This window comes from Pseudomonas sp. GM79 (assembly GCF_000282495.1).
Taxonomy (GTDB): domain Bacteria; phylum Pseudomonadota; class Gammaproteobacteria; order Pseudomonadales; family Pseudomonadaceae; genus Aquipseudomonas.
Genome location: NZ_AKJE01000031.1, coordinates 1 through 57,671 on the forward strand (window position 1 = coordinate 1; position 57,671 = coordinate 57,671).

47 protein-coding genes and 6 pseudogenes are annotated in these 57,671 nt (G+C 53.0%); 28 read left to right on the forward strand and 25 right to left on the reverse strand.

All coding sequences use genetic code 11. The features are described from left to right. Positions 1-146 precede the first annotated feature (146 nt). The 3 genes from PMI36_RS21135 to PMI36_RS21125 all read left to right on the forward strand — a co-directional run bounded on the left by PMI36_RS21135 (position 147) and on the right by PMI36_RS21125 (position 4,484). Positions 147-1,289, forward strand: a complete 1,143-nt coding sequence (locus tag PMI36_RS21135; RefSeq protein ID WP_008069716.1) for a glycerate kinase — start codon at positions 147-149, stop codon at positions 1,287-1,289. Positions 1,290-1,630: 341 nt separating this feature from the next. Continuing rightward, positions 1,631-3,256, forward strand: coding sequence for a methyl-accepting chemotaxis protein (locus tag PMI36_RS21130; RefSeq protein ID WP_008069718.1), 1,626 nt, complete (start codon positions 1,631-1,633; stop codon positions 3,254-3,256). Between the two features lie 40 nt (positions 3,257-3,296). Next, positions 3,297-4,484, forward strand: a complete 1,188-nt coding sequence (locus PMI36_RS21125) for a pyridoxal phosphate-dependent aminotransferase (RefSeq protein WP_008069720.1) — start codon at positions 3,297-3,299, stop codon at positions 4,482-4,484. A 129-nt stretch (positions 4,485-4,613) separates the two neighbouring features. Here the strand turns inward: PMI36_RS21125 and PMI36_RS21120 are convergent, their stop codons facing one another. Together PMI36_RS21120 and potE are read right to left on the reverse strand one after the other, a co-directional pair. Then, entirely contained in the window at positions 4,614-5,519 is a 906-nt protein-coding gene (locus PMI36_RS21120; RefSeq protein ID WP_032830211.1) for an amino acid ABC transporter substrate-binding protein, read from the reverse strand. A gap of 49 nt (positions 5,520-5,568) precedes the next feature. Continuing rightward, positions 5,569-6,909, reverse strand: coding sequence for a putrescine-ornithine antiporter (gene potE / locus PMI36_RS21115; RefSeq protein WP_008069724.1), 1,341 nt, complete (start codon positions 6,907-6,909; stop codon positions 5,569-5,571). Positions 6,910-7,213: 304 nt separating this feature from the next. Between potE and PMI36_RS21110 the strand changes: the two genes are divergently transcribed. From PMI36_RS21110 to PMI36_RS31920, 7 genes and pseudogenes are all read left to right on the forward strand, one after another. Further along, complete coding sequence (locus PMI36_RS21110; RefSeq protein WP_008069730.1) at positions 7,214-7,579, forward strand: histone-like nucleoid-structuring protein, MvaT/MvaU family; 366 nt, start codon at positions 7,214-7,216, stop codon at positions 7,577-7,579. Between the two features lie 306 nt (positions 7,580-7,885). Then, positions 7,886-8,374 (forward strand): cupin domain-containing protein, encoded by a 489-nt coding sequence (locus PMI36_RS21105; RefSeq protein WP_008069732.1) that lies wholly within the window; start codon positions 7,886-7,888, stop codon positions 8,372-8,374. Positions 8,375-9,520: 1,146 nt separating this feature from the next. Then, positions 9,521-11,350 (forward strand): Mu transposase C-terminal domain-containing protein, encoded by a 1,830-nt coding sequence (locus PMI36_RS21100; protein ID WP_008069733.1) that lies wholly within the window; start codon positions 9,521-9,523, stop codon positions 11,348-11,350. Positions 11,351-11,352: 2 nt separating this feature from the next. Beyond that, positions 11,353-12,225, forward strand: coding sequence for a TniB family NTP-binding protein (locus PMI36_RS21095; protein WP_008069735.1), 873 nt, complete (start codon positions 11,353-11,355; stop codon positions 12,223-12,225). Next, positions 12,222-12,953, forward strand: coding sequence for a hypothetical protein (locus tag PMI36_RS0129440; RefSeq protein WP_032830212.1), 732 nt, complete (start codon positions 12,222-12,224; stop codon positions 12,951-12,953). Before PMI36_RS21095 ends, PMI36_RS0129440 begins: the two co-directional genes overlap by 4 nt. Before the next feature lies 1 nt (position 12,954). Next, positions 12,955-13,383 (forward strand): annotated as a pseudogene (locus PMI36_RS32400) (TniQ family protein); the annotation flags it as partial. Positions 13,384-13,518: 135 nt separating this feature from the next. Beyond that, positions 13,519-14,016, forward strand: a complete 498-nt coding sequence (locus PMI36_RS31920; protein ID WP_032830213.1) for a hypothetical protein — start codon at positions 13,519-13,521, stop codon at positions 14,014-14,016. A 180-nt stretch (positions 14,017-14,196) separates the two neighbouring features. Here PMI36_RS31920 and PMI36_RS21090 read toward each other — a convergent pair whose 3' ends face one another. Then, positions 14,197-14,670, reverse strand: coding sequence for a hypothetical protein (locus tag PMI36_RS21090; protein ID WP_008069741.1), 474 nt, complete (start codon positions 14,668-14,670; stop codon positions 14,197-14,199). Between the two features lie 211 nt (positions 14,671-14,881). On the opposite strand from PMI36_RS21090, the gene PMI36_RS21085 reads away from it, so the two are divergent. The 5 genes from PMI36_RS21085 to PMI36_RS21070 all read left to right on the forward strand — a co-directional run bounded on the left by PMI36_RS21085 (position 14,882) and on the right by PMI36_RS21070 (position 17,630). Then, positions 14,882-15,322, forward strand: a complete 441-nt coding sequence (locus PMI36_RS21085) for a DUF6957 family protein (protein WP_050549256.1) — start codon at positions 14,882-14,884, stop codon at positions 15,320-15,322. Positions 15,323-15,362: 40 nt separating this feature from the next. After that, positions 15,363-15,821, forward strand: a complete 459-nt coding sequence (locus tag PMI36_RS21080; protein ID WP_008069744.1) for a hypothetical protein — start codon at positions 15,363-15,365, stop codon at positions 15,819-15,821. Between the two features lie 783 nt (positions 15,822-16,604). Then, on the forward strand, positions 16,605-17,090 hold the full coding sequence (locus PMI36_RS21075; protein ID WP_008069745.1) for a 3'-5' exoribonuclease: 486 nt from the start codon (positions 16,605-16,607) through the stop codon (positions 17,088-17,090). A 20-nt stretch (positions 17,091-17,110) separates the two neighbouring features. Continuing rightward, positions 17,111-17,338 (forward strand): hypothetical protein, encoded by a 228-nt coding sequence (locus PMI36_RS31930; protein ID WP_032830216.1) that lies wholly within the window; start codon positions 17,111-17,113, stop codon positions 17,336-17,338. 118 nt (positions 17,339-17,456) lie between these two features. Next, positions 17,457-17,630, forward strand: coding sequence for a type II toxin-antitoxin system CcdA family antitoxin (locus PMI36_RS21070; protein WP_008069749.1), 174 nt, complete (start codon positions 17,457-17,459; stop codon positions 17,628-17,630). Between the two features lie 320 nt (positions 17,631-17,950). On the opposite strand, the gene PMI36_RS21065 is transcribed toward PMI36_RS21070, so the two are convergent. Beyond that, positions 17,951-19,159, reverse strand: a complete 1,209-nt coding sequence (locus PMI36_RS21065) for a PIN domain-containing protein (protein WP_008069750.1) — start codon at positions 19,157-19,159, stop codon at positions 17,951-17,953. Between the two features lie 204 nt (positions 19,160-19,363). On the opposite strand from PMI36_RS21065, the gene PMI36_RS21060 reads away from it, so the two are divergent. Next, positions 19,364-19,729, forward strand: coding sequence for a histone-like nucleoid-structuring protein, MvaT/MvaU family (locus tag PMI36_RS21060; protein WP_008069751.1), 366 nt, complete (start codon positions 19,364-19,366; stop codon positions 19,727-19,729). A 52-nt stretch (positions 19,730-19,781) separates the two neighbouring features. Here PMI36_RS21060 and PMI36_RS30375 read toward each other — a convergent pair. From PMI36_RS30375 to PMI36_RS21050, 3 genes and pseudogenes are all read right to left on the reverse strand, one after another. Next, positions 19,782-20,225, reverse strand: a pseudogene (locus PMI36_RS30375) (LysR substrate-binding domain-containing protein); the annotation flags it as partial. Positions 20,226-20,254: 29 nt separating this feature from the next. Beyond that, a complete protein-coding gene (locus PMI36_RS21055) occupies positions 20,255-21,547 on the reverse strand; it encodes a CitMHS family transporter (RefSeq protein ID WP_008069752.1) in 1,293 nt (430 codons plus the stop codon). Positions 21,548-21,661: 114 nt separating this feature from the next. Next, positions 21,662-22,594: an SMP-30/gluconolactonase/LRE family protein gene (locus PMI36_RS21050; RefSeq protein ID WP_008069753.1), complete on the reverse strand. Its 933-nt coding sequence runs from the start codon at positions 22,592-22,594 to the stop codon at positions 21,662-21,664. Positions 22,595-22,926: 332 nt separating this feature from the next. Between PMI36_RS21050 and PMI36_RS21045 the strand changes: the two genes are divergently transcribed. The 5 genes and pseudogenes from PMI36_RS21045 to PMI36_RS31830 form a co-directional block, all read left to right on the forward strand. Next, positions 22,927-23,868 (forward strand): hydroxymethylglutaryl-CoA lyase, encoded by a 942-nt coding sequence (locus PMI36_RS21045; protein ID WP_008069754.1) that lies wholly within the window; start codon positions 22,927-22,929, stop codon positions 23,866-23,868. A gap of 2 nt (positions 23,869-23,870) precedes the next feature. After that, entirely contained in the window at positions 23,871-25,067 is a 1,197-nt protein-coding gene (locus PMI36_RS21040) for a CaiB/BaiF CoA transferase family protein (RefSeq protein ID WP_008069755.1), read from the forward strand. A gap of 80 nt (positions 25,068-25,147) precedes the next feature. After that, complete coding sequence (locus PMI36_RS21035; protein WP_008069756.1) at positions 25,148-26,467, forward strand: MFS transporter; 1,320 nt, start codon at positions 25,148-25,150, stop codon at positions 26,465-26,467. A gap of 263 nt (positions 26,468-26,730) precedes the next feature. Next, positions 26,731-27,489 carry an IclR family transcriptional regulator gene (locus PMI36_RS21030; RefSeq protein WP_007995722.1) on the forward strand — a complete coding sequence of 253 codons (759 nt, stop codon included), beginning with the start codon at positions 26,731-26,733 and terminating at the stop codon, positions 27,487-27,489. A gap of 112 nt (positions 27,490-27,601) precedes the next feature. Further along, positions 27,602-27,706: pseudogene (locus tag PMI36_RS31830) on the forward strand (transcriptional regulator); the annotation flags it as partial. A 190-nt stretch (positions 27,707-27,896) separates the two neighbouring features. Here PMI36_RS31830 and PMI36_RS21025 read toward each other — a convergent pair. The 3 genes and pseudogenes from PMI36_RS21025 to PMI36_RS32405 all read right to left on the reverse strand — a co-directional run. Beyond that, positions 27,897-28,946 carry a patatin-like phospholipase family protein gene (locus PMI36_RS21025; RefSeq protein WP_008069762.1) on the reverse strand — a complete coding sequence of 350 codons (1,050 nt, stop codon included), beginning with the start codon at positions 28,944-28,946 and terminating at the stop codon, positions 27,897-27,899. A 116-nt stretch (positions 28,947-29,062) separates the two neighbouring features. Beyond that, positions 29,063-32,248, reverse strand: coding sequence for an adenylate/guanylate cyclase domain-containing protein (locus PMI36_RS21020; RefSeq protein ID WP_008069764.1), 3,186 nt, complete (start codon positions 32,246-32,248; stop codon positions 29,063-29,065). Between the two features lie 138 nt (positions 32,249-32,386). Then, positions 32,387-32,572, reverse strand: a pseudogene (locus PMI36_RS32405) (zinc-ribbon domain-containing protein); the annotation flags it as partial. A 166-nt stretch (positions 32,573-32,738) separates the two neighbouring features. On the opposite strand from PMI36_RS32405, the pseudogene PMI36_RS32240 reads away from it, so the two are divergent. Continuing rightward, positions 32,739-33,015, forward strand: a pseudogene (locus PMI36_RS32240) (histone-like nucleoid-structuring protein, MvaT/MvaU family). Between the two features lie 130 nt (positions 33,016-33,145). Continuing rightward, positions 33,146-33,937 carry a histidinol-phosphatase gene (gene hisN, locus PMI36_RS21015; RefSeq protein WP_008069765.1) on the forward strand — a complete coding sequence of 264 codons (792 nt, stop codon included), beginning with the start codon at positions 33,146-33,148 and terminating at the stop codon, positions 33,935-33,937. Between the two features lie 114 nt (positions 33,938-34,051). Here the strand turns inward: hisN and PMI36_RS21010 are convergent, their stop codons facing one another. Next, positions 34,052-34,561: a PaaI family thioesterase gene (locus tag PMI36_RS21010; RefSeq protein WP_008069768.1), complete on the reverse strand. Its 510-nt coding sequence runs from the start codon at positions 34,559-34,561 to the stop codon at positions 34,052-34,054. Between the two features lie 505 nt (positions 34,562-35,066). Here PMI36_RS21010 and PMI36_RS21005 point away from each other — a divergent pair. From PMI36_RS21005 to PMI36_RS20985, 5 genes are all read left to right on the forward strand, one after another. Further along, positions 35,067-35,798: a TorF family putative porin gene (locus PMI36_RS21005; protein ID WP_008069770.1), complete on the forward strand. Its 732-nt coding sequence runs from the start codon at positions 35,067-35,069 to the stop codon at positions 35,796-35,798. Positions 35,799-36,062: 264 nt separating this feature from the next. Beyond that, the gene (locus PMI36_RS21000; RefSeq protein WP_008069772.1) at positions 36,063-37,244 is read left to right on the forward strand and encodes a CaiB/BaiF CoA transferase family protein; all 1,182 of its coding nucleotides are present in this window, start codon (positions 36,063-36,065) and stop codon (positions 37,242-37,244) included. Further along, on the forward strand, positions 37,244-38,098 hold the full coding sequence (locus tag PMI36_RS20995) for an HpcH/HpaI aldolase/citrate lyase family protein (protein ID WP_008069773.1): 855 nt from the start codon (positions 37,244-37,246) through the stop codon (positions 38,096-38,098). Before PMI36_RS21000 ends, PMI36_RS20995 begins: the two co-directional genes overlap by 1 nt. 72 nt (positions 38,099-38,170) lie before the next feature. Then, the gene (locus tag PMI36_RS20990; protein ID WP_008069774.1) at positions 38,171-39,181 is read left to right on the forward strand and encodes an AraC family transcriptional regulator; all 1,011 of its coding nucleotides are present in this window, start codon (positions 38,171-38,173) and stop codon (positions 39,179-39,181) included. Between the two features lie 215 nt (positions 39,182-39,396). Further along, positions 39,397-39,984, forward strand: coding sequence for a TetR/AcrR family transcriptional regulator (locus PMI36_RS20985; RefSeq protein ID WP_008069776.1), 588 nt, complete (start codon positions 39,397-39,399; stop codon positions 39,982-39,984). 460 nt (positions 39,985-40,444) lie between these two features. On the opposite strand, the gene PMI36_RS20980 is transcribed toward PMI36_RS20985, so the two are convergent. From PMI36_RS20980 to PMI36_RS32410, 14 genes and pseudogenes are all read right to left on the reverse strand, one after another. Beyond that, on the reverse strand, positions 40,445-41,113 hold the full coding sequence (locus PMI36_RS20980; protein WP_008069778.1) for a glutathione S-transferase family protein: 669 nt from the start codon (positions 41,111-41,113) through the stop codon (positions 40,445-40,447). 18 nt (positions 41,114-41,131) lie between these two features. Continuing rightward, the gene (locus PMI36_RS20975; protein WP_032830218.1) at positions 41,132-42,787 is read right to left on the reverse strand and encodes a choline dehydrogenase; all 1,656 of its coding nucleotides are present in this window, start codon (positions 42,785-42,787) and stop codon (positions 41,132-41,134) included. A gap of 318 nt (positions 42,788-43,105) precedes the next feature. Beyond that, positions 43,106-44,575 carry an APC family permease gene (locus PMI36_RS20970; protein WP_008069783.1) on the reverse strand — a complete coding sequence of 490 codons (1,470 nt, stop codon included), beginning with the start codon at positions 44,573-44,575 and terminating at the stop codon, positions 43,106-43,108. A 324-nt stretch (positions 44,576-44,899) separates the two neighbouring features. Continuing rightward, on the reverse strand, positions 44,900-46,069 hold the full coding sequence (locus tag PMI36_RS20965) for an MFS transporter (protein WP_008069786.1): 1,170 nt from the start codon (positions 46,067-46,069) through the stop codon (positions 44,900-44,902). A 428-nt stretch (positions 46,070-46,497) separates the two neighbouring features. Continuing rightward, entirely contained in the window at positions 46,498-47,880 is a 1,383-nt protein-coding gene (locus tag PMI36_RS20960) for an aspartate aminotransferase family protein (protein ID WP_008069788.1), read from the reverse strand. A gap of 65 nt (positions 47,881-47,945) precedes the next feature. After that, a complete protein-coding gene (locus PMI36_RS20955) occupies positions 47,946-48,749 on the reverse strand; it encodes a coniferyl-alcohol dehydrogenase (protein WP_008069790.1) in 804 nt (267 codons plus the stop codon). A gap of 9 nt (positions 48,750-48,758) precedes the next feature. Next, positions 48,759-49,988, reverse strand: coding sequence for a cytochrome P450 (locus PMI36_RS20950; protein ID WP_008069792.1), 1,230 nt, complete (start codon positions 49,986-49,988; stop codon positions 48,759-48,761). Between the two features lie 26 nt (positions 49,989-50,014). Continuing rightward, positions 50,015-50,965, reverse strand: coding sequence for an agmatinase (gene speB, locus PMI36_RS20945; RefSeq protein WP_007995739.1), 951 nt, complete (start codon positions 50,963-50,965; stop codon positions 50,015-50,017). Positions 50,966-51,001: 36 nt separating this feature from the next. Continuing rightward, positions 51,002-51,322: a 2Fe-2S iron-sulfur cluster-binding protein gene (locus PMI36_RS20940; protein WP_008069795.1), complete on the reverse strand. Its 321-nt coding sequence runs from the start codon at positions 51,320-51,322 to the stop codon at positions 51,002-51,004. Between the two features lie 25 nt (positions 51,323-51,347). Continuing rightward, on the reverse strand, positions 51,348-52,631 hold the full coding sequence (gabT, locus tag PMI36_RS20935; RefSeq protein WP_238543566.1) for a 4-aminobutyrate--2-oxoglutarate transaminase: 1,284 nt from the start codon (positions 52,629-52,631) through the stop codon (positions 51,348-51,350). Between the two features lie 3 nt (positions 52,632-52,634). Continuing rightward, a complete protein-coding gene (locus tag PMI36_RS20930; protein ID WP_008069798.1) occupies positions 52,635-54,035 on the reverse strand; it encodes an aldehyde dehydrogenase family protein in 1,401 nt (466 codons plus the stop codon). 39 nt (positions 54,036-54,074) lie between these two features. After that, the gene (locus PMI36_RS20925) at positions 54,075-55,301 is read right to left on the reverse strand and encodes an NAD(P)/FAD-dependent oxidoreductase (RefSeq protein WP_008069799.1); all 1,227 of its coding nucleotides are present in this window, start codon (positions 55,299-55,301) and stop codon (positions 54,075-54,077) included. A 10-nt stretch (positions 55,302-55,311) separates the two neighbouring features. Beyond that, positions 55,312-56,796, reverse strand: coding sequence for an aldehyde dehydrogenase (locus PMI36_RS20920; RefSeq protein WP_008069800.1), 1,485 nt, complete (start codon positions 56,794-56,796; stop codon positions 55,312-55,314). Positions 56,797-56,966: 170 nt separating this feature from the next. Next, a pseudogene (locus tag PMI36_RS32410) lies at positions 56,967-57,482 on the reverse strand (methyl-accepting chemotaxis protein); the annotation flags it as partial. Positions 57,483-57,671 lie beyond the last annotated feature (189 nt).

Consider the following 57,671-nt stretch of genomic DNA (forward strand, 5'->3'; position numbering starts at 1 on the left):
CCTTCGGCAGCTCCTACGTTGAGAATGTGTGTAGGCAGAGGGTTTTGTGGAAATGAACAATAATCCTCTTGACCGCTTGTGCAGCGGACCGGCGTTATTGTTCATGGCGGCTGGCAGCATGGACGCATTGGAACTGGAGAATTCGCATGAAAATCGTCATTGCCCCCGATTCATTCAAGGACAGCCTGAGTGCTCAAGGTGTGGCCGAGGCCATTGCGCTGGGGCTGGCGGAAGTCTGGCCGGATGCACACTTGATCAAGTGCCCGATGGCTGATGGCGGGGAAGGCACGGTCGAGTCGATTCTGGCCGCATGCGACGGCGAACTGCGCCGTACCCATGTTCGCGGGCCGCTGGGTGCCACGGTCGATGCCGCGTGGGGCTGGTTGCCACAGAGTCACACCGCGATCATCGAAATGGCCGAGGCCAGTGGCCTGCAACTGGTTGCGCCGAACCTGCGCGATGCCTGCACCAGCAGCACCTACGGCACCGGTGAATTGATCCGCGCTGCGCTGGATGCCGGCGCGCAACGGGTGATCCTGGCGATTGGCGGCAGTGCCACCAACGACGGCGGCGCTGGAGCGATGCAGGCTTTGGGGGTGAAACTGCTGGACGCTCAGGAGCAAACCCTGGTGCCGGGTGGTCTGGCCTTGGCGCAACTGGCCCGCCTCGATCTGAGTGAGATCGATCCGCGTCTGGCCAAGGTGCGTTTCGACATCGCCGCCGACGTCAATAACCCGCTGTGCGGCCCTCACGGTGCCTCAGCGATTTTTGGACCGCAGAAAGGTGCATCGCCCGAGCAAGTCGAGCAACTGGACCAGGCCCTCGGGCACTTTGCCGAACTCTGCGCACAAGTTTTGGACAAGGACGTGCGCGACGAACCAGGCAGCGGCGCGGCGGGCGGATTGGGGTTTGCCGCCAAGGCGTTTCTCGGTGCGCAATTTCAGGCCGGGGTGGAAGTGGTCGCTGAACTGGTCGGGCTGGCCGAGGCGGTCAAGGGCGCCGATCTGGTGATCACGGGCGAAGGTCGTTTCGACGCCCAGACGTTGCGCGGCAAAACCCCGTTTGGCGTGGCGCGCATCGCACGCCAGCACGGCGTGCCGGTCATCGTCATCGCCGGCACCTTGGGCGAGGGGTATCAGGCGCTGTACGAGCATGGCATCGATGCGGCCTTTGCCTTGGCCAGCGGACCGATGACATTGGAGCAGGCCTGCACCGAGGCGCCGCGTTTGTTGCGTGAGCGCGCCCGTGATATCGCGCGGGTGTGGCGGGTGGCGGCCCGCAAGGCCTGACCAATGCCCGTCAGTTAAACGCAATCCATGTGGGAGCGGGCTTGCTCGCGAAGACGGCGACACAGTCAACATCAATGTCGTCTGACACACCGCTTTCGCGAGCAAGCCCGCTCCCACAGGTTTCGCACCTTAGCTGAGAGTGTTTCACCGCTGAAACACTCGTTTCCGTCGAAAAATATTTCTCCAACCCCCTGCAAAAAACCTCAACCCCGGCCGATACAACTAACAGGCGCACACAAACCAATTACAACAGTGGCGCCAAGCTGAAAGGTGCGCGCCATCGCCCGCCTGACAGTGATCCCCGCAAGGATGCTCGCCGCCTCAATTACCGAGATCATCCTATGTCACTGCGTAATCTGAAAATCGCGCCTCGAGCTTTCCTGGGTTTCGCCTTCATAGCCTTGCTGGTCATCGTGCTGGGTGTGTTTGCCGTGAACCGCATGTCGATCATCCGCCAAGCCTCTGTCGATATGGAAATGACACAGTTACCCAGCATCGGGTTTCTGGGTAACGTGACAGAAAACGTCCTGCGGCTGCGGATTCTCTCGTTCCGCGTACTGGTCAACCGTGATCCGGCGGCGTTGCAGGAGGCCCAGACCCGCATCGGTGTGCTCGTCGACAAGGTGCGCAGCGCCCAAGCCAGCTATGCCGCCTTGCCGGCCGGCCCTGAAGAAGCCGCGCTGTACAAAACCTTCGCGACAACCCTCGACAACTACATGCAGGCCCAGAGCCAAATGCTGGACCTGTCGCGTCAGAACAAACTGGAGGAGATGCGCGCCCTGATCAATACCCGGATCAAGGAAGGCACCGATCAGATGGGCGAGCAACTGAACAAACTGGTGGCGCTCAACGCCGCCGATGCCAAAGCCGCGTCGGCCAAGGCGGGTGAGCATTACAGCGAAGCCTTTATCGGCATCGTGACGGTGGCGGTAATGGCTTCGTTGCTGACCGTGCTGCTGGCCTGGCTGTTGACCCGCAGCATCCTCACACCGCTGAACCGTGCGGTGCTCGCGGCAGAAACCATTGCTGGCGGCAACCTGAGCAAGGTCATCGAAGTCGACGGCAACGACGAACCGGCGCGTTTGCTCGGCGCCTTGGCCGCCATGCAAACCAACCTGCGCAAGACCATCGAACAGATCGCCGGCTCCGCGACGCAACTGGGCGCCGCCGCGGAAGAACTCAGCACCGTGACGCAAGAAGCGTCCCGGGGCCTGCAACAGCAAAACAACGAAATCGAACAGGCCGCCACCGCCGTCAACGAAATGACCGCCGCCGTGGAAGAGGTGGCGCGCAACGCGGTGTCGACCTCCGAAGCCTCAAACCAGTCGACCCAGGCGGCCCGCGAAGGTCGTGACCGGGTGGTGGAAACCGTCGACGCGATCCAGACCATGACCCACGACGTGCAAAACACCGCGTTGATGATCGAGGGCCTGGCGACTCAGGGCCGGGACATTGGCAAAGTGCTGGACGTGATTCGTGCCATCGCCGAACAGACCAACCTGCTGGCCCTCAACGCCGCGATTGAAGCGGCCCGTGCCGGGGAAGCCGGGCGTGGCTTTGCGGTGGTGGCGGACGAGGTCCGGGCGTTGGCCCATCGCACCGCGCAGTCGACCCAGGAAATCGAGAAGATGGTCGCCGGCATCCAGAACGGCACCGGCGAAGCGGTCTCGTCGATGCAACAAAGCAATCAGCGCACCCAAAGCACTCTGGAAATGGCTCGTGCGGCGGGTATCGCCCTGGAGCAGATCACCCAATCGATTCAACTGATCAACGAACGCAACCTGGTGATCGCCAGCGCCTCGGAAGAACAGGCTCAGGTGTCCCGTGAAGTCGACCGCAATCTGGTGAACATTCGCGACCTGGCTACCCAGTCTGCCACCGGTGCCAACCAGACCAGCGCCGCCACCCACGAACTGTCGCGATTGGCGGTTGATTTGAATGCGATGGTGGCGCGTTTCGTGATTTGAGATAGGGTTGAAACTGGAACTCGCGCGTTAGGAGAAGTACATGCGCTATTCAGCCTTGACCCAACGAATCGATGGTGACGGAGCCGCGGCCTGGAAGATTCATGATCGAGCGCTGGAATTGCGCGAGCAGGGCGTCGACGTGTTGCTGCTTTCCATTGGCGACCCGGATTTCGACACACCGCTGCCGATCATTCACGCCGCCATCGATAGCCTGTTGGCCGGTGACACCCATTACTCGGATGTACGCGGCACCCGCACGCTGCGCAGCAGCATCGCCAGCCGTCATCAGCGGCGCAGCGGCCAATTGGTGGATGCCGACCATGTGATCGTACTGCCTGGCGCGCAGTGCGCGGTGTATTCGGTTGCCCAATGCCTGCTCGACCCTGGCGATGAAGTGATCGTCGCCGAACCGATGTATGTGACCTATGAAGGTGTGTTCGGTGCCTGCGGAGCCCGCGTGGTGCCGGTGGCGGTGCATCCGGAAAATGGCTTTCGGGTTGAACCGGCAGATGTCGCGGCGCTGATCACCTCAAAAACCCGCGTCATTTTGCTCAACAGCCCGAATAACCCCTCCGGTGCCAGTCTGTCGTTGAAGAGTTGGCAAGCGTTGGCAGCGTTGTGTGTGCGGCATGACCTTTGGCTGATCAGCGACGAGGTCTACAGCGACCTGTTGTTTGAGGGCGAGCACATCAGCCCGGCCAGTCTGCCGGGCATGGCCGAGCGCACCGCGACGATCAACAGTCTGTCCAAATCCCATGCCATGACCGGCTGGCGGGTGGGCTGGATGATCGGCCCGAAACCGTTGGCTGAACATTTGATGCATCTGTCGCTGTGCATGCTGTTCGGCCTTCCGGATTTCGTTCAGAAGGCCGCGCAAGTAGCGCTCGATAGAGACTTGCCGGAAGTGGCACTGATGCGCGAGGAATATCGCCAGCGTCGCGATCTGGTGTGCACAAGGCTAAGCGATTGCCCGGGTATCCGGCCGATCAAACCGGATGGCGGGATGTTCGTGATGGTCGATGTGCGCCAGACCGGGCTCGGTGCGCAAGACTTTGCCGAGCGTTTGCTGGAAGGGTACGGCGTGTCGGTGCTGGCTGGTGAAGCCTTCGGGCCGAGCGCGGCGGGGCATATTCGCATTGGCCTGGTGGTCGATCAGGCGAGGCTGGCGGATGCGTGTCAGCGGATTGCATCGTGTGCGGCGCAGTTGCTGCAGGTGCGACGGGCCTGAAGGATGTGTGTTGAGTTTGATGGCCTTTTCGCGGGCAAGCCTCGCTCCTACACGGGATTTTGTGGCGTTCACAAAACCCCGCGGGAGCGGGCTTGCCCGCGATGGCTGTTGTACTTTCCAGGCTTGCCTCTACGGTATCGCATAGACCTTGAACAGCTTTTTGTCCGTGTCGGTAATGCCTTCCAGGTAGGTGTCGTATGCCTGCTCGATCTCGCCCGATCGATACATTTCACTCAGCGCGGTGTCGACCAGCAAACGGAAATCTTCATCGTCGCGATCCACCGCCATTGCAGTCGGCGAGTACTCAAAAACTCGATCCAGCAGGACCAGATTCCCTACGGAATAGTGATTGGCGAGGAGATTCTTCAGCATCATGCGTTCGGCGAAGAAGGCATCAGCTTTGCCTTCGGCGACCAGTTTGAGGCCCGCTTCAGTGTTCTCGACTGTGACCAGGGTGGCTACCACCCCGAGTAATCGCATCTGCTGACGGATCCATGCCTCGGTCACGCCACCTGCGGTGGCGGCATAGGTTTGGTTGGCCAGCCCATGATTGATGGTCGCACGCCAGGTCGGTCCGGTATGGGCTACTTTGCCATTAAGTACATTGAGCAACGCCTCAGGCGCTTCCTGGCGCACCACTGCCGAGAGGCCGGCGGTGTAGATCGGAACCGAGAAGCTCACACGCTTGCGTCGCGCCAATGTGGGGGGAGTCGGCGTGCAGAGGATGTCGATCTCGCCCGAGCTCACGGCACTCATCTCGTCGTTGATGGAGACGGGGCGGTAACGTACCTGCAACCCGGGCAAACCCAGCTCGGTTTTGATTTTGTCGGCGACTTTCAGACAAAGCTCGATCGCATAACCGCTGGCTTTGTCGCCTGCCTGGACGGTAAAGGGTGCGAAGTCCGACAGGTAACCGAGGGTGAAGGTATTACTTGCCCGTACGCGTTCAAGGGTATTGGCACCAGCCAGTACCGGCACCATTGTGAACAGGCAAACGAACAGCAAGTTAGTGGCTTTGGTCAGTTGTACGTTCATATCCTTGGCGCCCCACATTCGGATGTCTGTGCTGTCTTGAAGATTACAGCTAAGGATTGCCAGCCCTGGTCTGAGCGGTTGGAGACAAATCGACAAAACGCTTGGAGAGGAAGCCATAGAGCAAGTAGCCGAATGCAAGGACAATGAGGCCACCGAAAACGGCATCTTTGCCGCAGGCATAAAGGGCGTACAACGAATAGGCCACGGCGATCAGTAATAGCGTCGTGTTGCGGGTGTAGATCCCTGTACTGACTTTGGCTTTGTACATCATGACCAACAGGCCGGTGGCGGCTGTCACGTATGGGATCAGGTTGGTCACCGCTGCCAGGCTGACGAGCTTTCCGAACTGGGCGCTGGCATTGGGCGAGATGGTCGACAGTGCCATCAAGGTCTGAAAGACGCCGCAGACGAGCATGCCGACGATGGGCGCATCCTGTGCGCTGACCTTGCTGAACAATTTCGGAAACATGCCTCTGTCAGCGGTCATCTTGGCCGTTTGCGCCAGGGTGAACTGCCAGCCCAGCAGCGAACCAACACAGGCCATCACCGCCAGCGCCATGACGATGTTGCCGACCGTGGGGGTGAACATATGTGCATAAACGAGCGCGAAGGGCGCCGAAGAGTTGGCCAGTTCGGCATTGGGTACGATGCCCTGGATAACCGTAGTCGACAGCACATACACCACTGCCGCACCCAGCGTGCCGAACAGGCAGGCCAACGGTACGGTGCGCTTGGGATCTTCCACTGCATCGGAGGCCTGTGCCGCCGACTCCATGCCGAGGAAAGCCCACAGGGTAAGGGGAATAGCCTTACTGATAGCGTCGGAGATCGGCAGGTTGTTCGGATTCCAGGCGGCAATCAGCACATCGGGCTTGAACCAGAACCAACCGATGATGCTCAAGCCGGCCACCGGGATGATCACCCCCCACACGGTAATCGCGCCGATCTTGCCGGTGATACCGGGGCCACCGAAGTTGGCCACGGTGGTCAACCAGAGCAGGCCAACCGTACCGATGAACAGAGGAATGGCGCCACTGCCCAGCCAGGGCACGAACGATGTCATGTAGCCCACAGCGGAGATGGCCACGGCCACGTTGGCGATGCCCAGCGAGAGAAAGTACAGATACGAACAGAGGAAGAAGCCTGATTTGGCGTGCGCCTCTTCAGTGTAGGCAGACAACCCGCCTGAGCGCAGGCAGTAAATGCCGCACTGGGAAAAGCAGTAAGCGATGGCCATCGAACCGACGGCAGTGACGATCCATGACAGCAACGAAACGGCCCCGAGTTGGGCCATGCTCGTCGGCAACATGATGATACCCGACCCCATCATGTTCACCGTCACCAGAGTGGTGAGCCCCATGAGGCTCATTTTCTTGCTTGAGTCGGCCATATCGGAAACTCCTTGATCTGCTCAACACATTGACCATAGCCCTGATTGCCATGCTCAACGTCGGGAAATAGCCCATCGAACAGATTTATCGCCAGTTAGTCTCATCGAAGATGGCTTTTGGGGTTCTGAACAGCAAAAAGAAATGGCCGATACGGTATGACTCCAAAGCAGGAGACTTGAGACAACAAGCTGACTTCGTTTGTTGTTCAAGCATCTGATTTAGATCAATCAACGGTCATTGTAGGGGGACTTTTCTTTAGCTGGCTCTGTCACATGTACATACAAAACACATATGAGGTTTTACATGTCCAAGCTCGCAGAGTTCCGTCAACTAGAAAAACATCTGGCTAAACAGCTCCAGGCGCTCGAAGCAATGAAAGGTGATGCAGGCCTTCAAAAGGAAATTGATTTCGAAAAGAAGCTGCGTGATTTGCTAGCCAAATACGGCTATAGCCTGAAAGACGTGATCAATCTTCTTGAGCCACAAACTGGTCGTCGCGCATCAGTAACCGCGCCGAAATCCGGCACACGCAAGCCGCGCCAGGTGAAGATCTACAAAAATCCAAACACTGGCGAAGTCGTCGAGACCAAGGGCGGCAACCAGAAGATACTGAGGGAGTGGAAAGCTAAATTCGGCTCTGCCACTGTTGAGTCCTGGCGGACCAAGTGAGTTTGGTTTGTAGGAGCCAGGCTTGCCGCACCGCTGGCTTCTACATGTCCTAACTTGCTCACCCGAAACCACAAGATACGCCTTGGCTGTCTTGTGTTATTTCAAACGATGCTCGTCGCGGCAATCCCAAGCGGGATACTGCGGTGTTGCGAGGGCAGGGTAGCTATAGAGTCAAGCTGACGAATTGCGTTTGCTCACCCTTTTAAACGCTATCGAGATAAAACGACTAAACAACCATTTAGCATAGTTATAATCTATCGAATAGCTATTAGTAATAGCTACAGTGTTTTAAGGAGGGCAATCCACATGACCAACAGTGAGCTCAACATTCAAATTCCCAACGCTGAAGCAGTCATCGCCGCATTGGCTCTGGAGCCTCACATGGAAGGTGGTTTTTACCGAAGAACCTTTCAATCTGATCACCACGCTATGGTCGAGATCAATGGAGGTCAACGTCACTTGATGACTTCAATTTATTACCTGCTGACCAAGGATTCGCCTATAGGTCATTTTCACTTGAATCAATCGGACATCGTTCATTACTACCATTTGGGAAACCCGATTCAGTACAGCCTGATTTTTCCAGACGGCACGTTGAATACTGTGGTGATGGGCAGCGACGTTATCGCCGGGCAATGTCTGCAGCTGCATGTACCTGGTGGCGTCTGGAAAGCTTCGCAGCTGATGAATGGTTTAGCGGAATACGGTTTGATCAGTGAAGCGGTTTCACCAGGATTTGATTTTGCAGATATGGAGATGGGCAGTCGGCTGTGGCCCTCCTTTAAAAGTGGTTAAACGCTCAAGCCCTTAGGATCCGTGGCTTCTAGCGATTCTGACTTTTAAAAATGGCTGAAAGCTTAGATGCATTAGTGGATTTGATCGTTTTAAAAGGAGTGCAGTCTTAGCCCGTAAATGCAGGAGAGGCTGAAATAACCTCTGTATCCTGGTTGTGGTGATGGAGTCCAACCTGTTGATTTGTAGCGGTTTTTTTTAAAGGTTTAAGCCCATGAGGCCTTGAGAAATATGCCAGTTCTAAAAGTCCAGAAAGATCGCTTCCCGTTCGCCTCGTAAAGCTGTTGCTCAAGGCGCGTTTGCTAACACGGGGTATCAGGGAGGACTCCAATCGGCGGTGCCTACTCTCAGCTACAGCCTTGTGCACGGAAACAAAGTTGGATACATGCCACGAACGATGGCGCAGCGCGCGGTAAAGCCTTCTGCAAGCCCCATAGGGTGTTGGAGGGCACATTACGTGACGTAACCCCCGCTGGCTACAAAGGGGGGGGAAGAGGCTAGATAACCCCTTGCTATGCCATTGAATGTGGAGTGCAGCTCACAGACTGAGATAACAGGCGCCCCGATAGACTGACTTGGCTCGCTGCCAATATAAGTAAAAGCAGCTTTTTTGACTCAATAATTAGCCTTTTTTGCCGTCGGATGCGGCGTCTCAGACTCCAGTTTACAGAGCCGTGTCATTATCTTGGCGGTTTGTTCGAGTCGCAAAATCCAAGAAGCTCTTTCAAAGCTGTTAATTAACTCGGGGCTGGCTCAGGAAATACCCTCTCCAACGTGAATGCGGTTCATACACCAAGAGCTCGGACTTAAATTTTATTCATTTTATTTGTATATATTGAATAATTGACACTTCAGGCGGCGAGCGGAAAATAATATCAAATAATAATCCATGAGTCGTGAATTCGGGGTTCACAGTTGCTTGGCTCGCTTATTGCTAAATGCGGGCGTGTCAATTGATTAAATTTGTTGAAGTTTGGCGTCAATTAACACAATATTAGTTCAAGTCCTTCGTCAATATATGCAATTTAACTCAGTGCTAACGCAAAATTAGTTGATGCCTAACGCCAATTTTATGACCGTTGACAAGCTCGGTAGTCATAGAGCTATGCTTGCGCACCTAGAATTTAAAATAGTCGGTGCCGAGTCCTTATGTTGCAACCCATCGTCGAAGGAAACTTAGTTAGCTTTGAGGAGAAAGTATATCGAGTAATAGCTTGTGGCGCTGACGGTGCCATTACCCTAAAAAGCCTGGAAAGTGAACACTCCTTTGATGTGCTCTTTACTCAGGTAAATCTGGTTGAGGTCGATCAAGAAAAACATGAGCTATACAATGATCGCCGTTTGATTTGGCTGGAACAAACAGAAGTCAATCCCAAAGAGTTGGCTATTGCTTCGGATCGAGCAAAAAACATTAACGACTACTTTCAGGGGAAAGTTTCACGGGCAGAGCTTATCGAAAAACTCGGCTCATCAGAAACAACGATTCGACGTCTATTGAAAAGATATGACCCAGAACTTGGTGCTGTTTCGCTTGTTAGAAGTATCAGGGGGCGTAAAAAAAATTCGCGATTGCTTTCTGATATTCAAGAGCAAATCATGGAGAAAGCAATTTCGAAACGCCTTAATGATAAGACTAAAAGATTAGAAGCGTTTGCTTCTCTTTGGGAATATGTCGACTCTCTATGTCACAGCATGAGTGTTAAAACCCCGAGTCTTAATGCTCTGAAGCGAAGGCTTGAATCGTTCGGGCAGAAAGCCGTTTACTCCCTTCTGCACGGCAGAGAGCCGATGCTTCAAAAGTTTGATCTGAAGCCAGGGATGATTCATGTAGATACCATACTTACTATGGTGCAAATCGACCACACACGGGTGGATGTAATTATCTGCGACGAGCATGGTCGACCACTCATGCGGCCTTGGCTGACGGTAGTTATCGAACTTAAGAGTCGCGTTATTCTTGGTTACTATCTTGCACTCCATCCGCCTAGCTCACTCAGCGTTGCCATGGCGATGCTTTCTGCCTGTTTTCCTAAGCGAGACTTTCCAATCGCTCTCGGTGGGGGTCAGAATACTCGCCACAGGTACTGGGGAGTGCCTGGTGCAATTGGTATGGATAACGCCGCGGAATTTACTAGCCCAGAACTTGAAGCCACCCTGCAATATTACAAAATCGTCCCTCTGCTGCGGCCTGTCGGGAAAAAGCATTACGGAGGGCACGTTGAGCGAATTATCGGTACGCTGATGGGGAAGGTGCATCTTCTGCCAGGTACTACCTACTCGAATGTGCTGAAGAAAGCAGACTACGACTCTGCCAAGCATTCAGCTATGACCTTTTCAGCATTTTGTGAGTGGTTCGCAAATGAAGTGGCGATCTATCATGGGCGTGCTCATGAAGGGTTGAACAGACTTGCGCCGTTCGAGGTTTGGGATGCAGAGATGGCCAAGAAGGGGCCGGATTATGTACCTCCTATGCCGGGGAACTTTCAAACATTTGCTCTTGACTTTTTTCCAAGTGTGATACGAACGGTGCAACCAAAGGGTGTCGAGTTTAGTAGGTCATTTTACTCTTCGGCGATACTCAGAAGGTTCGTTGGTTCACGATTTTCGTTTAAGTACAATCCATTGAACCTTTCAAAAATATGGTTACGCCAAGATGGCCGGTATCATGAAATTCCTTATTCTGATTTGACGAAAACTCCTGTCTCGTACAGCGAGTACTGGGCGTTCTCGCGACATCGCGACCGTCGCCCGGGAACACTGGTGGACGAGGAGTTGCACCAAGTTCGCTTGGAGAATCATGAGTTAGTGGAAAATTCAAAGGCTACGACCAAGCGGCTCCGGCAAAACGTCGCCAAGAAAGTTACGGCCGCTGAAACTATGTCTTTTCTTTCCTACGGCGGGGAAGGGCATTTGCTTCAGGGGAATACCAAAGAACCGAGCTCTGATCAAACTCGAAAAAAACTTAAGTGGGAAGACTGAGAATGGATGGAGAACATTTGCATGAGAGCCGGCGTTACGCTTTGATTCTGTCAGACGAGGAACGCTGTAAGATTATTCGGCAGGATATTAAGGTCGACACCGAACACTTGCTTACCGTGTCTAACATTGTCCACAACATGCTTAGCATCGTTCGCGGCAGTATGGAGGCACCGTGTCTAGTCGTATCTGCCGGATCTAACCATGGAAAGACCACAATTTGCAATGCGGTCAGGGGGATGGATGAGTCATGGCGTCATAAAATCAGGTATGTGACCTTTGTCAAAGATACTGGGAAGACAAAGCCTATGGTGAAGCTCCTGACGGCTTTGGGCATGGAACCTGGGAAAGCTGGGATACCCATTAGCATGGTAGCCGAATACTGTATCGCTAACGATATTCGCGGTGTGTTTATGGATGAGTTTCATGACTCCATCAAGGGGCTTTCTAAGGGCGAGCAGGATACATTTCTCTCCTTGCTGAGGGGTTTATGCGGCGCGCCTGCTTACCTAAGCTTTTTTGTTTTCGGTATCGATGAGGCCCTCAATGCTCTCGCAATTGACGCCCAGTACGTCCGCCGATTTGAGCTCTATGAGCTTACTCCTTGGTCAAAAACCGATGCAGAGTATCTTAACTTTTTGGATACTTGGGAGGAGATCGTTCCGCTTGCAAAGAGATCACATCTTTCTTCTAAGTCAATGTCTGACTATATCTATACTAATACTTTGGGGGTTATTGGAAATATTTGCACGTTACTCCGAGCGGCTGCTTGCCTGGCAGTGATATGGGGCGATGAGAAAATCACACTTGAAAGCTTGCAGGCTGCTACTCGTTCGAAGTGGAATACCCGCGTACGACCAAAGGGTGCTGTCGAGTGAAGTATTTATTGTGTCCAAAACAGTATCAAGCTGAGCAGAACGTCTTGACAGGTTTTTCCGCTAACGTACTAACTATTCTAGGTGGGGAGACTTGGACAGGAAAAACCACTGTTGCCAAGCGGTTGCTTAAAAATGCAGATCGGGCAAAAGTTTATACAGCTTACGTGCCTGGGAGTTTCACTAAGGTATATCGCAATGTGGATTTGGCATTTGCGTCAGCGCTAGGCCTACCTCTGACTAGCCAGTTCATGTCATTTCGAAATATCGAACGCTCACTTGAAGATATGATTGGTGGTCGGGAGTTTCGTCTAGTGTTTGACGATGCCAGCGTCCACTTTGGCGGTGGTAAGGAGCAACGGAACGCTTCTCTTGGATTGATGCAGGCACTCCAGAGACGTTTTCCGAACATAAGATTATTGTTAGTTTCTGGGCCCAATATTTTAGATGGCGCTCTGAAAGAGATCATGGCTAAAGAGATGCACTATGTCGACATCGGTGTGTGGGAGTATGACCAACAGTATCTAGCATTTATTAACCAAGTTGGGGGGGCATGTGGCTTCAAGCGCTCGCAGTTGGCCAATGACGACTTCACAAAAATTCTTCTGGATAAAGCTCATGGCGCCAGCGGGGCCCTCATACAAATTCTACAGACACTAGCGCGAAACCCCATCTACAAAGCTTGTCCATCGTTGCCTGTTGAGAGCCTACGTAATATGTGGAAATTCTGAGTTGTTCGACGAGTTCTCATCAGGGCAACCGCCCCGTTTCATTCTGGGGGAGACACTTCTTTCCTGGGTGATGCGGTGCCTGGGCCAGAACAAACTCCGAAACCCTCATTTATTTCGGGGTGCAATTAACCAGAGCCTCGTACCTCCAAAACGAATGGTTCCCGGCGTCGTGGCGTCTTGGCCACCTCCAGCCTTTGAGGACATCGAGTTTGATCTTGATACCATGCTATTTAAAGTTATGCATGACACTTATGGTACCGGAGCGACTGTCTTAAGGAAGCAGTTTGCTGCGCGCCAGTCAGGGTTGCTTGACATCCATTTCCGGCACACATATTGCCCTGCTTGTCTTCTCGAAAGTATGGTGACGAATGGATTTCCAATCTGGCGTCAATCTTGGTGCTACACGACCAGCGTATATTGCGTTGAACACCGACGCCCGTTGATGAGACCGCGGGATACTTTTACACCTGAAAGACGTATCTGGGATGCGTACCTCTATTCAGCGGGTGAGCAAACAGGGCGGAGCTCTCTCTTTGACCGGCGAATTGCGGGAATCGCAATACGCATGCAGCATTGGATTGAATCGTTGATACCAGGGCAGGAGCTCACCGAAGGAGTGGAAGCCCTGTATGGACTGTTGCTTGCGAAGCGAACGACATTTGCACCTGGTGGGATAGCGTCAGTGGGGTTTTCTCGCACCCAACAGGTTTTGTGCAGACTAAATCTGGATCTGCATGAGCGCATCAAGTACGGATTGAATGACAGTGATCCGTACCAGCGGATGGGGGCTTTGCTATTGACCGGATGGTTGAGCGGTATGGTTTCACCGGCAGAAATCGTCTACTTGGGGCACCATGACCATTGCGTCCTCAGAACGCTGCCACCCTCACCGCAGCAATTGGGGCGCATGGTAACTCTGACCCTAAGTGCAGAGGAAGTGATGGTCGTTCGAGACAAACTGGTCAAGTTGGGGGAGATATCGTCCACCATGATGTCGAGTTTTTTGGAAGGTTTTGACGAAGCCACATCCCGCACCCTTCGTTCAAGCCGGCCAAAGCGTTGAATCGTCCACGCGGTACTGGGCCAACTCATTCCGCAGGCGGTGAGGCCTTCAAGACCGCCAATACCGGAGCGCCGCCAAACTCAGTCAGCCAGGTAGCGCCGGAGTGAAGACTTCAGCCATCGTCCTCATTCATTTGCCGCTCTTGACAAATTACTTAGCCTGCCAGCGAAGATACCTCGGCTATCGCTTTCTCCAATACTCCCTCACCGATGTCAACGCCAGCCCCAACTGCGCCGCTGCCTGCTGCTGCGTTGCACCTTCCGCTTTAAGAGCCAGTACCGCTCTCTCGTTATCTGCGTTTAGCGGCTTGCCGCGTCCTCGTTTTATGAGGTTACCGTTAGCGTCGAACTGGTCACTGAGTACCTTCATTCCACCTTCAGCTTCGAAAGCCGCTACGTCGGTCAATGCACGGCCTATTACAGTCAGCGGTTTCTCGCCCTGGCGGTGAGCAATGCAGAGGGTAAGCATCGCGATCGGATCTAGGCCAAGGGATTGCGCCAGCTCGTCAAATTGCTCGACGGTGATGCTGGTTTGCGCGTTCTCGAGGGCACTGACTTTACGTCGGTGAGTCGCATCCGAGACGTCAGCGTACCTGGCGCGCCGGATGAGACGGAGCGCCCGAAGTACCCCTGCAAATGCGGTTCTCAGTTCCATGACTTTCTCAAAAGTCAGGATATAGCCATAACTGAGCTTTACGAATAAACGTCAATATAGTGTATTATCCGTTCTGTCGGGTGCTCCTGTGGGCCACATGCCTCGGTTCGAAGGTAGTAGGGCGTCAGCAAGGCTTTCTCTAGGAGCACTAAAACCGATGTACCTATGGTGGGTGCCCAGTTCGAGAGATCCTCCGGATGGTGATCGCTCGATGAACACACCAGTTGTATTGATGGAGATTACGAGATTGAGCACAGATAAAAACGAAGGTGCCGAAGGGTTACTCGGCGGGCCTGGTAATCCCCGCCAAGGATCGACTGACAACGACGAGATTCTCATCGAACTGGTTAAGGCTCTCTTCCCCCGAAAGCCTTACTGCCTTGTAGAGGACTGGACAATCTTCAACGTTGAGGTCACCGAAGGCGAGCTACAAAAAGTCCACGCAGCTGGAAAGCTACCGCTGGTGTTGTTTGCTCACAATGTCCGCTTTGACAGCGAGCGGCGTTTTGATGTCGGCGACTGGGTACGTTCCACAATGGCAATGTCATTTCAAGACGGTTTCCTTTTTGAAACCTGGAATACGGTTTATGTGTTGGTAGGGCCCGGTTGCGAAAAATCAGCAAGCCTCGAAACAATCTTTTCTTACTTTTAGATGACGTGTTGCCCAAGCACGATTTCAGATTGAGACAAAAATGTTCAGAACCAACATCGAAGACATTGAAGGTAAACCAGGAATGTTCGGGGAGGGCCTCGCGCATTGGCATGGTATTTCGCGTGCGCTGAACATCCACTGGTATCACGTATGCGTGAAAGAGAGGCTAGATGGTCGATTCAAAAACATGATTGAGATGTTGAATGACGAGACACGGCTTCTCGAGGTTCTTGAGTCGCAAAATGAAGACTATCTCATTACTGAAATTCAAGGCTTCATTCCTCCCTGGATGACCGGTTGTAAGAGTTGGCGACTGGAAACACTGAATGCGGTCTCCATTGGCTATGACGGAAATGGCGCCGTGGTCTGTTTACTCGAGGTCGAAGGCGGCAAGATTTACGCTGACACTCACGTTCGCTCTTTCGACCCTAAGTCGTTAACCAACGTCCGGAAAATCTACTGCAAAACAACAGCAAATCCAGTATCTGAGCCCGCTTAATCCTCGTGAGCTCTATAAATGGCATGGGAGAAGGTCAGTGAGTGACAGTACCGAAGTCGAGTTACATTCCAAGCGTCTATCGGATTTTCATCTGCGCAGAATCCTACGCGCAAGCAAGCATTTGTATGGTGAGCCCATTACTGCCTGCCTAAATGACGTCTTCATAAGCGCAAAATCAGCCGTGGGTATCGTTTTTGGCCATGTAAATCAGGGCCCCCATGGCCGGTACGCTGACGGACGCCTTCTGCGCACCAGCGATATCCGCCAAGTGCAAAAGGAAGGACGATTTTGGGTGCTAACCACTCAAAATTCCCGATACGTCGTCGCTTCTTTCAAGCGAGATAACGGCAGAGCTAGTTTTAGAAGCTTTCTACGGCGAGCTGAATATTGTTTTCACTAGACGAGCTCTCACTACGAACGACGCTCAAAAAGGCTGCTGGCCGCTAGGGGCGTCTATCGGATGATCCGCGAAATTTGCGAGGATAGAAGGTGGAATTACTCATTCGAAAAGGGGAGCCGCTCAGCTTATCGTACGGCATCTTTGCGTCATACCATCGCTGCGGCCCATTCAAAGCCCTCCGAGATTTCGACCTTCTAGAGGCAATTGAGGTATACAAAAGTCAGAACTCTGATGCAACGGACGAATATTCCCTGCTGTCTAATTTTCCTGATTACCTAATCGCACACCGGTACATAGAATTAACGCCGTGTCGAAATATTCACCTCGGCGAGTTCAATGGGTTTGATGTGAGGCAGAAGGTCGATTCTGATGAATGAGCGTCAATGTTGAAGCTCTTTTTGGACTGCGAGTTTACTCGGCTCAACAAAGACACAAAGCTCATCTCTTTGGCGCTGGTGGCTGAGTCAGGTCAAGAGTTCTACGTCGAGCTTCTGGATACCTATGACGTCACTGACTGCAGTGAGTTTGTCATCGAGCACGTACTCCCACAGCTCAATCCATCGCTTTACGGCCAAACCTTGGCGGAAGCTCAAGCATCCTTAAGCGGTTTCCTTGCGTGCTTTGATGAGGCCCTGGAAATATGCACGGACGCCCCGGACTGGGACTGGGATTTTTTCTGTGACCTGGCGTATGTGGATCACCACTGGCCAGCACATGTCATGAATCGACCGACCAATCTCACCACACTATTCAGCAAGGCAAACACCGACCTCCTGCAAGACATGGAGCTCCCTGACCTGCCACATCACGCCCTATTGGACGCACGGATCCTTTCGTTGCTCTATAAGGGCTTGGCATCAGCGTCCTAGCCCATCAAAGATTAGAAAATATGCGGAGATTGAAGGTGGCCCATGATGACGACACTGTGTATTGCGATGTTCAGATGCCGGTCGCTCAAGGTCGAGAGCTTCTGCATCTTGTGACCGTGTTGCGCGAGTCGGGGGCTCATCCGAATCTCGATACGGTTTTTGCACATATGCAACTGGAATTGAGGATGTCGATCGATATAGTCGAAAACCCACCAGATTGGGGGGCTGCCGAGCCTACTAAGCATTGAAGGCCTAAGGCTAGCCGCGTACGCGAAGAAACGACTGCACTATTGCTGACACCGTGACAAAAATAGTGTTGTAGATTAAGCATCAGCTTGGTAATCGGGGTCTCACGGGAGACAAGACATGCCCATCGATGAAAACAGTAACCTCTCTGTGAAATTTGAGCAGGCTTTGGCCGATGCCCTGAGGACGAAACAGTCCGAGCTATGGCTGGCAGAGAACAACGAAGCCGTTAATGTCTACAACGAACATGTGAAAGCTCACGGAGTGTTCAGCGAACATTTACGGAGCTTCTGATGCCTAAGTTGAGTGTCCACGGGCGGACATGCCACATGAGTAAAACAGAGGAGAAAACCCTTGGATACGACTGATCAAGCACGCGGCCTAGAAAACTCGATGTTCGTGTACGTACCCTAAACCCTGGCCTCCGGCGTGCGTCTGTCCTAAATCTGCCCACATTGCGGATAGGGGCCGGGAGATAAACCCCGATATTCGACTCCAGTCAGCCACAGGCCACGTAATCCGGGATGTACACCAAATACCGGTCGAGGTGCATAGGCTCAGTTGCCCTGCGCCGGATAGCCGCTTACGCGAAGCAGCGACTGCTTTATTGCCGGCTAGCGTTTGGAGTTCATTGCTTCGTCACGCCTCCTTTCTACTTCCTGTTCCCACTCCCATTCCCACCGGAGTTCCTCATCCCGATCACTAGAATAGTCTGGTGCAATGTCGCCGAATTTAACAATACCCATTTCGCCCACAACCTCAATTTCATTTGGGGCAAGAGAGTTCCCTAATTCTTTCCAGTCGCCTTTAAAGTGAATTAGCACATCTGCTTCGTAGCTCTCGTTCCTTTCCTCTACGGAGCCACCTAAAGATACATAATCTTTATCAATTGAGTCGTACTGAGAAAAAGAGAAGGTAGTCATAATTTTGGTGTTGATCAGCGCTGTTAAACTGAGAACTACAAGATCATCTTCGATCAGGACTATTCTGACCTTAGGCTTGTTATCTTCTCCCTGGGCGAATTTATGTCCAAGATATTCGATTTGAATTTCATCATTCTCAAAGTAAAATAGTGAATTCGCTTCAATTTCAGGTGTTTGTTCGCTCGCACTTTCAGAGATTGCGTTTTTTATGCTATGGAACAGCGTTCCGTCTCGGTCGAGTAGTCCGTCCGCTTGGAGCATTTCAATGAGAGTTTTGACTTTCGTATGAGGCTGGAATAAAGCTAGGGCATCAGGTAGATCTTCGACAACGTGGAGGTATGGTGACCCTTTCGCAAACGCGTGCCAGCCTTTGTCTTTGCTAACTAGCACCGTCCTCTTGTCATTACCTACGGCCCAGGACTCCAGTGTTAGTAGCGCAATGGCATCGGGAAATTCGTGCTTTTTGTCGTTCGTGCTTTCGAAGGGCGCCTCGGTGGAAAAGTACATGCGCATTAAGTCGCTTATACTTACTCGTGAACTGGCTATGACCATTCCGTTGATTCGCTGATAGAAATTTTTGAGCTTATCTTCAGCCATCACTGCCGGATTTATATTTTGTAGGTGTGAGTCACCAAATTTTGATATTTCACTGTTGTTAGCATACTTAGCAAGAGTTCTAAGATTCCCTCTGGCTGTTTTAAGTGCCTCAGCAATCTCGGAAGAGAGGTGCTGCACTCCTTCGGAGTGAATAACATCAGGTTGAACTATCTGGACGGGGCTTCCGTGAAATTGCTCCAGTTGCTTTAAAATACCCCCATCAAAATTGTAACGCTGGCCTCGAAGGATGTTGCTATCTATGGATAACGCAGCGAAATCTAAATAGGGTTCTGATGGCGGCATGTGCAACTCCATTTTTTTGGTGAGCGTATTTTTAACTCGCCTATGCATGACCGTAGAATAGCGCATCTCACGCGATTGGCTTCAGCACAATACCTGAAGACAATGTCCATTGGGTTTAGAAATCTCATGAGGTTAGGGGCATTTTGATGAAGACCCGTGTACTATTTTGCAGGTGAACCGAACTCTCTTACAGGAAGCTATTCAATGTCGCGCCTAGCTGAATACCGAAAGCTCGAACAACAACTGGCCGCCCAGCTTGCGGAGCTTGAGTCTATGAAAAGCGACTCCGGCCTGAAAAAGGAGATGGAGTTTGAGAGCAAGCTGCGCGCTCTGCTTGCCGAGTACGGCTACAGTCTCCAGAACGTGATCAACTTGCTTGACCCTAAGGCTGGTCGTCGCGCACCAGCTGCCGAGGCAAAATCCGGTTCTCGCAAACCGCGCCAAGTGAAGGTCTACAAAAACCCGCACACCGGTGAAGTCGTAGAAACCAAAGGCGGCAACCACAAAACGCTGAAAGAGTGGAAAGCTGAATACGGCTCCGACACAGTCGAGTCTTGGCTGACCAAGTGAATTCGGGTTGAGTACAAAAGGGCCCGAGAGGGCCCTTTTTGCTGTGTGGATTTTATTCAGAACCGGTCTTTACCTGGTCACTGATAAGTTGGGCCAAAATTCGTACAGGCTCGGTAAAACTCCGCCGAGACCGATGTACGAGCCCGATATCGCGGTGGAAGGTGTGTTGTCCGAGATCGAGCGCTCGTACACCTACGGGCCATACCTGATGGGTTGCTGTCTGCGGCACTAGAGCTACACCGACACCATTTTCAACCAGCTTGATGATGGCCTCTAGTTCATCCAGCTCGCAAACTTCACGCAAGGTGAAATGCATCTGCCGAAGGAAGCGATCCACTTGTCTACCCCCGGATGATGATCGGTCATACCGAATGAACGGTTGGCTGGAAAGTAGTGCTGACCAATCTTCTCCCGGCAGTTCACACGGCACAATCAGTCGGTAGGGCTCAAGCGCTAACATCGTCCAGCGTAGATCGCTCTGGAGCGAGAAGGGTGCAGACATTGCCTCAGCGACAGAGGTCAGCTCTATGCCTTCGCTATGATGGAAATCGAGCCAAAGAGCAGAGCCGCAATAAACATTACAACGCAGGTACCAATCATCCATTTCATGGAGACGCGTTGGTTATCGCCATAGTCCAAATCGAGTAATCCACACAGAAGGTAAGTAGAGGCCACCAGAGGGCTAAGCAGGTGTACCGGTTGACCAATAAGGCTGGCGATGGCCATTTCCTGAGCACCAATTCCGTAGTGGCTGGCGGTCTCGGCGAGGATCGGCAAGATGCCGAAATAGAAGGCGTCGTTGGTCAGCACGTAAGTGAACGGCATGCTTAGAAATGCCGTAAACACGGACATGAAGTGTCCTGCCCACTCAGGTACCACATAGATCAAGCTCGCAGAGATTGCCTTGATCATGCCTGTTCCGCTCATGATTCCAACAAATGTCCCCGCTGCGAAAATCAGCAATGTCACCGCTAAGACGTTATCGGCATGTCTCGCTACCATTGCTTTCTGATCTTTGAGCTTTGGAAAATTGACCAGAGCACCAATAGCGAAGGCGAGCATGAACAGGATCGGCAACGGCATGAGGCTGATCATCATTGCTGCAATGAGGCTAATGGTAAGTGCCGAGTTGAAAATGAATCTCCAATCTCGCATGCGGATATGTGCCATTCCTTCCAGCGCGGCTTCTTCATCGAGTTGAACCACACCGAGACGGCGGTACTCCACGCGGCCCAAGTACCATGCAGAAAAAAGAACCCAGATCGCACCAGCGAACATGATAGGAATCATCTCAACGAACAGCTCGGTGATGTCTACATGCATGGCGCTTGCCGCACGCGAAAACGGCCCTGCCCACGGGAGAATATTCATCACCCCGATGGTCATCAGCAGCACGGTTGCCATCACTTGCATGCGGATTCCGGTCAGACGGTACAGAGGTAGCAACGCAGCCGTGGTGATGATGTAGGTGGTCGCACCGTCACCATCAAGTCCGACACAAAGTCCAAGAATCGCAGTCCCTAAAACGATTTTCCGAGGATCGCCTTTCACCGTTTTCAGGATCAATTTGACAAGGGGATTGAAGAGCCCGGCATCTGTCATCATGCAGAAGTACAGGATTGCGAACGTAAGCATGATGCCGGTTGGTGCAAGCATTTTTACCCCGTCCAGCATCATTGGCCCCAGTTGGGTAGCGAAGCCGCCCAGAGAAGCGAAGGCGACCGGAACTAGCAGCAGAGCTACCAGAGGCGAGAGGCGTTTGCTCATGATCAAATACATGAAGCAGGTGATCATTGCGTAGCTAAGGAGAGTGAGCATGTTTTCCTCTTTCTTTTTATGAGTTGTTTCATGGTGCCCATGCGCTTTTAGCTTTCTTATGGACGAAGTGGGCCTATATGCACGAGGGCATATAAGGAGTGTTGCGTATAAGGATTACGTCGAGGCGTGGGAAAACATGGGGTTGCCCGAATGTTCCAAGTCCGCGACCAGGATGCTTCCAGTGGAAGAATCGATGATGTGCAGGGAACGATTACCAGGCCCGCCAAATGCGAGGTTGGTCACCGTTCGTCCTTCAGTGCATGCCTCTATTCGATACAACGGCACCGCATGCCGATCAGTGACCCACACACAGCCATTCCCCGCATCGCAGATATAGAGATTGCCTTCGGTATCAAGCGCCATGCCGTCGGCCCCGCTGACACCTCCAGCCATGGTCAGGAATATGCCAACTTTGGTGGTGCTCCCATCCGTTTGAATGGGCAGGCGCCACACGGCATTGCCCCGGGTCATCGCCACCAACAAGGCTTTCTGATCGATATCCATCACGAGTCCATTCGGACTGGGGCCGTTGTCTATCAAGCAAGTTAGTTGCTGTGTATCCAGATCGTAGCGAAACACCCGACCGCTGGGATCGTGCTGCCCGGTCTGGCCTTGGTCGGTGAAATAAAGCAAACCCAAGTCATCAAAGAACAGGTCGTTCACACCTTTGAAGCCTTCACTACGATGGTGAGTGAGGAAGGGTGTGATTTTTCTATCAACTGGATTTAACAGAAGAATGCCGTGCTTGTAATCGGCAATGAAAATGCGACCGTCCTGGTGAATTTTCAGGCCATTAGGCCAGCCGTCATATTCCACAACTAGCTGCCAATCACCCGAAGGTGCAACCCGAAAAATTCGCCCATAGGGGATGTCAGTGACGTATAGGTTGCCTTCGAGATCGAAGGACGGCCCTTCCAAAAAGCTCTTGACCCGCTGCCCAGGTTTGTTCGCCCTTACCCAATCGGAGTCACCGTCACGCCAGAACCCTTCAGGTAATTGGCTGAACAGACGTGTCGGCAGCACGCGAGGAGGGGCGTAAAAACTCATGGCAGTCTCCGGTGTAAACAGACGTGGCGGCTGTTTAGCCAGTCCAAGCCTTTTTTGTTATGTTCTATCTGGCAGAACGCTATTCTTTTAGCTGGAACAACTTTCAGGCCATATGCTTCGTTCTGTCAAGCCTGTTTTTTCGGATGACTCTCCCGTAAGCGTTATCGCGTGAATGAATTTTGCCGTTGATCACGATGTTGTTGACAGCTACGGTGACTCATCGCAGTATTTTAAATAGAACACTGTTCTGCCAGATAGAACAAAAGCGCTTTTTCATGTCACCTCTCCGAGCGAGCTGTGTGGCATGGGGAAAAACAAGAAGAGGTCTAGCGATGCATAACAACAACGACATCGACATTTTGATCAGTGAAGTGGGGCCACGAGATGGGCTTCAGAGTGTGAAGGCCACAATGCCGACCGAACTCAAGCTTCAATGGATATCGGCACTGGCCGGTGCCGGTCTGCGTGAAATTGAGATCGGCTCGTTTGTCTCGCCCAAGCTCTTGCCTCAAATGGCTGATGCCGCGCAGTTAGTCGCTCATGGACGTAGCTTACCGGGCTTGTTCGTGACCGCACTGGTGCCAAACCTCAGAGGCGCGCAGGCGGCCTTCGAAGCCGGCGTACATAAAATCACCATGCCGATTTCTGTTAGTGAGCCGCACTCGCTGTCGAACATCCGCAAGACGCACGCTCAGGTATTCGAGGAAGTGCGCTCTGTAGTGGCCCTGCGTAACAAGCAGTTCCCGCATATCCAGATAGAAGCCGGTCTGTCGACAGTGTTCGGATGCACGATTCAGGGCGAAGTACCGGAGGACGATGTCATCCGCATGGCCGTTACGATGGCCGAGATGGGGGTCGACGAAGTCGGCCTGGCTGACACAGTCGGGTACGCCAACCCAACCCAGGTTCGGCGCCTGTTTACCCGACTGCGCGATTCAGTAGGTACGGTGGCTGGCAGTGCTCACTTTCACAACACGCGCGGTCAAGGCTTGGCCAACGTTGTAGCGGCGATAGAAGTAGGAGTCACTACAATCGATGCCTCCCAGGGCGGGATAGGCGGGTGCCCTTATGCACCGGGCGCCTCGGGCAACATTGTGACTGAGGATTTGGTTTACCTGCTTGAGTCCATGGGGCTGCGCACGGGCGTCGATATCGAACGTTTGGTGGCTGCCCGTGAGTGGCTGCAACGGGGTTTGCCCGGTGAACCGCTATACGGTTTCATTCCGGACGCAGGCGTCGGCAAGAACTTCCATTACGCGAAAAAGGATGCATGAGCATGCAGCAGACTTCTGAAAAAGCCCTGCCGCTCGCCGGCATCCGTGTCATCGAATTTGTGCATATGGTTATGGGCCCAACCTGCGGTTTGGTACTCGCGGATCTTGGTGCCGAAGTCATCAAAGTCGAACCGGCTCCGGCAGGTGACAACACTCGACGTCTCATGGGATCCGGCGCGGGCTACTGGATGACCTACAACCGCAATAAAAAAAGTTTTGCCGTGGACATGAAAACTGAGGCGGGCATGGAGGCGGTGCGCAAGCTGATCGCCAGCGCTGACGTGGTGACTGAGAACTTCCGCCCAGGTGCGATGGAAAAGCTTGGGCTCGGATTTGAGCAAGTCAAAGGAATCAAGCCCGACATTATTTACAGCTCAATGAAAGGCTTTTTGCCTGGCCCCTACGATCACCGCACGGCGTTGGATGAAGTGGTGCAGATGATGACAGGGCTGGCCTATATGACGGGCCCTGAAGGGCGTCCGTTGCGCGCTGGCGCCTCAGTCAATGACGTCATGGGTGGCATGTTTAGCGCGATCTCGATTCTGGCGGCTTTACATCAGCGTAATGCCACTGGGCAGGGGCAATTTGTCCAGACTGGTTTGTTCGAAAATTCTGCATTCCTAGTGGCTCAGCACATGATGCAAAAAGTTGTGACTGGGAAGGCCGCAGCGCCGATGCCAAGCCGCATTTCCGCATGGGCCATCTATGACGTATTCAACACCTCTGATGATGACCAGGTGTTCCTGGGTGTTGTCAGCGACAGTCAATGGCAGAGCTTCTGCACTGCTTTTGACTTTACCGAACTCGGTTCCGATCTTTCGCTGCAACAGAACAATGAGCGTGTTGCGGCCCGCGATCAGATCATGCCTCTGGTTATCGAGCGCCTAGGCAGCATGAGCAAGGCTGAAGTGATGGCCCGTTGTGAAACGGCAGGATTACCGTTTTCGCCGATCCAGCGTCCGCAAGATCTGTTCGAAGATGAACACCTGAATCAATCAGGTGGCATGGCTGAGCTGACGCTGCCTGATGGTGAGGTAGTGAAAGTGCCGATGCTTCCGTTCGAGATGGACGGTCAACGATTTGGCACTCGCCTGAACGTGCCGACGTTGGGCAGCCACTCCAATGAGTTGTTGAGCCAGATGGGTTATGCACCAGCCGATATTGAGGCTTTGCGTAGTGCCGGTGTTGTTAAAGGCTGAGCTTTTGTCATCCCAGGGTGTGTTACCGGCGGCATGACTGAGCCGCCGGCTTCAATAAGAACAATATCGAGGATCACGTCATGGCCACCGTCACGACTTCCGCAACTGAATCGTCCGCTCCTGTCTCCATAGTCCTGAGTAGAGAGCAGACACGTGTCCTGCACAAAGCCGCCTGGCGCTTGATACCTCTTTTGGCACTCGCTTATTTTTTCAACTACCTTGACCGTACCAGCGTGGGGTATGCCGCACTGCAGATGACCGATCAGCTCGGTTTGACAGCATCCCAGTTTGGTCTGGGCGCAGGCATCATGTTCGTCGGGTATTGCCTTTGTGAAGTTCCAAGCAATCTGGCAATGTTCCGCTTCGGCGCGCGCCTTTGGATGGCTCGAATCATGATCACTTGGGGCCTTGCCGCCGCGGCGACAGCACTGGTCATTGGGCCCTACAGTTTCTACATTGCGCGCTTTGTACTCGGAGTTGCTGAGGCTGGTTTTTTTCCTGGCGTAATATTTTTTCTGACGCTGTGGTTTCCAGCTCAGTATCGAACTCGGGTGCTTGCCTGGTTCACCATAGCGACCCCCATCTCGTTTCTGGTCGGTGGGCCACTGTCCGTTTGGTTGTTGCAGATGCACGGCATCTGGGGTCTATCTGGTTGGCAATGGATGTTCCTGATTGAAGGTCTGCCAGCTTGCATCCTCGGGTTGATCACCCTCAAGGTCATGGTTGACCGTCCGGCTGAAGCCAAATGGCTCACCTCTGAAGAACGCAATGTTCTTGAAGAGATGCTTGCCGACGAGAAGCGCAGTCACCCCAAAAGCCATGGTTTCAAGGACGCGCTCAAAGACCCACGGGTCTGGATTCTCAGCTGTATTACGTTCAGCTTCACGCTCGGCTCCTACGGGATCGGCATCTGGTTGCCGCAAATGCTCAAAGGGCATGGGGTTGAAGTCAGCATGATTGGATGGGTGGCGGCGATTCCCTATTTCTTCGCGACTATTGGCCTGCTTATCTGGGCTCGTCATGTAGACCGTACTGGCAAAGGCATCCTGCACCTGATCCTGGCTTTGCTGCTGGCAGGTACTGCTCTATTAGTGGCAATGCAGATGAATACTTTGGTTCCTGCACTGCTCGGCATCACTTTTGCGCTGATTGGAACGATTTCGGCCAAAACCATCTTCTACACCTTACCCGGCAAGTTTCTTTCCGGTCGGGCGGCAGCAGGTGGGATTGCCTTGATCAACTCCATCGGTGCGCTTGGTGGATTTGCAGGCCCGTATCTGATGGGCTTTTTGAAAGACTTTACCGGTTCATTCAGCGCTGGATTAATGGCGATGGGGTGCATCGTGTTTGTAGCGGCCTTGATGGCAATGTCCCTTCGTCTGTTCATGCGTGACGCTTGATAGGAGGAGCTTGCTCAGTGGTAGCGTAGTCGAACCTGTGGCCATGCCTCATTCATTGCCTTCTGCAGCAGTCAATGAAAGAGGCTTCAGAATTTCAGTCTAGTCAGCAGTTGTTCCATCGTTGGGACTCATTGAGGCGAACGTTGTATGGGCTGGTTGTGAAACGATTTGGCAGCTAATAGGGGCAAAGGGTAAGGTTCACCCTTATCGGGCATTCGCTTTTGCACCGTACTCCATCGTTTTTTATTTTTCCGCGAGCGATCATGACGAGTGAACAACCCAAAGATGTCGAGCCTTCCAATCCTGCTGCAGAGGGTGGTGTGGCTGCGGTTGACCGGGCATTCTCGATTTTAACGGCATTCGATATTGACCAGAGCAGTCTGTCGCTGGCTGAGATTGCAAGGCGTACTGGGCTGTACAAAAGCACCATTCTTCGAATCATAACGTCATTGGAGTTCGCAGGCTTTGTGCGGCGACTACCCGATGGTAATTATGCAGTGGGCCCTGAACCACTGCGTCTGGCGCAGATTTATCAAACCTCGTTTCGCCTGCGTGATGTGATCTATCCGATCCTGGAATCGATTACCGAAGAGAGTGGTGAAACCTCATCATTTTACGTACTGGATAACGGCAGTCGCGTTGTGCTGTTCAGGGTTGAACCTAAGCGTGCTGTCCGATTCTCCATTCATGAGGGCGCGCGCTTTTCGTTGCAGGCGGGAGCTTCGGGCAAAGTGCTACGAGCCTTCAGCAAGTTGCAAGACCCGGCTCTTGCGCAGGAACGCAATCAGTTCTGGGCGGCGTCCAGTGGAGAGCGGGATCCCGAAACCGCGTCGGTTTCGGTACCGGTCTTTGCTGTAGGGTATGAGTTCAAGGGAGCTCTCACCCTGTCGGGCCCAGCCGAGCGTTTCAACAAACAACAGATGGATGCTGCGATTGCTATGCTGCTTCGAAACGCAGCTATTGCCACCAGTGCCCTAGGTGGTAACGATCAGGAATTGGTCAAGGCATTGCGTAATTTATAGGTCGTCAACTCAACGCGAAGGCATGTCGTGAGCACATCATATGGTTGACGTTTGAGCTATCGATGTGCGCGCGTCAACAGCCGACTCTCGCGAACCTACCCAAGTGAAGTGACACAAAAATCCGCACACTGGAGAAGTAGTCGAAACGAAAGGCGGCAACCATAAAACGCTGAAAGAATGGAAAGCGAAATACGGTTCCGACACCGTGGAGTCCTGACTGACCAAGTGATTTTGGTTTGAGTACAAAAGGGCCCGCGAGGGCCTTTTTTGTAGCAGATTGAGGGACATTGGATCTGGCGTTGCCGTAGTGGGCGATCACACCGTGGAGCACTCATGCGTGCTACACCGCACCCATAGAGCGAGTGTTCGTGCCAACGCCAATCACCTTTCCTGTCCTATGGCGGCGTTCAAAGAAATTCCTTTCGTATGTCGATACTCGACCGTTCGCCAATATTGCAGTAGTTCTCCGAGAGCCACGTCTCGGCCTCGCTTCGTCCGTTGTCGCGCAGCCCGCAAAGAAAGTCCCAGTCCGCGTTGTACTTGCTGGACACGCTGAGCGCACACATTGCCTCGTCTGACTTAATGGAGTGGATCAGCATCTCCTTCATCTCGTTGCGATCGACCTTGCCTTGCTGGATGAGGTCGGTGACAAAAGCGATCGTGCGCAGCTCACGCATCAGCGACGAATTAAAGCTGATTTCACTGATGCGATTAAGGATGTCAGCAGCTGTAATGGGTACGCCTGGGCGGACGAGTGGATTGATATGGACAATCACCACATCGCGTGTATTGCAGTGGTAGATCAACGGAAAAATGGCCGGGTTTCCCATATAGCCGCCATCCCAGTAGTTCTGTCCGTCGATCGTGACCGCTTGGAACAATGTCGGCACACAGGCTGATGCGAGTACCGCTTCGGCGCAAACCTCATCTTTCGTGAAAATGCGTATTTTTCCCGTTTCGACATTGGTTGCGCAAAGATAGAGGTCGAACGGGCATTGGCTCCGCAGGGCTGCGAAATCTATCTGTTTATCCAGCACATCCCGCAATGGACTCAAGTTGCGGCTATTGAACTGGTAAGGCGAGAATATTCGAAGTGCCATGTCCGCGAACGTATACATGGGTGAATAGTCCAGACCGAAGCTGTGTGTCCCTTTCAACCATGGCATCCAGCGCAACGGGTTATGACGCTCGGCGGACTGCGCCACGGCGTACCAGAAATCGTGCAGCGCCTGGCGCGCCCCGGCCTCGCCACCTTGCAGCATACCGTAAGCCAGCACGGTGGCATTCATCGCGCCGGCACTGGTTGCGCTCACCCCTTCAATGGCAAGCCTGTCATCCTCGAGCAACCGATCGAGCACGCCCCAGGTGAACGCACCGTGCATGCCGCCGCCCTGCAAAGCCAGCGCGACCGGCTTACGCTCATCACTGCCCCGAGGCCTTCCGTTCTTCGTGGTCATTCGAGGTCTCCTCGTCGGAGCTGATACGAATCGGAACTTGCTGCGGTGCTTCGTCCCGTCACGCGCTTGCCGACGACACGCCGATGCTCCATTCAGCACCATGCGTTATCGATCGTTCACTCCCCACTTGATGCCCATGCATCGAGCAGCGCCTTGGCTTGTAGTAAATCAACGCTGTCGAAGCCTTCGGTGAAGAAGCTATAGATGTCGGCCAACATTTGCCTGGCCGCCTCCTTGTCTCGTGTTTTCCATAGCTGAGCAAGGCTCACTGTGGCTCGTAGCTCGAGTGACTTTGCACCTTGTTGTCGAGCAACCGAGATCGCCTTGTGAAAGCATGCTAGCGCTTCCTGCTGCACGGCAGAATCCTGTCTTTCTTCACCCGGACATTGGAGAATAAGAGTTCCCTTCAGGCGATACAGCTCTGCTTCATAAAAGTGCTCGCCTGTTCTGTTCACCATAGCCAGAGCGTCGGTCACGGCATCCAATCCTGCCTGCGGTTGCCCGTCGCGTCCGTGAGCTGCGGCCAGCAGTGCTAGAAAATAAGAACATCCAAATTCTGCTCCGGCTGCCTGGTAATTGGCGATACCTTGGGTTAGCTGAGCGATGCCCTCGTCAATGTTTCCCTGCTCGATGCGAGCCCAACCTTGAAGAATATTCCCCCATGCCAAAGAAAACGGAAACCCTCGTTCGAGAGAAAGCTTAATGGCGGCATCTGCACACTCTTCAGCGAGTTGTACGTCGTGCCGAAACTGCGCGAGTATCGATGTAGCGGAGAGGGTGAAGGCCAAGCTAATCGGGTGGGAAATCTTCTTGTCCAGAGCAAGGGTATCCCGGCTGCGCGTGCTTGCTTGATCGGGAAAACCCAAGTACCAAAGACTCCAGGCCGAAAATGACAGGGCGTAGCCCGGATCCAAGCCGTACGTAATGGCATGTGTGCGATGCCGGTCTGGGATGTAGAGCGCACGCGCCTGCTCCTGATGGTCATGGGCATTGCGCAGATCACCTTGGAAGAACAATGTCTCTCCGAGTGCCGCATGGGCATCCACGAGCAAGTCCGGATCCTGCGCAGTTTGCGCAATGCTGAGCAATCGTTCAGCCAGTTCGCATGCAGTGGAGTATTCAGCACGCAGCTCGTAGTAATTCCACAGCCCCAGCAGCGTAGGGAAAAGCGAGTCGTCACCTACTTGCGCGCACAGCGCCAGTGCGCGGGTGTAAGTGGCCGCTACCTCGGGCGCACCATAGCCTCGCACGGCCATCAAGGCCGGCCCCAGGGCGAGTAGCAACGTCAGTTCCTGATGAGCACGCGCTGGCGTATCAGGCAAATGCTTGAGCAATTCCAGCGCCGCGCCGAGGTGACGCATTGCATCGAGATGGGCGGAATGCTGGAGGGCCTGTTGCCCGGTACGGTGCAGGTATTCCACGGCCTTCGGAACATTGCCGCTCAGCCTATAGTGGTGCGCCAGTTCGCTGCAGTAATCCGCGATGCGAGTGGGGAACAGTGCCTCGATAGCCTGCGCCGTGCGCTCATGCAGCGCGCTACGCCGCTCCGTGAGTAGCGAGTGGCCCGCAACCTCCTGGGTTAGCGCATGCTTGAACGAATACTCCACCTCCGGAAATGCGGGCCGCTGGTAAATGAAGTCCGCAGCCTCCAGTCGGGCGAGCAGATCGCACAAATCTTCGTCCAGCCGAGCGTCCCGCCCATCACAGATGCACTGGATCAGACTGAACGGAAACTCTTTGCCGATAACGGCGAGGATCTGCAGCAATTCCTTCTCCGCAACGGGGAGGCGGTCGATACGGGCGGCGAGTACACCCTGCACAGTGGTGGGAATATGCAGCGCAGCCGGAGTTTGCTCGATTCGATATTGACCGGGTTCACCAAGCAGCAATTTCTCCTCCGCCAGCGTTTGCACCACTTCTTCCATGAAGAAAGGGTTGCCCTCGGTCTTATCCAGGATGAGCTGTTTGAGAGGGGCGAGGGTGGGATCGTCCCCAAGCAGGGTCGCCAGCAGTCCCTGGGCTTCGGCTGGGCCCAGCGGTTCGAGCCGCAGTTGGCTGCAATGACTCGCGCGCGTCCACACAGGTCGATACTCGGGCCGGTAGTTCACGAGGAGCAGGATCGGGGTGCTCGCCAAGTGGTCGATCATGTACGCGAGGAATGCTTCGGTCTCGCAGTCCAGCCATTGCAAATCCTCGAACAGCAGTTCGATCGGTTGATTGCGGCTCTCGCGCGCCAGCAGTTGAGTGATCGCATCGAAGGTGCGATCGCGCCTGATCTGAGGATCCATTTCCGCGAGCACAGAACTGCTTTGGCCGATACCCAGCAGATAAAGCAGGTAGGGCACGAGATCCTCGAAGCTTCGCTCGAGTGTAAGGGTCTTGCCCATGACCTTTTCCCGGCACCGGCGCTCGTCGTCCTGGGCGGTAATCTGAAAATAGTTGTTCAGCAGTTCGATGAGCGGGAAATAGGCAAAGGCCCTGCCGTGCGACACCGAGAACGTCTCCAGCACCAAACAGCCACGCCGCGAGCGCTCCTTGAACTCATGAAACAGCCGTGACTTCCCGACTCCGGCCTCGCCTATCACCGCGACGACCTTACTGTGGCCCGCTTTGGACTGCTCGAGCGCCTGATGCAGGTGGTCGAGCTCGACCTGGCGGCCGACGAACCTGGCCAGCCCGCGATGTGCCGACAGTTGCAAGCGCGTGCGCAACGCGCCGAGACCCTGCACCTCGTACACAACGAGGGGGGCGGGAATGCCTTTGACCTGGGCGGCCCCCAGAGCCTTGAATTCGAAATAACCCTCCGCCAGCTTGTAGGTGGACTCGCTCACCAGGATCGACGATGGTGCGGCGATGCCCTCCATCCGGGATGCAATGTGGATCGTGTTCCCGACCGGATCGTAATCGGTGTGCAAATTGTCCGTGCGGATCGAACGCACGACGACCTCTCCGGTATGGATGCCGACGCGGATTTGCAGCGGAATGCCTTTCTCCAGGCGAATGCGGTCGCCATGTCGGCGTATCGCCTGCTGCATGCGCAGTGCCGCATACAGCGCCCGCTGCGGATGATCCTCATGTGCGATGGGGGCTCCGAACAGCGCGAGTATGCCATCGCCCAGCGTCTTGGCTACGTAGCCTTCGTAATGGTGGACGGCTTCCATCATCAGCGCGACGACGGGTTCGATCAGGTGGTGGGCCTCTTCCGCATCGAGGTCGTGGATCAACGCCGTGGAACCAGCCATGTCGGCAAACAGTGCCGTGACGGTCTTACGCTCACCGGCGGTCTCGCCCCGGGCTTCCATGGCTACCTGTTCGGCGCGGATGCGCTCGGCAAGGTGGTGGGGCGTGTAATGAATGGGCGCTGGAGAAGGCCCTGAAACAGGCCGGGGGGGCGGTGATGGCGCAGCAGGTACATTGGTTAGCGGCGCGCCGCATTCACTGCAAAATTTGTCGGAAAGGCGCGCCTCGTGGCCACAGCGCAGACAGCTGCAAGACAGCCTGGCGCCACACGCGTCACAGAAGCTGGCCCCGGAGGGATTCTCGAATCCGCAGTTTGCGCAACGCATACGATCTCTTCCCTTTTGCTCGCGTTCAAGTAGACCGCTCAAGATGGAAAAGCGTGACATCGATCTGGCAAAAGACAGATTGAAGTCATCGGGCCAGCAGGCTCAGAAAGCCTTGGAGCCCTTCTGTTAAAGATAGTTTGTACCGATGTATCGAGAAGTAAAATTCGCTTATTGATGACGACCGAAGTTCATCAACAAGGGCCTCAATGCCTGCGGCGCTTTTCTCATTGAGCAATTCTCAGTTCTGCTTGTCCTCGGAACGATGGTAGGTCAGCAGAAAGATCTGGGCGAGTACAGCTACAGCCTGAAAGACGTGATCAACCCGCAGTCGGGCGCGTCGCGCTCCAACCCTCGAGTCCAAAGCTGGCAGCCGTAAACCTCGCCATATGAAGGTGTACAAAAATCCGGAAACCGGCGAAGTCGTGCCAACCAAGGGCGGCAACCACAAAACACTGAAGGAATGGAAGGCTCAGTACGGCTCCGCCACCGTGGAATCTGGCTAACCAAGTGATCTTGGTTTGAGTACAAAAGGGCCCTTCGAGGGCCATTTTTGTTGAGGGTTATGAGGTGAGGTGGACTTATCAGTTGCCTCAGATAAGATCCACGTTTTTTCGCTAAATCGGGTAATCGTCGATGTCCATCAGAGCAGATCATATTGCTGAATATCAAGCCTTCGCCGAGCAGTTAGCCGAGGCCGCAGCTGTAGCTATTCAGCCGTACTTTCGAGCAAAACTGGATGTGGAGGATAAGGGCGGTCATGTTTTCGACCCCGTAACCTTGGCGGATAAGGCTGCCGAACGAGCGATGCGCGAACTGATTCAGGATCGGTATCCCACACACGGCATCTTTGGCGAGGAGGAGGGCTCAATCGTAGGCAGCAGCGAGCTGACTTGGGTGCTCGATCCTATCGATGGTACCCGAGCTTTCATCACCGGCTTGCCACTATGGGGAACGCTAATAGCCCTCAACGATGGTCAGCGCCCTGTGCTCGGAGTGATGAATCAGCCCTTCACGGGTGAGCGCTACATAGGCAGTCCGGATGGTGCATGGTGCAATGGGACGAAGCTAAGAACACGCCAGTGCCAAGGCCTCTCCTCAGCAACACTGATGTGCACCACACCAGATATGTTCGAGACACCAGTGCGTCGAGAGGCTTTTCAATCTGTGGCAAGCCAAGCGAAATTGGCTCGCTTCGGCGGTGATTGCTATGCGTACTGCATGCTCGCTTCAGGATTCGTAGATGTGATTATCGAGGCTAGTCTGCAGCCCTATGACGTCCAGGCGTTGATTCCGATTATCGAAGGTGCCGGTGGAGTGATCACAGCCTGGGATGGCAGGACTGCTCAAAATGGCGGGACTGTTGTTGCTTGTGGTGATCCTGCAATGCATGCCCAGTTGGTGGAGTTGCTCAGGCACGCGGTTTAATGTGGGCAATCATCGCAATGGCTCAGGCTTAACGGTTCATAAGGTGTGAGAAAAAAAGCCCGGTCAAATGGCCGGGCTTAATTAAGCGTTACCCCTAGAACGTAGGGGCGCTAATCACACAGGAATAGCCTGGCGACCATGGGCGTTTGCTGCCAATTGCTCTGTATTTACTCGAACAAAAATAGAGTCACCAATAGCTGTCAGCACCTCTCCGGCATAGACCTCGCAGATCACACGAGTCTTGCGTCCGATATCGCCTACAACTTTGGCCCGCAGAGTCAGTGATATCCCCATTGGTGTGGGTTTGATGAATTTGATGCCAAGGTTTCCAGTGACGCAGGTGATACCGGGTTCGGTGCCGGGCTCACGGTGCTCAGCTCGGTAGTGATAGGCCATCGCCGTCCAGCTGGAATGGCAATCAACCAGCATCGCAATCATCCCGCCGTAAACCAGATCGGGCCAACCGCAGAACTTGGGATCAGGCAGGTGCTCGGCGATGACGTGTACGCCGTCCTCATGCCAGAAGCTCTTGATATGCAGTCCGTTAGGATTACTGCTCCCACAGCCGTAGCAAACGCCTTCTGGTGCGGCACTGTCTTGCAGAGATGTATCGAGTATGGCCATGCCTTGGTAGTCCTCAAAAAGCTTAACCCAATCGAAGTTTTTAACTCTGTATTTATTGCTTATGCAAGTCACGACTGGCAGTAAAGAGCCGTATTTTGTATGTCAGGATTTTATAAGTCTGTGGTGGCATCTCTTCAACAATTAACGATCATTCAACCAGCAATTTGGCCTGTCTGGTTTGTTTTTGGCCGAATCAGCCATATCACAGCACGGTTGCGTAGGTAACAATCGTTTCAGGGCATGGATCAGTGATGCACGGGATTAGCTTCCGATGTCATAAATCTAATTGCCTTTGAATAACAAATATAAAATATCAGGTGATTTTATGTGTGTAAGAGAGCTTTTCGAGATTTTTCTTTATTCTCTGGCAGTTCGTGGTGAGTTTGCCGGAGGACAAGTCTAGGGAGTCTGCTCGCTAAACATAAATTATCTGAGATGCTGCAAAGGATCTGCGATTGCATTTCATTTAACTCATTCTGCCATAAAAATAATCATGAGGCTGGGTATGAACAAGGCGGCTGTGTGTGCTGTTGCTGGGGCTTTCGCATGTGTTGCACAATCTGTGTCGGCAATTCCGTTAAGTGATGATTTCGAGCTAATCACAACTGTTGGTGCGTTTTCTGAGTATTCGATGAGAGGTGTTTCATTTACTCAACGAAAACCTGCGGTACAAGCTTCTGCCACTCTTGCCCATTCGAGCGGATTGTATGCTGGGGTGTGGGCTTCCAATGTAGATATCAATGGGCTAGATACTCGGACGGAAAATGATTTTCTCGCTGGATACAATTGGAAAATAAGCGACGATATCAATCTTGATCTCGGATATATTCAATATACTTACCCAAAAAGCTCAATTCTCAACGCTGGGGAAGCGTATGGTGTTTTGACCGCTTATGGATTTAAGGTTGGGACGTACTACTCAAATGACTATTATGGTGACCAGGTTTTCACCTATAACTACATAGGTTATGGCACTAAAGCGTTACCTTATGATATCGGCTTAGATCTTCGTTTCGGGGTGGCTGATTACAAGGATCCAGCATTTTTCTCTTCTGATGGTAGCTCCGAGGAGTCGTATAACGAGTGGGAGGTCAAGGTGACCAAGAACTGGGTTGGCTTGGATTGGTCTGCAAGTTACATCGACACGAATCTGTCCGAAACGGAGTGTCTCTCAAATATTGGTGACAAGGAGTCATGCTCCGCACGGCTGTTGGTTGGCGTGAGCAAGACTTTCTAAAATTTGCACCAACAGAAGCGCATTTTTGCCAGGCACTCCCAGTGCCTGGCTTTTTTTTTGCCTGCTCGTTCACCCCGGTCGTGGCTGACACAGGAGGCATCCTTCGGCAGGAAAGGCGGTCACTCGTCGGTTTTCTTTTCATAACACAACAGTCGTGTTAAAAAGAAGCTGACTGCTCAAGCTTTGCCTCGCGACCCTACAAAGGGAACGTCCCTCTATCTCGCTTGACCAGTCCCATAACAACTTCAAAAAACTGGAGAGACCATGAGACCACTGGCTGATATCACCGTCGTCACCCTTGAGCACGCGATTGCCGCGCCTTTTGCTACGCGCCAACTCGCTGACCTAGGCGCTCGTGTGATCAAGGTGGAGCGTCCTAAAACCGGCGATTTTGCTCGTGCTTACGATGGACGAGTTCGCGGTATGTCTTCCCATTTCATGTGGGTGAACCGCTCAAAGGAAAGTTTGACCCTGGATCTCAAAAACGAACGAGCAAATCAGCTCCTTCGCAAGTTGATCCTTGAGGAGGCCGATGTCGTGGTGCAGAACCTTGCTCCAGGTGCTGCTGCACGTCTCGGCATCTCTTATGAGGAGCTTTCCAAAGAGCGCCCAGATCTCATAGTCTGTGACATCTCCGGTTATGGAGACAGTGGCCCTTACCGTGACAAGAAAGCGTACGATCTCCTGATTCAAAGTGAGGCCGGTTTTGTCTCGGTGACGGGCACAAAAGATGAGCCAGTCAAAGCAGGGTCTTCAATCGCTGATATTGCAGCCGGGATGTACGCCTATACCAATATCTTGGCAGCGCTTCTCGAACGAGAAAAAACCGGGAAAGGACAACGTCTCGAGATTTCCATGCTGGAGAGCTTGGTTGAGTGGATGGGGTTCCCTCTCTATTACTCATTTGAGGGCGCATCGCAGCCTCCACGAGCTGGGGCAGGGCACGCTACCATCTTCCCATACGGCCCCTTCGTGGCAGGAGATGGCAAGACCGTAATGCTCGGCTTGCAGAACGAGAGAGAGTGGGCTTCTTTTTGCGAACACGTACTTCAATCCCCAGAGTTGGCCAATTCCGAGCTGTATCACTCCAACTCCAAGCGTCATGAAAACCGCGAGCAACTTACCCAAATTATCACTGAAGTCTTTGCTGGGAAGACGCGTGATGAGGTGATCGCGCGTCTGGAGAAAGCGCAGATCGCTAATGCGCAAGTGAACAACATGGCGGAGGTGTGGGATCACCCTCAGTTGAAAGCTCGTAATCGCTGGCGGAACGTGCAGAGCCCGATTGGCGAGTTTCCAGCGCTTCTTCCACCTGGTGGTTGGGCTGTGTCCGAGCCGCGTATGGATGCAGTGCCCGCAGTCGGAGAACACTCCAAATCGATTCTCGAATCGCTTGGTTGCTCCGCAACCGAGATTGAATCGTTGGCCAGTGTAGGAGCTATCTGATGTCTCGTTCCTATTCTTGGCGGTCGATGCTTTTTGTGCCAGCGAACAATCCGAAGCTGATCCAGTCTGCGATCAAGCGGGGAGCAGATGCGATCATTTTGGATCTGGAGGACTCTGTAATTCCCAGTGCGAAAGCGTCTGCGCGTGAGTCGCTACAAGAGTCAGTCGATTGCGTGGCAGATGCTGGCATTGATGTCGTGATTCGAGTGAATTCTTCGCTAAAAGACATGGTTAAAGACATCGCAGCGGCGGATCTGTCGCAGGTTACGGCAATCCTGGTACCTAAGTGTGATGACAGCTACCGGGTTAAAGCTGCGGCTGAGCTGATTGAAAGCTACCGTAATGATTATGAGCTTTCACCGGTCATCATCGCTTTGATTGAGTCCCCAATTGGCATCCTCAATCTCAATGAGATTGCACAAGCCTCCCCGTTACTGAAGGGCTTGCTTCTAGGGTCAGAAGACTATTGTGCGGCATTGGAAACTGCTCCTAGTGAGGCTGTTCTCACGCTCCCTGCTACTCAGGTTGCTATAGCCGCTGCTGCTCACAACCTGCATGCACTGGGTTTGGTTGGATCATTGGCTGATTACTCCGACCTCGACCTTTTCGCCGCCAGAGTACGTGCTTCACGGGCAGTTGGGCTGAAGGGGGCGGCGCTAATCCACCCCAGTCAGATCGCGCCAACGAATCTCGGTTTCTCTGCCTCCTCAGTTGAGGTCGAACTGGCAGTTAGGATCGTCTCGGAGTTCGAACAGGCCAAACTCGAAGGTAAAGGTGCCATTGCTGTGGACGGCAAGATGATCGATGAACCGGTCTATCAAAGAGCGTTGCGTCTGGCTAACGCCAAGCGTTAATCACTGAGGTCATGGTGGCTGTGTTTGGCCAGCCACCGCTCGTTGAATTCATGACAGTCGTAAGGGTGGTCTATGAGCAGTTGGAGAAGTTGTTCGTTAACATCAGTTCATCACTCCAGCCGCCTTGTCGCAAAAGTCGAGCAGGCAGGCCTTGACCCTCAACTCGCGCTTCAGCGAAGCAGCTTGACGCTGGAGACGATCAACGAGCTTTCCACCAAGGTTAAAATTACCGACGAGTATTTGGTTTTCCGAAACGTTATTGCGCTGTTGCCAGGCAGAAACATCAGTATCGAAATAGGCCTCGCAGCTAGGGTGTCGGTGTACGGCTTGCTGGGGTATGCGTTTCTCACCGCTCCCACGTTAAGAGCCGCATTGGCAGCAGCCGCTGAGTTCCCGGCCCTGATAGCGAACGGATTCAATATTTCGCTAGAGGAGTCGGATGGTATTGCCAGATTGAATTTCAGTGATTACACCGGCGCCGTCGACCTTAAGTCGGAGTATGCGGAGTTGGCGATAGCGTCCTTCAAGCGTACCTGCAGCGATATTTTGGGCGAGGAGCTGCAGCTCTTGAGTGTCGGGTTCGAAGGTAAGCGAAGCGACGAGCACGGTGAACGATGTGCTCAACAGCTCACCTGCACCGTGCTCAACGAGCAACCAAAGAATTATCTCCGTTTTTCCGCGCAGTATTTAGACAAGGCTCTCCCGCTGGCCGATCCTGTTTCCCATCTGGAAATCTTGGAAATATGCAGAAGGCAGAACCGGGAATTTGCTGCTGAGCGAGAGTGGCTATTCCAAGTGAAAGCCATCATCGCTGAGACGTTGCAAGCACCATTGCCATTAGAAGAAATTGCCTCACGCATGCATTGTTCGTCACGCACATTGCGGCGCCAATTGGGTGTTTTTAAAACGAGCTATCGGCAACTGTTGGATGACGTTCGGTTTGAAAGGGCCAAAATTATGTTGAAGGAAGAAAAGCTCCAGACGGATCAGATCGCCGAAAAATTAGGTTTCTGCGACGGCGCAGGATTCCGACGCGCGTTCCAGAGATGGAGTGGCCAGGCACCTGGTGCCTACAAAGCGTGAGGGTGGCTACAGAGCCCGGGAAAGGTTGCCTCCTGGTCGGGAGCGCCTATCTAGAGCATGTAACGAACGGAAGAGTGCCAGCAGTTTTCAACAGAATATTCGCCTCTAACAAGGGGAGACGATGCAGTTCGTTTGCGATCACGATCGATTGATTTTTCCAACACCGACTGCCATTCTTCCCTCATTTTTGTCATCGAAGGACGCTGCATAAACTTATGCCTAAGATAGTCGATCACGAACTGCGGAAAGCAGAAATCACCAAGGCGGTGCTCAAATCGATTGGTAAGAATGGCCTGGCCAATACCACGATTCGCGGGATTGTTCGTGAGGGTGGCTTTAGCAGCGGTACCTTGGCGCACTACTTTTCTAATAAAGATGATCTCATCGACTTTGCTTTTCAAGCTGTCGCGGAGGATACATACGCTAGAATTGAGAAACGTGCAGCACTGTGCACCTGTGCGGTGGATAAAGTACGTGTTGTCATTGAAGAATTGGTGCCTAGTCCAGAAGGTGAAATCGATTCAATAATTTCATTGTCGTTTTGGTCAGTAGTCCCGTATGACGCAAAACTGAAAAATAAGTTTCATGAGGTGTACGAAGGTACGCGGAGCCAAATTCGTAAATTCATCAGCGAGGGTGTGGCGAATAAAGAGATTAAGCTGCAAGGTGAAATTGACGATGAAGTTGATTTTATTGTCGCAGTGTCTGATGGATTGTTAGTTTCCTTTTTGCTTGATCCCGCCAGGTTTCCAGAAGAGAAACACACCCGTCTGATTACCGCTGCTCTTTCCAGGCTCAAATAAGCCTACTGGCTCGATCGTTTGCCGTAAGTCGGGTGCCATCGATGCACCTAAACTGGGATATGAATATTGACTGAGTCTGCCTTCCATATGTGATTGTAGATGTTCGATTTCAGCTTTTTAGTTTCTGCAGAGGGCACGAAGTTAGGTTGTGACCATCTGCGTATTAAGCGAGGTGTGGGACGAGTTTAGCCTGAAAAGTCCTGCTTTTTGAGCGTGAAGTTCCGCCCTCTTGTAGACGAGCTTTGCTTTAAATCAGTTGCCCCACATGAAAATTTTCGATCAACGCACGGGGTTCGGCAGCCAGCCTCGCTGACCTTTGATGGTTTTGCAGCTAGCGGTGCTGTGGCTGAAGGAAGAGCCCGTGTGTGGAGCCAGAAGTGGTGCCCAGTCGTAATCGGTGGACACCATGAGCTTCGGAGTAGGAACGTGAAGTTGTTTTCGCCGTCCTATCATCCAAGAGTTAGACTAGGGTTGGATTGGTAAAAATGGTATCTCCCAACCCTTCCAGCTCCGCACACTTTCGAGCAGCAGGGCGATTCTCCAGTGCATGGAGCATCGAGTGCAGTGAGGGGTACTCTTTGCTCGAGATGTGGGCGGGATGGCTCACGTCAAAGCCATTCATCCAGCGCATCAACAGGCCAAGGTAGTAGTTGAGCGCGGTCGGTTTGTCTGCACGCAGCCAGCTGGGCTGATCGGTGGCCACCATTGAATCGATGATGCCAAGCGCCACTTGGATCTGCGCCCTCGCATTCTGCATGGTTTCATCTGCGCTAGCCGCGCTGGAGACCCGGTCTGGATGGAAAAGGGACAGGATGTTGTTGTGGATTGCATTATTGATGAACAACAGCCATTTGAGATAAGGGGCTCGCTCCTGTGAGGACGGAGCCGGAGAAAGGCCAGGGTGCTGATCGCCGAGCCACAGTAGGATCGCTGTGGTTTCACACATGTCGCCATGAGGTGTTGAGAAAGCAGGGATGAGCCCTAGTGGACTCATTTTTCTAAACCTCACGCTATCTCTCTCATTGGTTTCGTTGTCGATCAATGCGGCTTCATATGGAATCTCGAACTCCTCCAAGGTGAGTCGCACAGCCAGCGACGCCCAATCGGGCACGTAATACAATGTGTACATTCTTTACTCCTTCTGCTGTTAGCGCTGGTGGGTCATCCAGTTTTCTGGAATGAAATAGTCCGCCTTCTCAGGTTTCAAAAGAGGGCGCTGCAATATCAAGTCGGCCGCTTTTTCAGCAATCATGATGGTCGGAGCGTTCAGGTTCGCATTGGTGATGACTGGAATGACTGAAGAGTCGACTACCCTGAGTTTGTCCAGCCCAATTACTTTGAGACTGGAGTCAACTACGGCGTCTGGATCCGTCGGGCTGCCCATCTTGCAGGTGCCGGAAGGGTGAAATCCGCTCTCGACATGATTGGCTATGAAGTGATCCAACTCTTCATCGGTCTGTATGCGAGCGCCAGGTATAATCTCTTCACCTGCGAACTCTGCTAATGAAGGCTGTTTAATAATCTCTCGTACCAAGCGAATACAGGCACGCATCTCGACCCAGTCTTCGGGCTGACTGAGGTAGTTATATGTGATTTTCGGCGGATCCAAGGGATCCGAACTATTGAGCTTGATCTGACCGACACTTTTGGATTTGGTCGGCCCCACGTCGACCTGAAAGCCATGATCTCTGAACTTCGGGTCATCTTTCTCCCTCACTGCGATTGGGAGGAAATGAATCTCGATGTCAGGACTTTTGATCCCTGCGCGTGAGCGAATGAAGCCCCCACATTCGAAGTGATTGGTTGCCCCAAGGCCGTCACGCTTGAGAAGCCATCTTGCACCGATCTTTGCTTTATCCACGGTGTTTATCGAATTTAAGCTGACTGGCTTTTTGCACTCGACCTGCAGGTACAGTGAGATGTGATCCTGGAGATTTTTCCCCACCCCAGGTAGGGAGTGAATCGGCTCTATGCCGTGTTCAAGTAGCTCTGTTTTGTGCCCGACGCCAGAAAGCATAAGCAGCTTTGGGGTATTGATTGGGCCGCTCGACAGCACGATTTCGCGTCTCGCCGAGTACACATGCTTTTCACCGTCGCACGTGAACTCCACGGCTTCAGCTTTGCCATTCGCAATGTTCAATTTCGTCGCTACGGCGTTGTAGACGACGTGCAAGTTTTTCCGTCTAAGCGCGGGTTTGAGATAGGCTACTGCTGTCGACCAACGTTGTCCGTTGTGGACTGTCATGTCGAAGCGACCAAATCCTTCTTGGCGGTAGCCATTAAGGTCTTCGGATTCTGCGTACCCAGCGTCAACTGCGGCTCCAATGAATGCCTTGTACAGAGGGTTGCTCAAAGTTCCGTAGCGCGTCTTGAGAGGCCCACCAGATCCGCGCCACGTGTCACCACCTTCTGCTCTGTGTTCGGCGCGCTTGAAATAGGGAAGAACGTCGGCATAGCTCCATCCCTCGGAACCGTTGGCTTCCCATTCGTCAAAATCAAGAGGGTGCCCGCGCATGTACACCATTCCATTAATCGATGAACACCCGCCAATAACTCTTCCACGGGGAGAGAAGATCCGCCTTCCGTTTAACTGAACTTCGGGTTCTGATTCGAATGGCCAAGTGTATTTTGGAGTTGCGAGAGGTACTGCGACTGCGCAAGGCATTTTGATGAAAATGGAGTTGTCAGAACCGCCAGCCTCAAGTAAGCAAACCTGGAATTGACCGCACTCCGACAACCGGTTGGCCAATACGCAACCGGCTGATCCGCCGCCCACAATGATGTAGTCGAAGACATTCTGCATGACGCTCGGAATCCTTTAGAAAAAACCTCTGGCCGCGCTGCTTGGCGAGGAAATTGTATTTATGGTGAATAGATTTTCGGGGAAACGGGGGGCAGGGGATATGGCGAAAAAGGCCAAAAATAGGCGGCGATGGTCAAGTGGATGTTTGACAGCAGGAATGGTATAGCCCCGTGAAGACTACCTATATGGCCCTTAAGAAGGAGATTTGATCTGAGAGGCGTATCGGGCACAGTACACGAGCATTGTGATTGAATGCTTTGGCGCTCTCGGATTGCTCACAGGACTCAATGTGGTAAGCGCCTTCCATGGCGCTTACCATCAGGTGCGAATTTCGTCAGTGAGGATTTGATCCACTCCTTCAGAAAGCGCATGTGAGGTACGCAGGTTGCTGCGAATGCTTAGCCAAACAAGAACGCCAAGGAAACCAATCAGCGACACGCCGATAAATACCGCCCAGCTGACGTACCAGCTTTGTCCCGCTACTTCGCGTGGCCAGGCTGAGTTGGCAATTTCAAACACAACCCAGCAAGATGCCCCGACGACAACCGGAAGCGTCATCGAGCCCAAACCAAATACTCCCGACTTCCACTGCTTGGAGACTAGACGGTATAGCAAGCCGATGACGGCAAAGCCCATTGTGATAAAGAAGCTCGCAGTAGCTGAAGAAATAAGGGTGGCATAGACACGCTCTGAGAACGCGAGCAACGTGACGAGCATGGCGAGTACACCAACAACTGTTACTGCTCTGTCCGGAGTGCCATGCTTCTTCGAAAGCTTCGATAGAAATTCAGAACCAGGAAGGATTTTGTCCCGCGAGAATGCCCAAATCACTCGGGAAACGCTGGTTTGTGCCATCATCATGGACGCAGCGAAGCCGATGATGACCAAGATGAAAAATGCTTGGGCGATGTTCTCACCGAATGCTGCTTGGACGGTCGAGGCGGCGGGATCGACAATCGCGCCGCTTACAATCGCTCCGAAGTCAGGTGTAGCGAGGATGAGTGCGAGAGCGCTGTAGCTCACGACTAAACCAATCGCGAGTAGAGCACCAATGATAGCTTTCGGGATGTTCTTCTCAGGCTGATCGATTTCTTCTGCCATACAGCAGACTGATTCAAAGCCTGCCAAACCGAAACCTATAAATCCAAGCGCGACAAGAAGGCCGCCCAGTACGTAATTATCGCCGCCCGCACCTGCTGTGGTGAAAAGGATGTCGAGGTCATGCTTCCTATGCCAAATCAAAAGTACAGTAGCGAGGCCTAGCGATCCAATGATCTCCGCGCCCAGGCTCAATTTGCCCAAAAGTTTCAGCGTACCTGGGCCGAGGAGGTTGAGTCCGGTTGCCGCGCAAATAATGACTAGCGCAACCATAATTTGAGTCGACGGTGTAAACGGTTCAATACCCAGTGCTGAAGGAAGAAAGCTTGCGATGGCATAACCATTAGATGCAAAGACAAAGATCAGCGTCCAGATGTAAAACCATCCAGTGATCCAACCTGTATTATCACCAAGTAGGCGACGCGCCCATTGATAACTACCGCCTTGAAGAGGCCAGCGGGAAACCAAAACGCCCAGCGAGAGCGCGATTAATAATTGTAAGCATAAGCCGATGGGGAAGACCCACCAACCCGCAGGCCCAGCTGCCTGAACAATAAGGCCGAAGACAGCATAAAGCGCGACAATCGGTGAGATATAAACGAATGCTAAAGTGAATGCATCGTGCATTTTAAATTGGCGCTTCAGTGGCGCAGTGGGATCGGAACGTGTTTGTGCGGTATTGATTGTCATAGCTAGAAGGCCTGATTGTTCTTGATTTTTGAGTTTGCACAAAGCATTTTTTTCACGCCCTTCGATGAGTACTACTGGCTATGCTGTTAACGATAGTGTCAACATGAATGAAATTTCTTCACGGGGCGCAGCATTAGAGTTGTTATATAGCCTAACAACGTTTTCTGTTAAAGAGTCTCGTCAGCATAGCCAAAAAGGGCGCAGGGAACCGGGAGATGGCGTTTTTGAGACTTCAAGGCTTCCCCGGGCGCGCTTACTGTTTACCGACTATTGCCGCCAGTGAAACTACAAACGGCCCCGGCACTTACCAGGGCTTAGTTCATTTCAGTGGCTGGCCTGGGGTCGAGTCTTTGATCGATATGCCATAAAGATGAACAGCGCCGGGACAATACACAGCAACTGCATCACCACTCCGAAGTCACCTAAAGGCCGGAATCCAGCGTCGAGATTCAGTGTCACAGCAGCCAGCACCGGCCCAATCACCATACCCAAAGAGTCTGCGCCACCGACCGCTGCGGTTGAGCGACCACTGCTATCGAAATCGGCGGAATACATGCGGGCATAAGCGATCAGGAAGACGTAAAGGAAGGTCATGGTTATACCAATCGTCCAGTAAACGGAAGCGCTCGGCACTACGTACAGGTAGGAGGTAACAGCCATCAGAAGGCACGCCACCAGAAGAGGTAATACAGATTTGACTCGGTTGAACACCAGATTGGCAGCAACCGGTACCAATATTGAGCAGAGCATGCTGACAGAGCCAACCACACCCACCTGAGCCAGATCCAGGCCCGCACTCTCACCTACTTGCTCAAAGTACAGCCAGCAGGTGTTTGCACCGATACTGGTGAGTAAGCAGAGAACGAACAGAGAAACACTGCGGATGTTGAACGCGTTTCCAATGGAGGAGTTTTCGATCAGACGGTCGATTTTTTTGTTCGGCAGTGCGAAAGCGAGAGGCAGGCATATCACTGCCCCTACAAGCATGAACCAGAACATCGCTTTCGAGCCAATCGTCGCTTGCAGCGAGGGAACAGCTAGGAAGGCAGCGAGTGTTAGCGCAGCTGTCAGTCCGCTTGCGTAGGACAGAAGACGGGTGCCGCCGTTCATTTGCGCGAGACTTGCCAGGCCAATGGCAATGCATAGGCCCTCACCAATGCCAGCTATGCCACGATAAAAGACCACGTCATAAAATTCAGTAGTCTGAATGGTGAGCGCCTGACCTACGATAGCAAGCATAACGCCTATTACTATCGTTGTTCTTGGTCGAAGATGGCTGAGCACAAGAGATACGAAGAGCGATGCGATGGAAATGCAGATAATCTCTGCAGTTGTCGCTGCCGTAGCGGTTGCAGCACTTACAGTAAAGCCATCAATAATTCCGCTAAACGACATCGGGATTCCGAGCATGGCAATATATGCGTAGCACGGTAGTAAAAGTGCGGCAAACTGTTGTGGCTTAGTTGCCTGATAGTGTTGGTTCTCAGTACTCATAACACATCCTCTGGTTTTTTATTATATGTCAAAAAAACTAATGACACATTTGACAGGATGTCCGCGCACGCTGGCGGCACTAATTTTATCGCATAAGCATCGTGCTATTTATTATTATTCCGTAATGCTCCAGCAACAAATTTTTCGTAGATTGACGTCTGATTGGTATTTTGCGCCTCCTGCCACATGTGGGATATGGCAAGGTTGGCCAAAATAAAGCCTTACTGGCCAAGCAGATGACCTGCGTGAAGCACGGTAAATCACACGAATTTTTCTCTGGTTTTCATTATAAAGCGCCGTTTGCCTCTAACTATTTGCTTATATGCAGTACGGCTTCAGGCGTTTGTATCTACGCCTAGACAGAAAAAAAGCCCCGAGTGTGCCGGGGCAAAACATAGCCGGTGCCTGGTGTCACCAGCTAATTCGGATTAACGACTCTCTTGGTCGCTGTACCATTTGGTTGTGTCATCCAGAGCCATCGAAAACCTATCGACGATTAATCCGATTTCTTTCTCTGTTGAAATGAGCGGAGGGCAGAACGCGATTGCATCTCCGATGTTCCTTGTGATCATTCCGTGATGCTGCGTTCGTGCGGCGAGATTGCGACCCAGATGCCCAACGGCTGCGAAGGGAGCCTTTGTCTGCTTATCAGTCACTAACTCAACCGCCGCAATCAGGCCGGTGCCGCGAATCTCACCTACGAGTGGATGGCTCGTGAATTGGCTAAGGCTCGCATGCAGCATCTGACCAAGGTCACGAGCTCTGGCAACGAGATTGTCTTCCTGGATGATTTTCAGGTTTTCTAGGGCAACGGCGGTTGCGACTGGATGACCAGAGCCGGTAAAACCGTGCCCCAAATTGCCATAGATATGGCTTTGGTCAGCGATGCCTTGGTAGATGCGTTCGTTGATCAGCACTGCAGCGATAGGCTGATAGGAAGACGAAAGCTGCTTTGAAAGGATCATCGCATCTGGCTGAATATCAAAGGTCTCGCAGCCGAACATCGCACCAGTGCGACCGAATCCACAAATCACTTCGTCGGCTACCAAGAGGACGTCGTATTTTTTGCACACTGCCTGGATTTTTTGCCAGTAGGTACGTGGTGGAACAATCACTCCACCGGCACCCATCAATGGCTCGCCAAAAAATGCGGCGACTGTCTCAGGCCCTTCGCGAAGGATCAAACTTTCCAGCTCTGCGGCAAGCCGATCCGAAAATTGCTCTTCGGTTTCACCTGGTCGGCCATTGCGATAATGATGGGGGCACGTCAGGTGGTAAATGTTTGGTAGTGGCAGGTCAAAGCCTTTGTGGTTACCTGGCAAACCCGTAAGGCTTGCGCTCATGACGGTTACACCGTGATAGGCGTTCAAGCGGCTTATGAGTTTTTTCTTGGCCGATTTACCAATGGCATTATTTCGGTACCAGATCAGTTTAACGATGGTGTCGTTGGCTTCTGATCCCGAATTCGTGAAAAACACCTTGCTCATAGGAACAGGGGCCAGACGAATCAATTCGTCCGCCAGCAACACGCTGGAAGCATGCGTCTTATGATTGAACGTGTGATAGAAAGGCAGAGTTCGCAGTTGCTTCTCCGCTGCTTTTATCAGGCGTTCATTGTTGAAGCCCAGAGCTGCACTCCACAGACCAGACATGGCCTCAATGTATTGCTTACCCTGGTCGTCATATACGTAGATTCCTTCGCCCCTCTCGATTACCAGAGGGCCGATTTCCTCGTGCATGCGAGCGTCGGTGTAAGGATGCAGCTGACTCTGCATATCTTTTTGAGCAAGTGTGCGAAGGTTGTTGTTCATTTTGGTACCGCTCACAGGCTTGAAAGGGCTGGACAAATCCAGCCCTAAGTTTTTGGCAGGCGTGTTTAGTTGAACGGCAGAGGAGCAGCCGCCAGGTCGCCAAGATTCATTGAAACCTCAGCACCACCATCAACGATCAGATCCGTACCGTTGACCCAAAAGCCCTTCGGATCGAGCATGAGCAAGACGGCGTTGGCAATTTCTTCGGGATAGGCATCACGACCACCGGCTTGTAGCTTTAGACCATCCAAAAGCTCCGTACCCATGGTGCTGTAGAAGTCCTGCAGAATGGGGGTCTGCACCGCACCAGGGCTGATGGAATTGACGCGAACCCCTCTGTGTCGCTGTGAGCTGGAAATTAGCATGGTGTAGAGGATGACAATTTCTTTGGTGAAGTCGTACGTGGTGATCGCGTTCATGCCCATTGCTTTGAACGTGCGCAGACTGTCCTCCCAGTCGCTTTCACTCAGGATCTCTACGCATGCCTCTTTCCGGTTTCTCCAACCTGCACCAGCGGTAGAGGCGCAGTTAACAACTGAGGCACCGCTTTCAAGTCGCGGCAGCAACGCATCAGTTAAACGGCGCAGACCAAGGTAATTGACCTTGAAAACCAACTCGCTCGGGAAAATTCCCGGGATGCCCGCGATGTTGGCCAAACCATGAATTGGCTCAATGATCTGAGTTACCGCTTCATCAATGGAGCTTGGGTTCGACAGGTCGCAGAGGATGAACTCATCGCAGGCGCCAGCGACTTCTTTTACATCGATGCCCACCACAATTGCGCCTGCAGCCTTGAGCAGTTTGGCAGTCGCATTACCCACACCAGAGGACACGCCAGTTACGACATAACGCTTGTTGGCAAATGACATGGTCTTTCCTCAGGCTGCAGTAAAACGGATAGGAAGCGAGGCAATTCCGTTGATGAAACGGGACGGAATCATCTCTGGTTCTGCAGTCAGTTCGATGTTCTTGAACTCTTTGAGAGTCTCTGCAATCAAGAACGGCAGTTCGAGTCGTGCGAGGTGTGCACCCAGGCAGGTATGGCGACCGCCACCCCCGAAACCGAGATGAGGATTCGGTGAACGAAGCACGTCGAATTTATTAGGGTTTTCGAATTTGCTGTCATCGCGGTTAGCCGAGTTGTACCACATGACGACTTTCTGACCTTCAGCGATGTGTTGGCCATTGATCTCAGTATCACGGGTCGCCGTGCGGCGCATGTGCATCACTGGAGTGACCCAGCGAACCAGTTCTTCAAACCCTGTCACCGCAACTGCAGCCGGGTTGTTAGCCCAGATCTTCATCTGATCCGGAAACTCGAGGAAGCACTTCATTGCATGTGCACCCACAGTACCGGTGGTCTCCATGCCCGCAGTCACCAGCAGTTGAAAGAAGTAGCCGGCCTCTACGTCATTGAGCTTCTTGCCTTCTACTTCGGCAGCCAAGATCAGCGAAAGAATGTCGTCCCCTGGATTCTTACGCTTTTCTACCGCGAGCTGACGCCCATAGTCATTGAGCTCAGCAAAAGCGCTGGTGATAGCTGGGATTGCATTTTCACCTAGGGTGTCGCCTGCCAGTGCAGTGACGGTGAGTTCGTGTAGACGTTTGCGGTTTTCTTTCGGTGCGCCGAGGAAGTCACACACAACTTCCACTGGAAACGCTTGGGCTACGTCTCGGGCGTAGTCACATTCGCCACGCTCCTTCGCTGCTGCTACTACTTCAACGGCATAGCGTTTAGCTGCGTCCGTCATTTTGGCCACGCCTTGTGGAGAAAAGGCGCGAGCAACGACCTGGCGGAGCTTGAAGTGCTGTGGTGCATCCATGTTGAGGAACCAGCCCTCTTGATGCGCCTCTTCAACACTCTGATCGCCTAGGATGGTTCCTTGTCCGCTGATAAAGGTTTTTGCATCGCCGCTCACGGCGACAACGTCGTCGTATCGCGTAACCGACCAAAACCCTTCGCTCCCATACTCTGGGGATCCCTCAGGGAACTCGCTCCAAGTGACTGGTTTATTGGCCCGAAGGGCTGCGAAAGCTTCCTCGCGATCATGGCGCTTCCAGAAGTTGAGATCGGCCAGGTTTATGCTATCGACATCAATGCGGTTCATGGACTTATACCTACAGATGTTTTTTATTAGACGTTGTGATATTTGACGCCCGGCAGTACGCAGAGCATTTCAAACAAAAGGTTTGCACCAAGCAGAGAGGTGTTGCCGGATTGGTCATAGGGCGGTGATATTTCAACCACGTCGCCGCCGATGACATTCAGCCCCTTGCAGCCGCGTACGATTTGTTGACCTTGATAGGCGGTTAGGCCACCGATTTCGGGTGTGCCAGTGCCCGGTGCTACCGATGGATCGAGCCCATCAATATCGAAGGAAATGTAGACTTTGTGATCGCCGATTTTTTCTCGGATGCTCTTCATCAGAGGTTCCAAGGAAATGCCGTAGCACTCATCGGACGTCACGACGGTAAACCCTTTGCTTCGCGACCAGTTGAAGTCATCTGGTGAGTAGCCGGTGCCTCGCAATCCAATCTGGAACGTGAGGTTCGGGTTGATCAACCCATCTTCATAGGCGCGTCGAAAGGTGGTGCCGTGAGCAATACGTTCACCGAACATGTGTTCGCCAACATCAGCATGCGCATCGATATGGATGAGCGCGACTGGCCCATGCTTCTTCGCAATTGACTGAAGAATTGGGTAGGTAATGGTGTGATCGCCACCGAGCGTGAGAGGTGCGACATCATGCTTAAGAATGATGTCGTACGATTCCTCGATACGTCTGACCGCGTCAGGCAAATTGAATGTGTTGATTGCGACATCACCGATGTCTGCGACCTGAATACTTTCAAAAGGCGCCGCGCCGGTTGCCAGGTTGAACGGTCGTAGTAGGCACGACTCTGCTCGAATGCTACGTGGCCCCATCCGAGTGCCTGAGCGGTTGGAGGTGCCAATATCAAGCGGTACTCCGACAAAGCACGCATCAAGGCCTTCGGTTGTTTCCGCTGACGGAAGACGCAGCATGGTCGGAATGCCGCCGAAGCGAGGCATTTGGTTTCCGCCCAAGGGTTGATTGAAGTTCATAGGAGTACCTCTTTATCCAACAGTGATGTGGCCAGATCAGCTTTGCTGACTTGGTACATTGATGACTAAGCCTTCCATCTCAGGAGTGATCCTAAGCTGGCAAGAAAGTCGGCTGTTGGCATCCGGCTCATATGCGTATTCCAGCATGTCGGCCTCCATGACTTCGGCGCCCTGAAGCTTTTCTCTCCACTCGGGGGCGATGTAGACGTGGCAGGTCGCGCATGCGCACGAGCCGCCACAATCAGCTTCAATTCCTTTGACCAGGTTGTTGACCGCTGCCTCCATGACAGTGCCGCCAACTTTTGCGTCTACGTGTACTGAAGAACCATCAGGTTGCACGAAGGTAATCTTGACCATTTTTATTATCTCGACTGGTATGGAGTTATGCCTTCATCGCCAAGGCAAGGCGGGAAAGTCCGATTTCCAGGATGTCGTCATTGATGTTCAGAGGTGTTGATACGCGAATGGTGTTGCCGTAATAGCCGCACGGCAGCAACAGCAAACCAAGCTCTCGAGCGGTAGTCGCAACGCGTTTGGTTGCTTCCGCGTCCGGAGTGTTCGAACCGCGCTCGGTGACAATTTCAAAGGCGACCATTGCACCTAGAGCACGGATATCGCCAATCGGCAGAACAGTTGAATCGCTGCTGTTTTTGAGGTCGGCCAGGAACGCCTGAATCCGCTCGCCAATCTGCGTGGCGCGCTGGAGCAGTTGTTCACTTTCAATTACGTCGAGCACCGCGTTTGCAGCAGCACAGGCAAGTGGGTTGCCCGCGAAGGTGCCGCCCAGGAAGCCTGGAGGAGGGCCGTCAATTACCTCGGCGCGACCGATCAAGCCTGCAAGTGGCAAGCCACCGCCCATTGCTTTACCAACGCAGATCAGGTCGGGCTCAATGTCAGCGTGCTCAACAGCAAAGAACTTGCCTGTGCGACCAAAACCGGATTGCACTTCATCAACGACTAGACAGATTCCATACTGATCGCAGATGGCGCGCAGGCGCTGAAGGAATGGTTTCGATGCTTGATAGAAACCGCCTTCGCCCTGGACAGGCTCGATTACGATAGCTGCGACTTGATCGGGAGCGATGCTCGCGCGGAACAGATGATCGAGTGCTCGCAAGCTTTCCTCTTCCGATGTCCCGTGGTGAGGGATCGGGAACGGTACTTGGAAAATGCCTGCTTGCGACGGCGTCACACCCGAGCGAAGTGGCAGAACCTTTCCTGTCATCGCGAGAGCGAGTTGTGTCCGACCGTGAAACGAACCGGTAAAAGTCACAACGCCTTGGCGACCAGTGTGAAAGCGAGCGACTTTGACGGCGTTCTCTGTGGCTTCGGCCCCCGTGGTGAAAAGCACAGATTTCGCATTTTCAATTGGAGCGAGCACGTTCAGTCGTTCGCAGAGCTGCACATAGGGCTCGCAAGAAACCACGGGAAAACCGATGTGCGCGTACTGCGTGAGTTGATGCTGAATTGCCTCGACCACTTTTGGGTGCAGGTTGCCGGTATTGTTCACGGCGATACCCGAGGCAAAGTCTACGTAATGCTGGCCTTCAACATCCCAGAGTTCGCTGCCTTCGGCACGCTGAACGAATACGGGATGGGAAGTCGCAGCACCGCGAGGTAGAGCACGGTCACGTCGGGTCAAAAGGTCTTTGTTAGTCATCGCCATTTCTCAATTCAGTACGTCGGAGCGCCAAACCATCATTTTCTCGATCTGCATTTCGTGCATGGTGTAGGGAATGCCACCTACGCCATGACCCGAGTGACGTGCCCCAGCAAATGGCATCCAGTCGACCCGGAACAAGGTGTTTTCGTTAACCATCACGGCAGTCCCGTCCAAGTGCCTGTAGCAGTACAGGGCGGTATCCACGTTCTGAGTGAACACGGCCGCCTGGAAGGAGAAGGGCAGAGAATTTGCTTCGTGCAGTGCCTCATCGAGGCTGTCGTAGCTGTATACGCAAATGACCGGGCCGAAGACTTCCTTACGCATCACGTCAGAGTCTTTCGGTGGGTCGAGAAGAACGGTTGGGCTGTAGCAGCTTTCCGAGATGCGCTCACCACCACAGATAAGTTGTGCACCACCATCGACTGCGTTCGTTATCCACTGATCGATTCGGTTGATCTCGCTGTGCGAAATTAGTGGGCCGATGTCAGTATTGAGAGACAGGGGGTCTCCAACGATAGCTTTGGCTGCAAGCTCAGCGAGTCCCTGTGCGACCTTCTTCGCGATTTTGCGATCTGCGAAAACGCGTTGCACGGATACGCAGGCTTGTCCGGCGTGCCAAAAGCCACCACGGGCCAAGCGTGGAAGAGCCATTTCCAGATCGGCATCTTCGGCAACGATCACAGGTGCGACACCACCGTGTTCCAATGCACAGCGGGTACCAGCCGCCAACTTGGAACGCAACATCCAGCCCACTGCAGCCGAACCGATGAAGGAGAAAAAACCTACACGGGAGTCAGCGACAAGCTTAACGATGAGATCGTTGCTGTTTGGTAAAACGATCTGGGCCCAGGCTTTAGGCAGGCCTGCCTCGTAAAGAATATTGATGAACGCGTAGGCGCTCATCGGCGTTTTTACCGCTGGCTTGATGATTACCGGTGCCCCCACAGCGATGGCTGGGGCAGCCTGGTGGACGACTAGGTTGAACGGATGGTTGAACGCACTAACGCCCACTACGACACCAATAGGCTCATGCTGTGTGAAGGCGATGCGGCCGGCCGACGTTGCGTTCAAGTCCATGGGAATGACGGAACCGGCTTTGCCTCGGATTTCTTCGATGCAGATGTGCAGACAATCGATGCCACGGTCTACTTCGATCAACGAATCTCTAAGCGGTTTTCCGCTTTCTTGAGCAACGATGCGCGCCAGCTCTTCACGACGCGCACCAATCAGCGTCGCGGCTTTGCGCAAGATCTCGATCCGCTCAGCCTTCTTCAACCAGCCTTTACGATTGCGGTACAAGTCATAAGCAGTGGCAAGTGCCTGCTCGATTTCTTGTTCTGTATTTGCGCGGATTTCGGCAATTTCTTCGCCGTCAAAGGGCGCGATAACTTTGATCATTTCGCTCATGGGTACATGTCCGTAGAGATGAAAAATAAAACTCGGGAATTAGCTGGCCAGGAGCGATTTCAGCTCTACATCCAGAGAGCTAACCTTCTCTGGAATAGGGCTGAGGCCTGACGTAATCAACTTTCGCGCAACCATGTGGTCACCAGCGGAATTGATACTTTCAACCGCGATCAGTTTTCCTTGGCGGTAATGGAAAACGCTGAATTTGCGTTGCTCCAGATCCCCGCGAACTACGTACTGATCCGTACCAATAGGGAGGCCGACCGTTTGGAGTTTTATCTCGCCTTGATCCGACCAGAACCAAGGTGCGATGTGATAGGCAATGCGCTGTCCAAGAATCGTGGAGGCGACCACCTTTGCCTGGTCGATAGCGTTCTGAACCGACTCCAGACGGAATCGGCCACCGGCATACTGATTGGGGTGATTGGTGCAGTCGCCAGCTGAGAGGATGTCTGGGTCAGAGGTCACGGCGAACTCATCAACCAGGATGCCGTTGTCGCAATCCAAACCAGCAGCTACTGCTAGTTCAACGTTGGGCAGTGCACCGACACCTACGAGAACCAGATCGCAATCAATTGTTTCGCCATTTTCCAGATGCACCTGCTGCACACGCTCCGAACCGGAAAGCTTTGCAATGCGGGCGCTGGTGACTACGTTCACACCGATGCTTTGCTGATAGGTTTTGAAGAATTCGGAACTAACCGGTGAAACCGCTCGCTCCATCAGGCGCGACGAATACTCAAGAACCGTTACATTTTTACCGAGCCCTGCTGCGCAAGCCGCGACTTCCAGGCCAATAAATCCACCGCCGATGATGACGATGTTTTGGTTGCTGCTGATGTCGTCCCGCAGGTTTGCGGCGTGCAGGAAGGAGCGCAGCGAGTGGACGCCTTGTAGGTTGGAACCTTCAAGTGTCAGCTCACGCGGACGTGTACCCGTGGCCAGTACGAGCTTGTCATAATTGAATGACCTGCCACCTTTGGTGAGTACCGTTTTGAGTCTGCGGTTGATATGCTCAACCGTATCGCCACACACCAGCTTGATGTCGTTCTCGGAGTAAAACTCAGCTGGTCTCAGTTGAATAGAAGTCTCATCCGCCTGATGCTTAAGGTACGCCTTGGAAAGTGGAGGGCGCTGGTAAGGGATGTTGGACTCATCGCCGATAATCACTAGGCGCCCTTTAAAGCCACCCTGGCGTAGCGAGGCCGTGACTTGGAAGCCTGCTTGCCCAGCTCCGATGACCACGATAGTTTCGTTGTTGTTCATGGCCCCTACCTCAGTACTTGATCCAGGTGGTTTTAAGTGCTGAATACTTTTCGAAAGCGTGCAGTGAGTTGTCGCGTCCGTTACCGGATTGCTTCACTCCACCAAATGGCACTAGAGGAGAAATCATGTCGACCGTGTTCACCGTTACGGTGCCGGCTTTGAGTGCTTCGGCAACGCGGTGGGCACGGGAGAGGTTGGACGTGAATACAGAAGCCATCAGCCCATAGATCGAGTCATTGGCAATGGCTACAGCTTCTTCTTCAGTTTTGAATTTCATGATGCTGAGGACAGGGCCAAAGATTTCTTCCCGTGCGACCTGCATTTCGTTTGTGACGTTGGTGAAGATGGTTGGGCGGATGAAGTTTTCGCTGTCGTTGATGCAAACCAGCTCACCGCCATAGGCGAGCGTCGCTTCTTTCTTTCCTTGCTCAACGAATTTCATGACGCGCTGGGTGTGCAGTGTTTCTACCATTGAACCCATGAGTGCTTCTGGTGAAAGAGGATCAGCTGGTTCGTAGGCTTCGGCGTATTTCACAACCTTGCTAACGAACTCGTCGTGGATGCTTTCTTCAACGAGCAGGCGAGTCGGGGAAGAACAGACCTCACCTTGATTGTAGAAAACTCGAGCGGCCAGCTCTGCTGCCAGATCGAGGTTCTCGGTGTCTGCGAAAACGATGTTTGGACTTTTGCCACCGCACTCCAACCACACCAGCTTCATGTTGGATTCGGCGGAGTAACGGAGGAAATATTTACCGACTTCAGTTGAGCCTGTGAAAGCCAGGCAGGCGATGTCCATGTGCAGGCCGAGTGGGGCACCGACAGTTTCACCGTAGCCGGTCACGACGTTGAACACACCATCCGGAATACCAGCTTCCTTCATCAGTGCAGCGAGCTTGATAGCGGTGAGTGGCGATTGTTCAGCGGGTTTAAGCACAACAGAGTTGCCCATCGCCAGCGCAGGAACGCATTTCCAGATGGCCATATCCAGCGGGAAGTTCCACGGCACCACGCAAGCGACGACACCCAGCGCTTCCCGCCGGATAAGCGCCAGGTCACCTTGGCCAGTCGGCGCAACTTCGTCGTAAAGCTTGTCGACGGCTTCGGCGATCCATTGGACATACGCCACCAGTTCCGGCATTTCGTAGCTATAGGAAACCTCAACAGGTTTACCCATATCCATGGACTCGAGAAGTGATAGCTCCTCCATGTTGTCCTTCAGGAGCGATGCCAATTTCAACAGAACGTTTTTTCGCTCGGTAGGGGAGCGCTTTGCCCAGACGCCGCTTTCGAAGCGCTCTTTGGCGACCTGTACGGCCAGATTCACATCGGCTTGGTCGCAGTCGGCAATTTTCGCGATTACTTTTCCGGTCGCTGGATTAACGCAGTCGAAGGTTCTCCCAGAGACCGAATCGACGTATTCGCCATCAATGAAAGCTCTACCTTCTGGGCTCAAGCCTGCACTCTTGACCTGCCAATACTCACGAGTACGAATCATTGAATTTCAACCTCCAGGTACATTTTTGTAGGTGTCCTAGAGGTAGATCGGTGGCCGCGTGGAGCTTTGCCGAAATCCTGTAGGACGTTTTGAATCTTTATAGCACGACAGTTGTGTTAAAAAAAGACCGTTGGTCTTTCTCATTCATTGAAAGGAGAGGGCAAGGATCCCTAAACCTTGAAATGATCCATCAAAACCTGCTGCTGGCTGGCGAGGTCGTTCAGGGTGCTGCTGATTTGGGAAGATTCGTCAGCTTGTGTCTTCAGGGACTCTGTGACCCCCCGCACGCCCGCGATATTGCGATTGATTTCTTCGGCCACGGAGCTTTGCTCCTCGGCTGCAGTAGCGATTTGAAGGTTCATGTCGTTAATAACGCGCACAGCAGCGCCAATGCGTTGAAGGGCTTCCACGGCAGAGCCGACCTGCTCAACGCTATCCTGGGCCTGTCTGTGATTACCCCCGATAGCACCCACGACATTTCGAGTGCCTTGCTGCAGTCCCTCAATCACCAACCGGATCTCTTCGACCGACTCTTGAGTTCTTCTGGCGAGATTTCTGACTTCATCTGCGACAACGGCGAAGCCACGGCCAGCATCTCCTGCTCGGGCTGCTTCAATTGCGGCGTTCAATGCCAGAAGGTTGGTCTGTTCGGCGATGGACTTAATCACGTCTAAAACCGAACCTATTTGGTCGCTGTTGACGGCCAGCGTCTTCACTTGGCCCATCATTGCGTCCATCTCTTGAGCCAGCATTCCAATTTTCTTTGTCGTAGCATCAATTACTACGAGACCTTCGCTCGTTGCATCATCTGCATTCTTGGCTGCGGTGGCTGCTTGAGCGGCGCTTTTGGCTACGTCCTGGGCTGTGGCGCTCAT

Excerpts from the sequence above, each read along its gene's own strand:
- PMI36_RS20990 (WP_008069774.1), top strand. The coding sequence starts at position 38,171 with ATGAGCAGTTGGAGAAGTTGTTCGTTAACATCAGTTCATCACTCCAGC.
- PMI36_RS21010 (WP_008069768.1), bottom strand. The coding sequence starts at position 34,561 with ATGGCCATACTCGATACATCTCTGCAAGACAGTGCCGCACCAGAAGGC.
- PMI36_RS21080 (WP_008069744.1), top strand. The coding sequence starts at position 15,363 with ATGTTCAGAACCAACATCGAAGACATTGAAGGTAAACCAGGAATGTTC.
- PMI36_RS21090 (WP_008069741.1), bottom strand. The coding sequence starts at position 14,670 with ATGGAACTGAGAACCGCATTTGCAGGGGTACTTCGGGCGCTCCGTCTC.
- PMI36_RS21100 (WP_008069733.1), top strand. The coding sequence starts at position 9,521 with ATGTTGCAACCCATCGTCGAAGGAAACTTAGTTAGCTTTGAGGAGAAA.
- PMI36_RS21085 (WP_050549256.1), top strand. The coding sequence starts at position 14,882 with ATGAACACACCAGTTGTATTGATGGAGATTACGAGATTGAGCACAGAT.
- PMI36_RS21065 (WP_008069750.1), bottom strand. The coding sequence starts at position 19,159 with ATGCCGCCATCAGAACCCTATTTAGATTTCGCTGCGTTATCCATAGAT.
- PMI36_RS20975 (WP_032830218.1), bottom strand. The coding sequence starts at position 42,787 with ATGCAGAATGTCTTCGACTACATCATTGTGGGCGGCGGATCAGCCGGT.
- PMI36_RS20920 (WP_008069800.1), bottom strand. The coding sequence starts at position 56,796 with ATGATTCGTACTCGTGAGTATTGGCAGGTCAAGAGTGCAGGCTTGAGC.
- PMI36_RS20965 (WP_008069786.1), bottom strand. The coding sequence starts at position 46,069 with ATGAGTACTGAGAACCAACACTATCAGGCAACTAAGCCACAACAGTTT.
- PMI36_RS21030 (WP_007995722.1), top strand. The coding sequence starts at position 26,731 with ATGACGAGTGAACAACCCAAAGATGTCGAGCCTTCCAATCCTGCTGCA.
- PMI36_RS21075 (WP_008069745.1), top strand. The coding sequence starts at position 16,605 with ATGTTGAAGCTCTTTTTGGACTGCGAGTTTACTCGGCTCAACAAAGAC.
- PMI36_RS31930 (WP_032830216.1), top strand. The coding sequence starts at position 17,111 with ATGCGGAGATTGAAGGTGGCCCATGATGACGACACTGTGTATTGCGAT.
- PMI36_RS20925 (WP_008069799.1), bottom strand. The coding sequence starts at position 55,301 with ATGAACAACAACGAAACTATCGTGGTCATCGGAGCTGGGCAAGCAGGC.
- PMI36_RS21110 (WP_008069730.1), top strand. The coding sequence starts at position 7,214 with ATGTCCAAGCTCGCAGAGTTCCGTCAACTAGAAAAACATCTGGCTAAA.
- PMI36_RS20960 (WP_008069788.1), bottom strand. The coding sequence starts at position 47,880 with ATGAACAACAACCTTCGCACACTTGCTCAAAAAGATATGCAGAGTCAG.
- hisN (WP_008069765.1), top strand. The coding sequence starts at position 33,146 with ATGTCCATCAGAGCAGATCATATTGCTGAATATCAAGCCTTCGCCGAG.
- gabT (WP_238543566.1), bottom strand. The coding sequence starts at position 52,631 with ATGGCGATGACTAACAAAGACCTTTTGACCCGACGTGACCGTGCTCTA.
- PMI36_RS21095 (WP_008069735.1), top strand. The coding sequence starts at position 11,353 with ATGGATGGAGAACATTTGCATGAGAGCCGGCGTTACGCTTTGATTCTG.
- PMI36_RS21120 (WP_032830211.1), bottom strand. The coding sequence starts at position 5,519 with ATGAACGTACAACTGACCAAAGCCACTAACTTGCTGTTCGTTTGCCTG.
- PMI36_RS21125 (WP_008069720.1), top strand. The coding sequence starts at position 3,297 with ATGCGCTATTCAGCCTTGACCCAACGAATCGATGGTGACGGAGCCGCG.
- PMI36_RS20940 (WP_008069795.1), bottom strand. The coding sequence starts at position 51,322 with ATGGTCAAGATTACCTTCGTGCAACCTGATGGTTCTTCAGTACACGTA.
- PMI36_RS21070 (WP_008069749.1), top strand. The coding sequence starts at position 17,457 with ATGCCCATCGATGAAAACAGTAACCTCTCTGTGAAATTTGAGCAGGCT.
- PMI36_RS21040 (WP_008069755.1), top strand. The coding sequence starts at position 23,871 with ATGCAGCAGACTTCTGAAAAAGCCCTGCCGCTCGCCGGCATCCGTGTC.
- PMI36_RS21035 (WP_008069756.1), top strand. The coding sequence starts at position 25,148 with ATGGCCACCGTCACGACTTCCGCAACTGAATCGTCCGCTCCTGTCTCC.
- PMI36_RS21105 (WP_008069732.1), top strand. The coding sequence starts at position 7,886 with ATGACCAACAGTGAGCTCAACATTCAAATTCCCAACGCTGAAGCAGTC.
- potE (WP_008069724.1), bottom strand. The coding sequence starts at position 6,909 with ATGGCCGACTCAAGCAAGAAAATGAGCCTCATGGGGCTCACCACTCTG.
- PMI36_RS20980 (WP_008069778.1), bottom strand. The coding sequence starts at position 41,113 with ATGTACACATTGTATTACGTGCCCGATTGGGCGTCGCTGGCTGTGCGA.
- PMI36_RS21130 (WP_008069718.1), top strand. The coding sequence starts at position 1,631 with ATGTCACTGCGTAATCTGAAAATCGCGCCTCGAGCTTTCCTGGGTTTC.
- PMI36_RS31920 (WP_032830213.1), top strand. The coding sequence starts at position 13,519 with ATGCAGCATTGGATTGAATCGTTGATACCAGGGCAGGAGCTCACCGAA.
- PMI36_RS20970 (WP_008069783.1), bottom strand. The coding sequence starts at position 44,575 with ATGACAATCAATACCGCACAAACACGTTCCGATCCCACTGCGCCACTG.
- PMI36_RS20985 (WP_008069776.1), top strand. The coding sequence starts at position 39,397 with ATGCCTAAGATAGTCGATCACGAACTGCGGAAAGCAGAAATCACCAAG.
- speB (WP_007995739.1), bottom strand. The coding sequence starts at position 50,965 with ATGAACTTCAATCAACCCTTGGGCGGAAACCAAATGCCTCGCTTCGGC.
- PMI36_RS21055 (WP_008069752.1), bottom strand. The coding sequence starts at position 21,547 with ATGCTCACTCTCCTTAGCTACGCAATGATCACCTGCTTCATGTATTTG.
- PMI36_RS21020 (WP_008069764.1), bottom strand. The coding sequence starts at position 32,248 with ATGGAAGCCCGGGGCGAGACCGCCGGTGAGCGTAAGACCGTCACGGCA.
- PMI36_RS21135 (WP_008069716.1), top strand. The coding sequence starts at position 147 with ATGAAAATCGTCATTGCCCCCGATTCATTCAAGGACAGCCTGAGTGCT.
- PMI36_RS20955 (WP_008069790.1), bottom strand. The coding sequence starts at position 48,749 with ATGTCATTTGCCAACAAGCGTTATGTCGTAACTGGCGTGTCCTCTGGT.
- PMI36_RS20930 (WP_008069798.1), bottom strand. The coding sequence starts at position 54,035 with ATGAGCGAAATGATCAAAGTTATCGCGCCCTTTGACGGCGAAGAAATT.
- PMI36_RS20950 (WP_008069792.1), bottom strand. The coding sequence starts at position 49,988 with ATGAACCGCATTGATGTCGATAGCATAAACCTGGCCGATCTCAACTTC.
- PMI36_RS21050 (WP_008069753.1), bottom strand. The coding sequence starts at position 22,594 with ATGAGTTTTTACGCCCCTCCTCGCGTGCTGCCGACACGTCTGTTCAGC.
- PMI36_RS21045 (WP_008069754.1), top strand. The coding sequence starts at position 22,927 with ATGCATAACAACAACGACATCGACATTTTGATCAGTGAAGTGGGGCCA.
- PMI36_RS21005 (WP_008069770.1), top strand. The coding sequence starts at position 35,067 with ATGAACAAGGCGGCTGTGTGTGCTGTTGCTGGGGCTTTCGCATGTGTT.
- PMI36_RS20995 (WP_008069773.1), top strand. The coding sequence starts at position 37,244 with ATGTCTCGTTCCTATTCTTGGCGGTCGATGCTTTTTGTGCCAGCGAAC.
- PMI36_RS21000 (WP_008069772.1), top strand. The coding sequence starts at position 36,063 with ATGAGACCACTGGCTGATATCACCGTCGTCACCCTTGAGCACGCGATT.
- PMI36_RS21025 (WP_008069762.1), bottom strand. The coding sequence starts at position 28,946 with ATGACCACGAAGAACGGAAGGCCTCGGGGCAGTGATGAGCGTAAGCCG.
- PMI36_RS21060 (WP_008069751.1), top strand. The coding sequence starts at position 19,364 with ATGTCGCGCCTAGCTGAATACCGAAAGCTCGAACAACAACTGGCCGCC.